We start from the raw sequence: 43,998 nt of genomic DNA, 5'->3' as shown, positions 1-43,998 counted from the left end.
GCTCAAGAACTTGAGCTGTTAGATAGCACTAATATCGTGTTTGCTTAACCAGATCTGAGGTTAATTAACAAAAAATAACTAAGGGGATATTTTTATCACACAAGCACCATCAAAGCCCACTATTACGGGGTTTAACCCTGGTAGGTGAGTCATTCAATCGGCTGATAAAGGCCAAATAACGACAATATTGACATCACTTAGTGGTTTATTCGTGACAATATCAAACAGGTTTCTTATTATTAAGTATATTCTCGTTTCACAAGGCTGATGTAACGCTCGTGATCACTTACAAAAATATGTTTAAACTTGCGTTAGTTGTCGCCGTGATTGTGACAAGCTATTTAGTTTTTTCTAAACCGAATTACCCACAAACCTTTTCTCATATGGATAAAGTTGGCCATTTAGGCAGCTTTTTTGCGTTATCTTATCTTGCTCATTATGCCTTTAAGCCTAAATGGTTTTATTTATGTGCGGCATTAGGCAGTTATGCCATTTTGATAGAGCTCGTTCAGTCGCGTCTACCATATCGAAGCGCTTCAACTGCCGATGTTGCCGCTGATTTTGCCGGTATTGGCCTATTTTACTTAATGAATTTCTCTATTTTGCAGTACCGTAAAATAACCGCAAAACGCCCTTAACCGCGACATTAACAACAAAGGCCTGTCCGATGGTAGTTACAGCAAAGCCACTTACTGCTCATGCTAACATCGCCATTTTAGGCGCAGGTGCTATTGGGCAATTGATGTATCATAAGCTTTGTTTAACCGGGCAAACAGTTCAGGCTGAACAGTATAATGATGTGGTATTGATTGGCCGCCAGCCACACACTCAACAACACACATTACAATTTACAGATCATAGCGGCCAAACACATCATGCTATGGCAACCATCCTTAGCAGCGACGATACACACCTCGTAAATATCAATTTATTGATAGTGTGCGTTAAAGCTTATCAAGTTGAAAACGCCCTACTGCCATTACTGAGTAAGTTGGCGCCCAATTGTCATATCGTGTTGTTGCATAATGGATTAGGCCCGCATTTAGCGGTATCTGAAATCCTAAAACATTACCCTAGCCTAGGTTTATCACTAGGCACAACTTCACAGGCAGCATTAAAAATAAGCCAGTGGCACATTAAACACACAGGTTTTGGCGTTACCCAGTTGGGGCATTATTGTGGCAGGCCATTATCTGCGCAGTTAAAACACAGGCTCCAGGTATTACACCGCGACAACCAACCGCTTGAATGGTATCAGCCAGTTTTGCCTATCTTGTGGCAAAAATTGGCGATAAACGCAGTAATTAATCCATTAACTGCATTGAATAAATGTGCTAACGGCCAGTTAGCGGCTGAAGAATATCAACCACAGATTAACGCAATTATTGATGAGTTAGTCGATGTGGCGAAATGTGATGGCATTGATCTGGACCCTGCGCAGTTATCATACCGGGTGAAGCAAGTAATCAGGCTCACCTCTGCTAACTTTTCATCCATGTATCAGGACGTGACTCATCATCGCGCCACAGAAATCGATTACATTAATGGTTATATTTGCCAGCAAGCTCAGCGTTACCACCTTGCTGTGCCTACTAATCAATCGCTAGTGGCTAAGATTGATGCGCTGAGTCAGCATTAGCAAAAGTTCAATAACTCCTGGTTAACTCCACATCACCAAAATGGCAGCAATAGCAATGAGCACTAAGCCAGCAACGTCATTGATTTTGACTTTATCTTTAAGCCACAGAGCGGCAATCATTAACGTAAAAAACACTTCGATTTGACCAAGGGTTTTGACATACGGCACGGCCTGCAATGACATTGCACTAAACCACCCAATTGAACCAATACAACTGGCGACACTGATTGCGCCGGTGAGCTTTGGACGCTGCCATAATGCGCTTAAGGTGGATTTGTCTTTTGCGATTAAATAAGCAATTAGCACGATGGTTTGAATACTAATAACCCACAGCAAAACCCAGGCTGCACGATGAGTAAACGGTCCTTGCAAGGTTAAGCTGGCTTCTCGCACCCACAGAGATGTTAACGCGAACGCGCTGCCGCAGGCTAAACCTAACATGACGGTTTTAACGGAAAGCTGCTTAAATCCTTGTTTACTGCTAAGCAGCATGACAGCTAAGCCGCCGACAACAACACCTAACCAGCCAAGTAATGATAATTGAGTCCCAAAGAAAAACACTCCAAGGATTGCAGCGACTAGGGCTTCACTTTTTGCCAACCCGGCACCAATGGCAAAGTTTTGCATTTTAAACAGCTTTACCATTAAGCCCGTTGCCAATATCTGCATTGAAGAAGCGCCAATAACAAAAAACCAAAAGTCAGCGCTAAATTGTGGTAATGCGGTGGGTTGATATTGATGAAGACTAAACAAATACACAGCGGCAATTGGTCCCGCCCAAATAAATCGCGCTAAGGTGACACCTGCAACATTGACATCTTTACTGAGTTTACTTTGAAAGGCGTTCCGCCATGCCTGCATAAATGCTGCAAGAAAGGTAAATAAGATCCACATCGTTACATCCAGAAAGACAAAAGCCCTGACTTTATATAAAGTCAGGGCTTATACAAGGGTAACTAGATTACTGTTTACGATGAGTAAAAGACACTCAAAGTGTGCCAAATTGATTAAAAATCAACTTACCAGCCGTTCGGCATCTAACCGAGCCATGTTTACTTACTGGTATCAATAAATTCAAATGATTTAACCAAGTCATCGACAGCTTTCATCTGCGTTAAGTATTGCTCTAACAAATGCAGTGGCAGCGCACATGGGCCGTCACATTTGGCGTTATCAGGATCGGGATGCGCTTCAATAAATAAACCTGCTAAACCTAATGCCATACCGCTGCGAGCAAGCTCGGTCGCTTGTGCACGGCGACCACCAGCTGAATCAGCACGACCACCAGGACGCTGTAGTGCGTGAGTGGCATCAAAGATTACCGGATAACCGGTTTGCTTCATTTCGTCCATACCCAACATGTCTACCACGAGGTTGTTATACCCAAAGCTGCTGCCACGCTCACATAAAATAATGTTGTCGTTACCGGCTTCATTAAATTTAGTGATGATATGACGCATTTCATGTGGCGCTAAAAACTGTGGTTTTTTCACGTTGATCACCGCGCCGGTTTTAGCCATTGCCACCACTAAATCGGTTTGGCGGGCTAAAAATGCAGGTAACTGAATAACATCAACCACTTCAGCCACTGGTGCACATTGATGCACTTCGTGCACGTCGGTGATTAATGGCACATTAAAGGTTGATTTAATCTCTTCAAAAATGCGCAAGCCTTCTTCCATACCTGGCCCACGGTAAGAATTAACTGACGAGCGATTCGCTTTGTCAAATGATGCTTTAAACACATATGGAATGCCCAGTTTTTGGGTCACTTCAACATAGTGCTCAGCAATTGACATGGCTAAGTCGCGAGACTCAAGTACGTTCATGCCACCAAATAGTACAAACGGCTTGTCATTGGCCACTTGAATGTCATTAGCTAACTGAATAATTTTTTGATCCATTTGATCCTCTTTGCGCATTAACCTGCGACAACTTGTAAAAACTGACCACATAGCCATGCCATGTAGGTACCTAATGCATAACCAAATACGGCTAAAAGCACGCCAACTGGCGCTAATGCTGGATGGAATGCTGCGGCCACAACGGGCGCAGAAGCCGCACCACCAACGTTAGCCTGGCTGCCCACTGCCATATAAAATAATGGCGCCTTAATGAGTTTAGCCACTAATAGCATTAAACTCGCGTGCACTAACATCCACACAATACCGACTAAAAAGTAAATTGGCGTATCCATGATTTTGGACACGTCCATATGCAAGCCAATCGTGGCGACTAAAATGTATAAAAATGCAGAGGCAATTTTAGACGCGCCGGCAGCCTCTAAGTGGCGAACAGGACTAAACGAAAGACCTAAACCAACGGTCGTAACAATGACGACTAACCAGAAGAACTTAGAGGTTAAGCTGTAATCTTCTGTCCACGGGTAGTTGGCTTCAAAAAACGGACCTAAGAAATCGGCAGCAAAATGGGCAAAACCGGTTACACCAAAACCGATTGCGACAATCATCATAATGTCGCGTAGCGATGGAATACGTGAGTTTTCAGCGTGGTATTTTTCTACTTTTTGTTTTAACGCTTCAATTGCTGAGGTGTCGGCACCGGTTTTGGCATCAATCTCTTTTGCTTTTGAAGCCATAAACAGCAATACCGCCATCCAAATATTAGCCACAATCACATCAACGGTCACCATTACTGAGAAAATCTCACCGCCTACTTCGTAAATCTCTTTCATGGCAGCCTGGTTTGCACCGCCGCCAATCCAGCTACCCGCCAGCGTTGTCATACCACGCCAAACAGCATCTGGACCGTTGTTACCGATTAAACTTGGGTCAATCATCGACACTAGCAGTAAGGCAATCGGGCCGCCGATAACAATACCCAGCGTACCGGTTAAAAACATGATCACCGCTTTAGGCCCGAGCCCTAAAATAGCTTTTAAATCAACACTTAAAATCAGTAATACCAAACACGCGGGGAGTAAATAACGTGAGGCAACAAAATATAATTGTGATGTGTGGCCGTCGACCACACCAAAGGTATTAAGCAAGGAAGGTAAGAAATAGCACAATAATAACGCAGGGATATATTTGTAAAACTTTTGCCAAAATGGATGTGGCGATGAACTGGTATAAAACACAAAACCTAAAATAACGGCGAGTAAACCCAGTGCGGTGGCATCATTGCTCACCATAGCTGACGTGGTCATGCTGTATTCTCCCTTGCAAATGCAATATTTATAATAGTTATAGTGGTGCTTATTTTAACTGGCTTTTACAGCCTATTATTGTTTTACGCTGCATTAACTCGTAAAGCAGCGTGCATAAAATTTAGTGATAAACCTCTGTATGTTGGCTCAGTTCCTTTAATTGAATCTTAACCAGTTCAATCACAGGATCATGCGGGCTTAAATCAATAAAGTGTTGTAAATCAGACATGGCTACTTTAATACAACCGAGTTGTTGAGCGATAAATGCCCGCTCACGATTGAGGTGTACATCATCTGGGTGCCATTGCAGTAATAAATTACAACACTCCATTGCCGACTCAAATTTTTGGTTAACAATGCAGCCTGCTTTAAGTTCATGCAGCATACGGCTGATCAGGCGCTTCAAGGTGGCAGGTTTTAAGTGGCTTGGCTTTAACTTTGCCGCATTGCCCATTTCACCCCGAACCAAAGCATGCAACTGATGACGGTTAAGTTCTTTGCCTGTTAACGGGTCGTAGTATTTAACCACATCGTTTAGTTGGCTTCTTAACACCGTATTGCCAGGAAGCAAGATTGCCTCCAGAGTTATATCGAGTTGTTTTGCTAATAAAATGAGCAAAATTGACAGTGTGGTGCTATTACCCTGACGCTTCAATACGCAGTAACTTAAATCGGCGGCTTCAACACTAAAATAGTTGTCGCGCACACAAAAACCCAGGTCATTGTAAAACCAGTTAAACAGGCCTGTTAAGCGTGCTTGCTGATCGACAACATAGTGACTCAGTACCGACCCAGCCATTTCATACCAAGCCCACATCGCAGGTTTAGTTAATGAAAAACCAAGGTGCTCAGAAAGTTCAAATGCAGTTTCAGGGAGTGAAACTGCATCATTAAGAAGATATTTTGCCATTAATCCCAATTAACCCATTAATACGACTTGTTTAAAATGAGCCAGCTTGGCCGCGAGCACTACCCATCCGATTGCGCCAATAAAGGCAAAAAACTTAAACAGTTTATTTCGGTTAGATTTAAGCGCCATAATCCCTAATGCAATGTAAGCCACCACACAGATGATTTTCTCTGTCATCCACGGGTCGACAAACGGATATTGCTTGATCATAAAGCAAAGCGTGAAGCCTGACAGTAGTAAAAAAGTATCAATAACATGAGGCGCCACTTTAACAAACTTTTTCTCCATAATCGGAGACTGACGTAAATGCAGCACAAAACGCACAACAAAAAATGTCACACTTAACGCGACGAACAACATGTGAGTGTGTTTTAACGCTGGATATAAACTGTAAAAGGTTTCCATTACTAAGTCTCGTAAAATAAAAAGTGTTAGTTTACTCGAACAGCGCAACACATACCAATATTGTGGTCTGTGTTATTGTTCGGCAGATTTAGGGATTAACTTGTTGAATTTTCAACCAACCCATTGACCCAAGGTGCAGCGATCATTGCTGCCAAAATCGCGGACTGTCGCTACGTTTTGAAAACCGAGTTCAATGAGTTTTTCACGTACTTTAATAGCTTGTTCATAACCATGTTCAAGCAACAAGTACCCTCCGGTTAATAAATGTTTACATGCTTGATCTGCTATATGAAACAAATCAGCATAACCTTCATCGGCCGCAGTCAACGCGCTTTGCGGCTCAAAACGAACGTCACCCATGCTCAAGTGCTCATCGGTTTCGTCTATGTAAGGCGGATTTGACACAATTAAATCAAAGTCACGATGTTCAACAGCAGAAAACCAATCTGATTGGATGATCTCAACATCGGGTAGATTTAAATTATTGCGATTTGCTTTAGCCAGTTCGACAGCGCCAGGCACATTGTCGATGGCGGTAATACGCCATTTGGGTCGCTCTGAAGCTAATGACAAGGCAATAGCGCCAGTACCAGTCCCTAAATCTAATACCTTAGCATTGTGACGCACGGTTAGATTGAGTGCGGTTTCAACTAAAATTTCAGTATCAGGTCTTGGGATCAAGGTTGAGTCATTAACGATAAAAGGTAATGACCAAAACTCTCGCTCACCAATAATATGTGCAACAGGTGATCCCGCCTGACGTTTAGTCACCATTTGGCTAAACGCCTTAAACTGCTCACTAGTGAGCAGTCTTTCTGGCCAAGTATATAAAAAGCTACGGTTTTTATTCAAACAATGCAATAACAACGCCTCTGCATCGACATGTGCAGATTCGGAAGTGGCTGCAAGCTGTGAATAAGCCCATTGCAGGGCTTCAGCAATAGTTGAATACGAAGACTGAGGCAAGGTTATTCCTTATTCGTCAGCTAATGCAGCAAGCATATCGGCTTGATGTTCTTGCATGATAGGGTCAAGCAAGGCATCTAAGTCCCCTTCCATCACTTCGTTTAAGCGATATAAGGTTAAGTTGATACGGTGATCGCTCACGCGTCCTTGTGGGTAGTTGTAAGTTCTGATGCGCTCAGAACGATCGCCACTGGCAACCAAGCTACGACGAGTCGTTTCTTCAGCACTACGACGCTTTTCATCTTCAACTGCTTGAATACGCGCAGCTAAAACGCTCATCGCTTGGGCACGGTTTTTATGTTGTGAACGCTGATCCTGACACTCAACAATAATCCCTGATGGGATATGAGTAATACGGATTGCTGAGTCGGTTTTGTTAACGTGCTGACCACCCGCGCCTGATGCACGGAACGTATCAACTTTTAAATCGGCAGGATTAATTGAAATTGCTTCAGCTTCAGGCACTTCGTGTAATACAACCACAGTGCATGCAGAAGTATGCACACGACCTTGGGATTCGGTTTCTGGTACACGCTGTACGCGGTGTCCGCCAGACTCGTACTTTAATTTACCATAAGCACCGTCGCCGCTCACTTTAACAATAATCTCTTTAAAGCCGCCATGTTCACCTTCGTTTAGGTTCATGACTTCCATTTGCCAGCGGTTAGCTTCACAGTAACGTGAGTACATGCGGTATAAGTCACCAGCAAAAATTGCGGCTTCGTCACCACCGGCACCGGCACGAATTTCCATAAACGCGTTAGTGTCGTCGTTAGGATCTGTGGGTAATAATAAAATTTGTAGCTCGTCTTCGAGCGTTTCTAACGCTTGCTTTGATTGCTTATACTCATCTTGCGCCATTTCGCGCATATCAGCATCATCTTCTTCAAGCATTTCTTTTGCGTAATCAAAGTCTTTTTGCGCTTGTTGGTAAGCAGTAAAGCTTTTTACTACATCTTCAAGTTGTGAGTATTCTTTTGATAACGAACGGAAGCGGTCTTGATCCGCAATCACGCTTGCATCACTTAGTAATGCCAATACTTCTTCATTACGCTCAAGCAAGCCTTCTAGCTTGCGGATAACGGATTCTTTCATTTAGCTCGCTAACCTTAGTTTTTATCTAAACCAAGCACAGTTCTTAATAGGCCGACTGTATTCAAATCACCTTGACGACTGGCAGAGGTAAGCGATTGCGTTGGGGAATGAATTAAGCGATTGGTTAGCCTATTGGCTAACTCGATTATCACTTGCTCACTGTCACCGCCCTGAGACAATTTGTTCAAGGCACGCTCAACTAACTCATCTTTAATCGCCAAGCTCTGGCTGCGATATTCACGAATACTGTCAACGGACTCTAAAGATCGGATCCACTCCATAAACAAGTGCGATTGATCTTCAGTAATTAATTCTGCTTGCTCGGCGGCTTCCTTACGTGAAGCCATGTTCTGTTCAATAATGCTATGCAGATCGTCGACAGTATAAAGGAATGCATCGTCTAACTCACCGACTTCTGCTTCAATATCTCTCGGAACTGCAATATCAACTAACAACATCGGTTGATGACGACGCTGTTTTAATGCTTTTTCGACCATACCTTTGCCTAAAATAGGTAAAGGGCTTGCCGTAGAGGATATCACGATATCGGCTTTAGCGAGAAAGTCTGGTATTTGTTGTAAGGTAATGGCAGTGGCATTGAACTCTTCGCACATGGCTTGAGCACGCTCAATGGTACGGTTTGCCACCACTATACTTGCTACACCATTATCTTTTAAGTGCTTTGCAACTAACTCAATGGTTTCACCTGCGCCAATTAACAACACTTTAGTGGTGCTGAGCGTGGAGAAAATATGTTTAGCCATGCTCACTGCGGCAAAAGCAACTGACACTGCAGCCGCACCAATCTCGGTGTCGGTGCGCACTTTTTTGGCAACAGAGAAGGTGTTTTGAAATAAACGGTCAATAGTTGCAGCGGTGGTACCCGCCTCTTTTGCTTTAACAAAAGCTTGTTTTACTTGACCTAAAATTTGCGGTTCACCCAAGACTAACGAATCTAATCCCGATGCCACACGCATTAAATGCTTAACGGCAACTTGCTCTTCGTAGGCGTATATGCAGGGCATTAAATCATCATGATTTAATTGGTGATACTCCTCTAGCCATTCAATAATGTCGTGTTTCTCAGCATTATTACAATAAAGTTCAGTACGATTGCAGGTAGACACAATCACAGCCTCACCCGTACGGGTGCGACTGGCCAAGCTTTTCATGGCGTCATGAATGCGGTCTGGAGAGAAAGCGACTTTTTCACGCAAATCTACCGTGGCGGTTTTATGGTTTATCCCGATTGCTACTAGGCTCATGTGACTGTATCAAGTTCTTTTCGGTGACGTTAATTAGGCTATTCTACTGAATTGAACCAACTAAAAACACAATTGGCTTAACAAAACCGAATAAATGTCTAATTTTTTATTTCTTAGATATAAAGGCATTGCATAATTCGTTAGATTAAAATCACATTAATTTTAAAAAAGCATTTTTACATCATACCTTAAGCCCAGTATCATAAAGCCATCTTCAGCAACTGTTAGGCAAGCCATTGCGTTTATCAGTATCAGCGTTCACATTAATCATCGTCGCCACAGTGCTATTACTCACAGGCTGTAGCATTACCCCGTCTGAGCCATTGACCCCAATAGAAGTCACCGAGGCCTCACAAGCAAAGTCGTGGGAGTTACAAGGCAAAATTGCAGTCAAAACGGCTGAGGACAAATTTAGTACTAACCTTTATTGGTTTCATCAACCCTTAGCTAACGATTTACGCCTCACCACAGTATTAGGCACAACAGTATTAACGTTAACCACTAATGAAGGTATGGCAACCTTAGAGGTAGACGGTAAAACCTACCATGACAGAAGCGCTCAAGATTTATTAACCGGGATTAGTGGTTGGTCAATTCCGTTAGACAGCTTACCGCTGTGGATGACTGGCCAGATTGGCGAAAATGACACCATTGTCAGCTATAATTCGGATGGTACGATTAAACAATTAATTAGCTATGATCCACAAGCCGACTGGCATGTGAGCTTTAACAGTTGGCAGCTGCAAAGTGGTGCATTAGTACCAAAACTATTGACGATAAAGCGCGATGATGTACAAATTAAAATTCAAAGTAACCAATGGACTGCTGTACAGGTCAAAGGTAAATAGTCCTGCCCGGCTTGTGACGTTATAACAAGGTAGTTATATAAAATGAATTCACCTTATCCACACAAATCTATCGCCTCTAAAAGTTGGCCTGCGCCAGCGAAACTTAATTTGTTTTTGCATGTAACAGGGCAGCGAGCCGATGGTTATCATGAATTACAAACACTATTTCAGTTTGTTGATCATTGTGACTACCTTGATTTTCATGTTACTGAGTCTGCTGAATTGGTATTGCACTCCAATTTGGGTGATGCTGTTGCAGACAGCGATAACTTAATTCTAAAAGCCGCAAAATCTTTAAAGCGTTACACCCAATATAAAGGTGGCGCGCATATTTGGTTAAATAAATTGCTGCCCATGGGCGGTGGTTTAGGCGGAGGTTCGTCAGATGCTGCCACCACATTAGTTGCGCTTAATGCGCTGTGGAAAACCAATGTTTCTCCATCTAAATTGGCCGAAATAGGCCTCGCGTTAGGTGCGGATGTGCCTGTTTTTATTAATGGTTTAGCGGCTTTTGCAGAAGGCGTTGGTGAGCAACTGATTAACGTACAACCCGACGAGCCATGGTACCTTGTTATCGTGCCAGATGCTCATGTCTCCACCAAAGACATATTCCAAGATCCAGACTTACCTCGTAACACCCCTAAATTAGATATGAAGAGTTTACTGACTCAGCAATGGACAAATGATTGTCAGAAACTCGTCACAACTAAGTACCCTCAAGTTGCCAATGCCTTAAGCTGGCTGGTAGAATATGCGCCGTCGAGAATGACCGGAACAGGTGCATGCGTGTTCGGGGAATTTACACATTCGCAGCAAGCTTTAGATGCTTTAGCCGAATTGCCGGCCGATATGCATGGCTTTGTCGCAAAAGGGATGAATAAGTCACCGTTACTAACGCGGCTTGAACAACTCTAAACAACATATTTTTCTTCTGGGTCAGTTTTGAGTGACAACACGTAAAATTGATCTAGCCTTTAATAGTAAAGCAAACACCTGAGGTTCATAAAGTGCCCGACATCAAGCTCTTTGCTGGTAACGCTACCCCAAATCTAGCCAATAAAATTGCCGAACGTTTATTTTGCAAACTTGGCGACGCAGTTGTAGGCCGTTTCAGCGACGGTGAAATCAGTGTTCAAATAAACGAAAATGTACGTGGTGCGGATGTGTTTATCATTCAATCTACTTGCGCACCAACTAACGATAACCTTATGGAACTTATCGTGATGGTTGATGCTCTTCGTCGTGCGTCTGCTGGTCGTATTACTGCCGTTATCCCGTATTTTGGTTATGCTCGTCAAGACCGTCGCGTTCGTAGTGCCCGTGTACCTATCACCGCTAAAGTGGTTGCTGACTTCTTGTCTAGCGTTGGCGTTGACCGCGTATTAACGTGCGACTTACACGCAGAGCAAATCCAAGGTTTCTTTGACGTGCCGGTAGATAACGTGTTCGGTAGCCCTGTGCTACTTGAAGACATGCTAGCGAAAAAACTTGAAAACCCAGTTGTGGTTTCGCCAGACATTGGTGGCGTTGTTCGTGCGCGGGCGGTGGCTAAGCTATTAGATGATTCGGATCTTGCGATTATCGATAAGCGTCGTCCACAAGCTAACGTTGCCCAAGTAATGCATATCATTGGCGATGTTCAAGGCCGAGATTGCATCATCGTTGATGACATGATCGACACGGGTGGCACTTTATGCAAAGCCGCTGAAGCGTTAAAAGAACATGGCGCTAACCGCGTGTTTGCCTATGCGACTCACCCAGTATTTTCGGGTAATGCAGCACAAAACATTGCAGACTCAGTTATTGATGAAGTTATCGTCACTGACACTGTACCGTTAAGCCCTGAAATGCTTAAAGTGGATAAAGTAACACAATTGACTATGTCTGCTGTACTTGCTGAAGCAATCCGCCGTGTAAGCAACGAAGAGTCTATCTCTGCGATGTTCCGCCACTAATATTTACTTTAATTTAGTCGCATACTAAAACGCACTCATTGAGTGCGTTTTTTGTTGTCTATATTATGCTATTTCTATTACGCCGACAGCGCCTGCGGGGGCATGATATTGCCATGCTGAAGATTAAAAGCGACTGGCATCACCTTCTCTTCATTACCTCGTTGCAAAAACGCATTTCCAGCTGCAATGCCTGTACGATAGTCTTGGCGCAAGCCTGCATCAGTACTGCCAAGCAATTTACTTTGCAAAGTATCATCAGCAAAAATTTGCACAATTTCGACATCGGCTGGCGGATTAGCCATAAACGCAAGCTCCTCTTGGTAAGCTTGTTCATGCTGAACTAAGTAATCAATGGTTTTGGGGCAATAACCTGAGACACAAATCCACGATTTAAGCTTATGTACCCACGCTGATTGTGCTTGAAAGTCAGCATTTACCGTGCGGATCACCACAATTTTGCGCGCGCCACGTTGATAAGCCTCTCGCACCGGTAATGGCGCGGCTAAGCCACCATCTAAAAAGAAGTCTTCTTGTATTGGTTGTGTCAGCTCCGCAGATTGATTCGCCGCCTCTGAGGCCAACCAGGGCGTTAGCTTAACACCTTGCTTATAAAGAAACGGTAATGCACTTGATGCCTTTAACAGGTCGCGCCAATGGTTATTATCATCACTAGGACTTAAAAAGTATCCCTGGCGATCTCTTGCGTTGGTTGCGGTAATTAATAATTGGCGCTGCCCTAGAGTTTTACTGGCGGTATCAAAATCTAACGCAAAACTGCCACGAGTGGTTTTTTCAAAGTACCAATCTAAATCAACCACATGACCGCCGACTAAACCTCGGCCTAGTTGATAAAAACGTTTATGTCTCGACAAGCCGCGGATTAAGCGTTTTGCATAACCTTTTTGTCTAGATAAAAAACTGGTGAGATTTTGCGACCCAGCAGAGGTGCCTATGAATAAATCAAATGGGTCAAACTGTGCATCTAGCCACGCATCAAGTACCCCGGCAGTAAAAATACCGCGCTGGCCGCCACCCTCAGCAATTAATGCCGTCATGGGCTCTGATGATTGCTTTGAAGAAGTGAATGGCGAGTTAACTTGGTTGTTCATCGTTGACCTGATACTGAGAATTAATTGCATAAGGTAATTCTAAACAACTGTGTTGATAATGGATAACAGATAGAATCAATTGTGTTAATAGGAAAAGGCTATCAATATACCAAGGGATGTAATGGTGCGAAAAAATATCAAAAAATAAAAAGCAAAAAGCCCGTCATTAAGACGGGCTTTTCACAATATGGCTGGGGTACCAGGATTCGAACCTGGGAATGCTGAGATCAAAACCCAGTGCCTTACCGCTTGGCGATACCCCAATTGAAATCTTTTATTGTAAAACAGAAGATAAATCTATTTGACTAAATTTGATGGTACGGGAAGAGAGACTTGAACTCTCACACCTTGCGGCACCAGAACCTAAATCTGGCGTGTCTACCAATTTCACCATTCCCGCATCAAATTTTAACTCTGAGTATACCTTAATTTTTTTAAGTGTACACTTTGACTTTTACTATCGGCAAAAAAGTACTTGGTTAAGCCCTCATTCTACCGAGTAAAAATGGTAGCAATAGCGGGATTTGAACCTGCGACCCCAGCATTATGAGTGCTGTGCTCTAACCAACTGAGCTATATTGCCAAAGATGGCTGGGATACCAGGATTCGAACCTGGGAATGCCGAGATCAAAACCCGGTGCCTTACCGCTTGGCGATATCCCAATAATCTTTTTCTAACTAACAAGTGGCTGGGATACCAGGATTCGAACCTGGGGATGCCGAGATCAAAACCCGGTGCCTTACCGCTTGGCGATATCCCAATCAAACTTTTTTGAAATGCCCGCCTAAGCCAGCCTTTCTAATAAATGGTACGGGAAGAGAGACTTGAACTCTCACACCTTGCGGCACCAGAACCTAAATCTGGCGTGTCTACCAATTTCACCATTCCCGCACTACGCTCATGTTTTACATCTTGAGTAAGATGTGCAAAGTAATGGTAGCAATAGCGGGATTTGAACCTGCGACCCCAGCATTATGAGTGCTGTGCTCTAACCAACTGAGCTATATTGCCACTACTTTTTGCAATCCCTCTTGGTGAGGAACGGGGCGTATTATGCTTATTCAGGTTATCGAGGTCAACTGGTTTTTTTCGCTATTTTCATCAATTCGTCTTGTTCGGCTATATCTTCACCAAACTGGATGCCGAATCGACAAAATAACCCCACTTAACTTACCTTTTGTCGCCTTACGCCCCTTTTATTCTCAATAACGCTTAAACGTTAAATAAGAAATGCATTACATCGCCATCTTTAACGATATAAGTTTTACCTTCAACACGCAATTTACCCGCTTCTTTTGCGCCAGCTTCGCCTTTGTAAGTAATAAAGTCAGCATAAGCCATCACTTGAGCACGAATAAAGCCACGTTCAAAGTCAGTGTGGATAACACCAGCCGCTTGTGGAGCCGATGCGCCAACAGGCACAGTCCATGCGCGAACTTCTTTAACACCCGCTGTAAAATACGTTTGTAAGTTTAATAATTCGTAACCTGCACGAATAACACGGTCTAAGCCTGACTCTTCTATACCTAGATCAGCCATAAATTCGGCACGATCGTCTGCTTCCATTTCAGCAAGCTCAGATTCAATCGCGGCACATACTGGTACTACAACTGCATTTTCACCCGCGGCAATCTCGCGCACCACGTCTAAATGAGGATTATTTTCAAATCCGTCTTCAGACACGTTCGCAATATACATTGTTGGTTTAATGGTTAAGAAGTTAAGATAAGCAACAGCGGCTAACTCTTCTTTAGTTAATTCCAATGAACGCAACATTTTGCCTTCATCTAACACAGGGCGCATTTTTTCAAGTACGCTCACTTCAAATTTAGCATCTCCGTCGCCACCTTTGGCACGCTTGGCTTGACGAAAAATAGCTCGCTCGCATGAGTCTAAGTCAGCTAAAGCAAGTTCTGTGTTAATCACTTCGATATCACCTGCTGGGTCAATCTTGTTGGCAACGTGAACAATATTTGGGTCTTCAAAACAACGTACCACGTGACCAATTGCATCCGTTTCGCGAATGTTAGCTAAAAACTTGTTACCTAACCCTTCACCTTTAGAGGCACCAGCCACTAGACCCGCAATGTCAACAAACTCCATTGTGGTAGGTAGTATACGTTGTGGTTTTACAATTTCAGCTAATGCGTCAAGACGTGAGTCTGGTACTGGTACCACACCGGTGTTTGGCTCAATAGTACAAAACGGAAAGTTTGCCGCTTCAATACCTGCTTGTGTTAACGCATTAAACAGCGTTGATTTACCCACGTTTGGCAAACCAACAATGCCGCATTTAAAACCCATATGCTTACCTTTATATATGTAGAATTATCCCACAGGATAATGATGTCGAATGAGGTGTTAAAACAAAACTCGCCGAGCTTATTCTGCTTTAAACGAATGTAATCTGTGCATGGCTTTCACCATGTCTTGTTTAAATAAAATCTCGGTAGAGCGAACTGCTTCATCAATCGCTGCATTAATTCGCTCTTGGTCTACCGTTGGCGCTCTGCCTAATACGTAACCACTGACTTTGTTTTTATCGCCTGGATGGCCAATGCCAATACGCAAGCGGTGGAAATTTTTGTCGTTACCTAAACTGGCTATAATATCTTTTAAACCATTATGTCCGCCATGCCCGCCGCCTAATTTGAATTTAGCCACACCGGGGTCCATGTCTAACTCATCATGGGCCACTAATATTTCTTCAGGCAAAATACGAAAAAAGTTGGCTAATGCGGCAACAGACTTGCCGCTTAAATTCATAAATGTTGTCGGGATCAACAAGCGCACATCTTTGCCGTGCAAAATGGTTCGTGCTGTGACACCAAAATATTTACTGTCGGCCACTAAAGGCACATTGCAAATACGGGCTAATTCTTGCAGGTACCATGCGCCTGCATTATGGCGAGTTTGTGCGTATTCAGCACCGGGGTTTGCTAACCCAACAATTAGTTTAATGTTACTCATCACAACCTAGTCAGTTTATTTGTAAGTGACTCTCGCGTGTGCCGTAAATCCCTTTTTAAAGGGCCAATGGTATACACATCATGCAAAACGCGGCATTTTAGCACTCAAATGGCTTGTCAACAAACCACAAGTTTCGCTTACGACTTGGGCTAATTTAACCCTAGCGCATACTTTAAGACTTTGCGCTTTATCGGTGAGTCAATATTAGCCAGTTTTAATGCGCCATTACGCAATAATTTAAGCGGCAATAAGTCATTGCTAAAGCTTGCATAAAAAGCGTCCATGGCGGTCATCATTAATTGGTTGTCATAATATCGAGCTTGCTGGTAGCGCTTTAATACCGATACTTGCCACCATGTTTCACCACTGCCAATGGCATTAGCGACTTGAGCAACCAGCACATCAACATCTTTAAAGCCGATATTAACTCCCTGACCTGCCAGTGGATTAATAGTGTGAGCTGCATCGCCAAGAATCACTAAGTTATCTTGATAATACTGCTGTGCATGACGGCGAGTTAAGCTAAAGCTGCCACTCGACTCAACACTAAAGTTAGCATCTAATCGGTCTGGAAAATGTTGTTTTATTTGTTCAGCAAGTTGCAGTTTGTTTAATTGCGATAATTGCTTAATGCGATTTGCATCGTCGTACCACACTAATGATGCGTGATGACCTGGTAACGGCAATAAACTTCTTGGGCCAGCTGGAGTAAATTGCTGCCAAGTGACAGATTGCTGCTCGGTTTGAGTGTGGATATTAATTAGCATTGCTGATTGGGCATAATCCCAACCGGTTACGCCAATCCCCGACCACTGACGCACTTGCGAGTTAGCGCCGTCAGCGCCAACAAGGAGCCGTGTAGACAGTTGGCTGCCATCGTTTAAGGTGACCTCAATACGCTGCTGTGCAGATTGGCGCTTAAATTGGCTTACCTTATGAGGGCATAATAAGTCTACATTATCCATTAGGCGGATTTGTTGCCACAAACACAGCTGTATTAGACGGTTTTCAAAAAAGTAGCCTAAATGTGTTTGCCCCACTTGCTCAGCAGTAAAAGAAGTTAAGCAGCCGTCCATTTCCCAGGTTTCTAAACCGTCGTAAGGTGCATGGCGCATTGTTAGTAGCGTTTCCATTGCGCCTAGGCGAGATAACAACTGCTCTGATGCCACGCTTATCGCCGACACACGTACATCTAATGGTTGTTCGGGGTCATAAGCTTGTGGCTCACGCGCTTCAATGACCGCCACGTTTAAGCCAAGCTGGCCCAGCCCGATAGCTGCGGCTGCGCCCACCATTCCGCCGCCCACAATCACGGCATCGTATTCAGTTACGTGTTGGACATCTTGAGTGTCAGGCGTTTGTTGCATGGTGTTTATATCCATAAAAAGTGATGTGGCGGGTATGGCCGCCAATTTAAAAATAAACCAGTAAACCCAATTTTATACTGGAAGAGGGTTATCAATGGACCACTAAAACGAGTCATTAGCGGACACCATCAAGATCACCGACTTAAAATGCGTTCGATTATGCCCTATATCAACAAACCACGGAAATACTGCTGCTGTTTAATCGTGATTTAGCCCAAAGTAACTTACTTGCGGTGCGACCACAAAGCCACAAAATGGCAGTTAAATTTACGATTTTTGTAGCACAATCAAGTCGTTTTAATGAAAATCATAAAACATTACTATTTTCAGGGTTATCAACAAGCTTATCGCTAAACGAGTGAAACTTGCACTAGTGCTAGCCATACGGCCAGACAACAGGTAAAATATCGCGCTATTTTTACTATGGTTTACCGGCGAGCACTGATGAGTAAAAAACTTCATATTAAAACCTGGGGCTGTCAGATGAATGAGTACGACTCATCAAAGATGGCTGATTTGTTAGACGACTATCAAGGTTATACCTTGACCGAAGATGCGAGCGAAGCAGACGTACTGCTGCTTAATACTTGCTCTATTCGTGAAAAAGCACAGGAGAAGGTTTTCCATCAGCTAGGGCGTTGGAAATCTTTAAAAGACAAAAATCCTAATTTGATTATTGGGGTGGGTGGCTGTGTTGCTTCACAAGAAGGTAAAGCCATTAAAGATCGCGCCCAATGCGTCGACATTATTTTTGGCCCACAAACTTTACACCGCCTACCCGATATGATCGATCAGATCCAACGCGGCGAAAAAGCGGTTATCGATATTAGCTTTCCTGAAATCGAAAAATTTGACCGTTTACCAGAGCCTCGTGCTGATGGTCCAACGGCGTTTGTATCGATTATGGAAGGTTGTAGCAAATACTGTTCTTTCTGCGTAGTGCCATACACTCGCGGCGAAGAAGTGAGCCGTCCATTAGACGACATCATTCTTGAAGTAGCACAATTAGCGGCGCAAGGCGTACGCGAAGTGAATTTACTTGGCCAAAACGTCAATGCCTATCGCGGTGCGACTCACGATGATGAGATCTGTACCTTTGCAGAATTGTTGCGTTTAATCGCCACGATTGATGGTATCGATCGTTTACGCTTTACCACCAGCCACCCGATTGAGTTTACTCAAGACATTATTGATGTGTATGAAGACACCCCAGAATTGGTCAGCTTCTTACATTTACCAGTACAGTCGGGTTCTGACCGTATTTTAACCCAAATGAAGCGCGGACATATGGCGATTGAATACAAATCAATCATTCGTCGTTTGCGTAAAGCCCGTCCTGATATTCAAATCAGTTCTGACTTTATTATTGGCTTCCCGGGTGAAACGGCTGAAGATTTTGCTGACACCATGAAACTGATTGAAGATGTGGCATTTGATCACAGCTTTAGCTTTATCTATAGCGCTCGTCCAGGTACGCCTGCGGCTGATTTGCCAGATGATGTCAGCGATGATGAAAAGAAGCAACGTTTAGCCATTTTACAAGACCGTATAACTCAACAAGCCATGCGTTACAGCCGCCAAATGTTAGGCACTGTACAGCGTATTTTGGTTGAAGGCCCATCGGTTAAGAATCCAATGGAGCTTCGTGGTCGTACTGAAAACAGCCGCGTGGTTAACTTTGAAGCGCCACACACTCACATTGGCAGTTTTGTTGATGTGAAAATTGTAGATGTGTACACCAACTCATTACGTGGCGAATTTATTCGTGGCGAAAATGAAATGGATTTACGCCGTAGTTTGCGTCCGTCTGATATTTTAGCTAAACACAAGCAAGATGATATTTTGGGTGTAACCCAATATAAGCCATAAGCCTGCTTGATTGTGGATGCAGTAATAAAGGCGGCTAGTCCGCCTTTATTTTTGCCAAAAAATCGGCATATTATGGTAATTCAATAAAGACACTCGTAAACTGTCTATATTGCGAGTCATATTCATTTTATGTCGTTTTCGACTAAGCACTGGAGCCTTATTTGACCACTAAAGTCACTACCATGAACTTGTATCTAGAACCTTCAGATACGCGCCGTTTAGCCTCATTATGTGGCCCATTTGATGACAATATTAAACAGCTCGAACGTCGTTTAGGTGTAGAGATTATTCACAAAAATAATCACTTCACTATTGTTGGCCTACCGCGTAATGCCTTAAATGCTAATAATTTATTGCGCCAACTGTATATCGAAACCCAAACAGTCAAAGGCAGCACCCCAGATTTAGAACCCGAAGTCGTCCACTTAGCCATTCAAGAAGCGATCAATCTTGAAGCAGAACAAGAGAACGATGACAGCGGTGTACACATTAAAACCAAACGTGGCGTGATTAAGCCGCGCACGCCAAATCAAAGCGTGTACATGCACAATATTACCCGCCACGACATCAGCTTTGGTATTGGCCCAGCCGGTACAGGCAAAACCTATTTAGCCGTTGCCGCCGCAGTAGATGCCTACGAACGCCAAGAAGTGCGCCGTATTTTACTGACTCGCCCAGCGGTAGAAGCCGGTGAAAAACTGGGATTTTTACCCGGTGATTTAAGCCAAAAAGTCGACCCTTATTTACGTCCGCTTTACGATGCACTGTTTGAAATGATGGGCTTTGAGAAAGTAGAAAAACTGATTGAACGCAGCGTAATTGAAGTCGCCCCACTGGCTTACATGCGCGGTCGTACACTCAACGATGCATTTATTATTTTAGATGAAAGCCAAAACACCACGGTTGAACAAATGAAAATGTTCTTAACCCGTATTGGTTTTAATTCACGCGCGGTGATCACCGGCGACATTACTCAAATCGATTTACCTCGCAGCCAAAAATCAGGACTTCGCCACGCAATTGAAGTATTAAGTGAAGTACCAGAAATCAGCTTTAACTTCTTTATTGCCCAAGATGTGGTGCGTCACCCTGTAGTAGCACGAATTGTTGAAGCCTACGAGGCGTTTGAGCAGCAAGAGCAAATCGAAAAAGCGGCAAAAGAGCAAGCTTACCGCGAGCGCGAGCAAAAACGCCAACAACAAGATAAGCAGGACCCGGCCCAATGAGCCAAGTAATCAAATTAGATCTCGATCTGCAAATTGCAATCGAAGCCTCAAATCTGCCAACACAAGCAGAGTTTGAAACCTGGGTGCGCACCGCTATTGGTCAAACCATGCCAGAGGTTGAGTTGACGATTAGAGTCGTCGAAATAGCCGAAAGCCAACAACTAAATAGTACTTATCGCGGCAAAGACAAACCCACTAATGTATTGTCTTTTCCCTTTGAGGCTCCGCCAGAAGTAGAACTACCACTTTTAGGTGATTTAGTGATTTGCGCAAAGGTTGTTGAACAAGAGGCTACCGAGCAAAATAAACCCTTAAATGCCCATTGGGCACACATGGTCATACACGGCTGCTTGCATTTGCTAGGTTATGACCATATTATCGACGAGGAAGCCGATGAGATGGAGTCATTAGAGACCCAACTTGTTGAAGGCTTAGGTTTTACAGACCCCTATAAGGAAGCATAAATAAACGATATTTATCTGGTAGATAGACAAGTTTATAAAAATATTATGAGTGACGATATCCCCCCGAGTACAAGCGCCCACAAGAGAAGCTGGTTCGATAAAATCAACCAATTATTTCAGGGCGAACCTCAAAATCGCGAAGACTTAGTCGAGGTCATAGCAGGCGCTGAAATGCGCGACCTGATAACCGAAGACACTCGCGAAATGATTAAAGGTGTATTAGAGGTTTCCGACCTTCGTGTGCGTGACATTATGATCCCACGTGCACAGATAGTGACCATTCAAATAGACTGTAGCGTCGAACAATTGTTAGAAACGGTTATCGACTCAGGCCACTCGCGCTTCCCCGTCGTCAATGAAGATAAAGATCATATCGAGGGTATTTTACTCGCTAAAGATTTGATCAAATTCGGTTTTAAACAGTCTGATGATCCTTTTACTCTTGCACAAGTGATCCGCCCAGCAGTAGTGGTGCCTGAAAGCAAACGTGTCGACGTACTCCTTAAAGAATTCCGCTCGCAACGTTATCATATGGCAATTGTGGTAGATGAATACGGCGGCGTATCAGGTCTTGTGACTATTGAAGATATTTTGGAAGAAATCGTTGGTGAAATTGAAGACGAATTTGACCATAACTCAGTAGAAGACACCGAAATTAAAAAGCTCAGCAATACGGTATTCATGGTTAAAGCCTTAACTGAAATTGACGACTTTAATGAAGCGTGCGGTACTCAGTTTAGCGATGAAGAGTTCGATACCGTTGGTGGTTTAGTCTCACATGCCTTTGGTCATTTGCCTGAGCGTAACGAAAGTATTGTTATTGACAATATTGAGTTCAAAGTCATCAACGCAGATAACCGCCGCTTAGTGCAACTTCGTGTTAAGCTACCCGACCCTAATCTTAGCGAAGAACTCGACGACTAAATCGTGTTAAACAATCAATCTGTATACTCTAACTTGAGTATTGCCAGTCTGGTGACAGCATTTATTGCTGGCGCCAGCACTGCATTATCTTTTGCGCCTTATGAAATTTGGGCCGCTTTCCCGCTCGCACTGACTTTTGCGCTATGGCAAAGCCAATCATTAACGGCTAAACACAGCTTATATTACTGGCTAATTTTTGGTTTTGGTTGCTTTGTTGTGGGTATCAGCTGGGTGCATGTCAGTATTGATACCTTTGGCGGCATGCCCATTGTAGTGTCGATGGCATTAATGGCTATTTTGGCGCTGTATTTAGCCATTTACCCTGCTCTGTGTGGCTATTTACTCAGTAAACTATCTAAAACACGTAAACACACCTTATCCCCATATTTAACCTATTTAGGCTTATTTCCAGCATTATGGGTATTAACTGAATGGTTAAGAGGTTGGGTTTTAACCGGATTCCCGTGGATATGGGCAGGTTACAGCCAAACACTTGGGCCATTAAGTGAGCTAGCCAGTTTTATTGGCGCGCTTGGGCTGAGTTTTATTATTGCCCTCGTCGCTGGTGCATTAATGTTACTCACACAAAAACGCCTATTACCTGTGTTAATTATTATCCCAATTGTAGCGTTAAGTGCATGGGCTGCACCGCAGCTAAATCCCATCGCGCCAAGCGGAAAGTCTGTCAAAGTTGCCTTAGTGCAAGGTAACATTTCCCAAAGCATGAAGTGGGAGCCCGACGCATTGTGGCCAACCATGCTGAAATACATGGATCTCACTCGCGCTCAGTTTGATGAAACATCAAGTGTAGATATTGTCATTTGGCCAGAAGCTGCAATACCGGCGCCTGAAGTTATGGTCGAAGACTTTTTACTCAACGCCAACCAAGTGGCCAACATCAATAATACTGCCATCATCACCGGCATTATTAGCCACCAGCAAGATGACTATTTTAACTCACTGATTGTATTGGGTAACCATAATCAAAAGCAGCAACAGAGCCCAGACTACCTCGTCAATGGCACTAATGAGTTTAAAAAGCACCATTTGCTGCCTATAGGCGAGTTTGTGCCTTTTGGTGACTTACTGCGTCCCATCGCCCCGCTTTTTAATTTACCCATGTCATCGTTTCAACGGGGTGAATATACCCAAAAAAACCTTACCGCAGTGGGTTACCATATTGCTCCAGCCATTTGTTATGAAATAGTGTTTCCAGAGCAGGTTAGAGCGAGTGTAACCAATCAAACAGACATGCTATTGACGGTTTCAAACGATGCTTGGTTTGGCGCATCTAACGGGCCATTACAGCACATGGAAATAGCCCAGATGCGCGCAATTGAAATGGGTAAACCCCTGCTACGTGGTACCAATAATGGTGTCACCGCTGTCGTTGACCCCCACGGCCGTATTACCGATGCGATTCCGCAATTTGAAACTGGCGTACTGGTGGCAAATGTGGCGCTATACACAGGCGAAACCTGGTTTAAAAAAATAGGTCAATTGCCTCTGCTAATATTATGCGGCTTTTTGATATTACTTGGCGTTGCAAATTATCTGCGTAAAAACCGTTAACGTTAATCATAACCTAAATAGGTTATCTCGTTGAGGTAACCTATTTTTTTATCTCGTGCTTACTCCTATTCCCGTTTAAACAGCTGGCATGGTTAAATATTGAACTATATTAACTTAAGAAACGTAATAGCTAATACACAGCCATTGGAGGTGATTATGCAACTATCAGAGATAAAGTCAGCCATTAGCCAGCAAGCGCAACATCCAACCATTATCAGTTATGCTGATTCAAACCATTACTTACTTGGGATAGAAGATGAGCAAGGGAACTTTAAAAGTGCTCGTGATAAAACAGGTAAGCTAATGAGCCTTAATTCCATTACACAAGCGGAGGAATTACTTAAACAGCAAGGGATCCATTACGCCATGATAGAAATTCAAACGGCATACGATGAAATGATCGGTAACAGCAGCAGTCATCATTGCCGTTACCGAGTCGAGTTTTAACCTCGCTAACCATAGCTTTTATGGTGTGAGCGGCTCGCGTGAAAACTCATTATTGTCACACTTAGGACATTCGGGGATTACCCCAGGAAAATCGATTTGCATTTCGTGACCGCACTTATTGCACGTCAATTTACCTTGGTTAATGATTTCCCCAGATTTATAAACCCCATGATGCTTAAAATCTTGTAATAGTTCATGCCATTCAACCTGGCTTCTGTCGGTAATTTCACTGAGCCATTGCCATAATGTGTTCTCAATACCAATGACTGTCGGGCTGAGACTCAAATTGTCTTCATTTTTCTCATTTAAAAAGTTGGCAATGTCTCGCTTTAAAAATTCTTCTACTAAAGCTAACTCTTCTTCATCGGCATTTGATTTTAGTTGTAGATAGGCTTTTCCTTTGGTGACATACTCAAACAAACTTTTAGCTGTCAATGAGTTATCTTGATCGAACGTGGTTTTCACCTGTTCAAATAGTGATTGATATAAGGCTAATAGTGCTGAACTTTTTCCACTCATAGGTAATACTCCTTAATACGCACCTTTTTAATAGATCACTTCTGGTTTATTCTATGCAGTTATAAATCGCGCTGTTGAGCGTTAGATCAAACAATAGGCGGCATGGCCGGAAATAGATTGATGCAAGAGCAATATAATCCCTCAGAAATTGAAGCCTTAGTGCAAACGCACTGGCAAGAACATAAAACCTTTGAAGTCACTGAAGATGAAAGCAAAGAGAAATTCTATTGTCTTTCTATGTTCCCGTATCCTTCAGGTCGTCTTCACATGGGCCACGTCCGTAACTACACCATAGGTGATGTTGTGGCACGATATCAACGTTTGCAAGGTAAAAATGTTTTGCAACCGATCGGTTGGGACTCATTTGGTCTACCTGCAGAAAATGCCGCGATCAATAACAAGACGTCTCCTGCGCCATGGACATACGAAAACATCGACTACATGAAAAACCAGCTTAAATTATTAGGCTTTGGTTATGACTGGAGCCGTGAAATTGCCACTTGTACTCCTGAGTATTATCGTTGGGAACAGTGGTTTTTCACTAAGTTGTATGAAAAAGGCCTAGTGTACAAAAAAACCTCATCAGTAAACTGGTGTCCAAATGACGAAACTGTACTGGCTAACGAGCAAGTACAAGACGGTTGTTGCTGGCGCTGTGACACTCCCGTGGTGCAAAAAGAGATCCCACAGTGGTTTATTAAAATCACAGATTATGCAGAAGAGCTGCTTAACGACATCGATACATTAGATGGCTGGCCTGAACAGGTTAAAGCCATGCAACGTAACTGGATTGGCCGTAGTGAAGGTATCGAAATGACCTTTGCAGTCGCTGACAGTGACGACAGCTTTGATATCTATACCACTCGTCCTGATACATTAATGGGCGTGACCTATGTTGCCATTGCAGCCGGTCACCCACTTGCAATACAAGCCGCTGAAAACAACCCGCAATTAGCTGAGTTTTTAGAAGAATGTAAAAACGCTGACACTACCGAAGCCGCCATGGCCTCTATGGAGAAAAAAGGCGTTGCAACCGGTTTCAACGCAGTTCACCCAATTTCAGGCAAACTTGTGCCAATTTGGGTCGCTAACTTTGTATTGATGAATTACGGCACGGGTGCGGTAATGTCTGTGCCTGCACATGATCAACGCGATTATGAGTTTGCCACTAAGTACAATTTAGCCATTGAAGCGGTCATTAAACCTCTTGAAGGCGAGTTAGACGTAAGCAAAGAAGCCTTCACTGACAAAGGCGTGGTGTTTAATTCTGGTGACGCTTTCCCTGAATTAGACGGCCTAGCGTTTCAAGCAGCATTTGATGCCATCGACGCGCGCTTAACCGCTGAAGGTAAAGGTAAGCGTCAGGTTAATTACCGTCTACGTGATTGGGGCGTTTCTCGCCAGCGTTACTGGGGTGCACCTATCCCTATGGTCACTTTAGCTGACGGCAGCGTTATCCCTACACCTGAAGATCAACTGCCAGTGATTTTGCCAGAAGATGTGATCATGGACGGGATTCAAAGCCCAATTAAAGCTGATAAAGCATGGGCAGAAACCACTGTCGACGGCCAACCAGCACTGCGTGAAACCGATACCTTTGACACCTTTATGGAGTCATCTTGGTACTACGCACGTTACTGTAGTCCACATGCAGATGAGATGTTAGACCCTGCTAAAGCCAACTACTGGTTACCTGTCGATCAATACATTGGTGGTATTGAACACGCTTGTATGCACTTGCTTTACTTCCGTTTTTTCCACAAGTTATTACGTGATGCCGGTTTAGTTAACAGTAATGAGCCAGCTAAACAGCTATTAACTCAAGGCATGGTATTGGCTGACGCTTACTACTACACCAATGAAAAAGGTGCCCGAGTATGGGTGTCACCTTTAGAAGTGACCGTAGAAGAAAAAGACGATAAAGGCCGTATTCTTAAAGCCGTAGACAGCAAAGGCAATGAACTGGTTTACACCGGTATGAGCAAGATGTCTAAGTCAAAAAATAACGGTATCGACCCACAAGTAATGGTCGAAAAATACGGTGCTGACACCGTCCGTTTATTTATGATGTTCGCATCACCTCCAGAGCTGACACTTGAGTGGCAAGAGTCTGGCGTTGAAGGAGCGCACCGCTTTATTAAGCGTTTCTGGAAACTGGCCAGCGATCATGTAGCAGCAGGCCCAACAGAAGCACTTGATGCCAGCAAATTAAACGCGAACCAAAAAGCGTTGCGCCGTGAACTACATAAAACGATTGCAAAAGTCAGTGATGACATCGCGCGTCGTCAAATGTTTAACACTGCTGTTGCGTCAGTAATGGAATTGATGAATCACTTATTAAAAGCACCACAAGAAAGCGTACAAGACCGTGCCTTACTTGCTGAGGCGCTTTCTGCAGTGACACGTCTTCTTTACCCAATCGTGCCGCACATTGCCTTTACCGTGTGGAAAGAACTGGGTAACCAAAACAACATCGAAGACAGCCGCTGGCCAGAAGTTGATGAATCAGCATTAGTTGAAGACAGTAAACTGATTGTGGTTCAAGTGAACGGTAAAGTGCGTGCAAAAATCACCGTAGCAGCAGATGCATCTAAAGAAGATGTTGAAGCACTTGGCATGAGTGACGAGCATGTACAGAAGCACACAGAAGGCTTAAGCATACGTAAAGTGATTTACGTGCCTGGCAAACTGTTAAGCATTGTGGCTAATTAATCGTTAACCACAACGGCAACAACCTGTGGGAGTGAGCAACTCTCACAGGTTGTAATATTATTTGGGTCTGTTGATCTTTCAATGTTGTTTTTGCAGCGAATTGTTGGCCATTACTCACATTTACAACTGCGCAGCAGAGACTTAGAGGTGTAGTTATTCTACATAAAAAGTCGATAACGCGGTAAAAATGGCCAACAAACGCTGCCCGAAGGGTTCGGCTAAAAACGTTTTACTCTTTGTTGAATGGATTTTGCTTAGATGACTAGGCATCAATCCATTCGCCTCGATTATAACGTTTTTAACTCGAACAAAATTCAACCAACAAAGATCAACAGGCCCTAGCAGTAAAATAACTTATCCTAGTAAAATAGCGGTAAGTTATTTATGTTAACCATGCAATATACAAGGATGCCTCCCCTCACTATGCTAGCCAAAAAAATCTGTTTAGCCATAATGACCCTGGTACTACTGACCACTGCCGGTTGCGGTTTTAAACTGCAGCGCAGTTACTCAATTCCTGCTGAGTTAGCCGAACTGCACTTAAGCAGTAGCGACGAATACAGCGAATTAACCCGCCTTGTACGTGACCGCTTACGCATTAACAGAATTACCCTTGTTAATGCCGCTGATAAAACACCGACATTGCGCTTAATTAACGACACATTAGAACGTGCCACCTTGTCGCTATACCCAACCGGTAACGTTGCAGAATACGAACTCATTTATGTTGTCCATTACTCGGTCACACTACCGGGAGAAGAGCCGCAAGAGTTTGACACCGAAATTCGTCGTGACTACCAAGACGATCCACGGACCGCATTAGCAAAAAGTCGTGAAATGGAATTGTTGCTAAAAGAAATGCGAGTACAAGCAGCCGACTACATTATTCAAACCTTGGCATCAATTGGAGCAGAATAATGCGGGTCTACCCCGATCAGCTAAAACAACATCTTAAAAACTTACCTGATTGTTTTTTATTATTTGGTGACGATCCCTGGCTGATCGAAAACAGCAAACAACACATTCTTGCTGCCGCTAAAAAGCAGGGGTTTGAGGAGCGGGTGCAACTCAGTCAAGAAACTGGCTTCAACTGGAACGAGTTAATTCAAGAATGGCAAGCCATGAGCTTATTTGCCAGTCGACGGATTGTGGAGTTAATCTTACCCCAAGGTAAGCCCGGCACAGAGGGCGCAGCTGCATTTCAGACCTTGCTACAACACCCAAATCCCGACATGCTGTTAATTGTTCAAGGCCCTAAAGTAGGTGCAGAGCAAACTAATAGCAAATGGTTTAAGTCGCTCGACGCCAAAGGCATCTACTTGCCTTGCACTACCCCCGAAGGCAAACAATTTGAACGCTGGCTCGACAGCCGCATCGCTCATTACAACCTCACGGTACATCACGATGCTAAAGCCATGTTATTTACTTTGTTTGAAGGCAACTTATTAGCGGCTGAACAAGCAATGCAAATGCTGCAACTGCTCAGCCCTAAGCAAAATATTACCCCAGAGCAACTTAACCAATACTTTGAAGATCAATCGCGTTTTAGTGTATTTCAGCTGTGTGATGCCATATTGGGCAATCACCAAAAGCAGGCACAACACATGTTGGCTCAGTTACAAGCTGAAGGCACTGCGATGCCCATTTTAATGTGGGCATTGTTTAAAGAAATCAACTTGCTGCTTACGTTAAAGCTTGCCCAACACAATGGTGAACAACTCAATCAGTTATGGGGAAAACACCGGATTTGGGACAAACGTAAACCGTTATTTCAAGCGGCACTGACACGTTTAGATCTCGAGCACATCGAACACATGCTCGCTTTTGCCTCCAAGCTTGAATTAAACCTTAAGCAAAAAGGCATTGAAGACTGGGTCGGCATTAGCCATCTTTGCATTTTATTCGACCCGCGAGCACACAACCGTCTGGCGCATATCGAGCTCACGGATTAACAATAAAGGACAACACATGCGAATTGGTATATTGGGCGGTACATTTGACCCCATTCACCTTGGCCATATCAATCCAGCATTAGACGTCAAACAGCAGCTTAATTTAGACCAGGTATGGTTAATGCCAAACCACATTCCACCACATAAAAATAGCACCATGGTCAGCAGCTATCATCGTTTAGAAATGGTTAAATTAGTCTGTCAGCAATACCCTCAGTTTGAATTGTGCGACATCGAAATCGACCGTGACACCCCCTCCTACAGTGTCACCACCCTGACGTTACTCACACAGCAATACCCTGAACATGAGTTCTTTTTTATCATGGGCATGGACTCATTTATCCAATTACCATTGTGGCATCGATGGCAATCATTGTTTTCTCTGTGTCATATCGCCCTATGTCAACGCCCAGGATGGACAATGGATGCCCAAAGTGAAATGGCCAAACAATTGCTATTTCGCCATGCACAAGCCAGCGAGTTGACGTTAAAAAATCACGCTACTCATGGAAAGATATTCAGCGTTAACAGTCAGCTCGTAAATATCTCATCAACCGAAATACGTCAACAATTGGCGCAAAATACTGATACCAGTAAAGTATTACTGCCCTCAACACGTCAATACATCGACCAACATCAGCTGTATCAATAACGGCAACCTGATTAAATAAGCTTAATTGCGCATTCACAACGAATTTGAGTATAATACTCCGTTAATTTTTACTAATGAGGTACTTCGAGTGCAAGGCACCGAACTAAAAGATTTCGTTATCGATAAAATCGATGATTTAAAAGCTAAAAACATTACTGTTTTAGACGTGTCTAAACAGTCAACCATCACAGACACTATGATCATCTGTACTGGTACATCAAAAACTCACGTTCGTTCCATCGCAGAGCATGTTATCGTTTCAGCTAAAGATGCTGGTGAGCAGCCTCTTGGTGTTGAAGGTCGTGACAGCAGTGAATGGGTATTGGTAGATTTAGGCCCCGTTATTTTGCATGTTATGCAAGAACAAACTCGTGATTACTACGAGCTTGAAAAATTATGGTCTGAACACAGCGCATAATGAAGTTACAGCTTATTGCCGTTGGCACAAAAATGCCTGACTGGGTTACCCGAGGTTTCGAAGAGTATCAACGCCGTTTCCCAAGAGATATGGCATTGGAACTCATTGAAATTCCTGCAGGGAAACGCGGAAAAAATGCAGATATCGCCCGAATTCTTCACAAGGAAGGCGAGCTCATGTTAGCGGCGGTAGCCAAAGGTAACCATATTGTCAGCTTAGATTTACCCGGCAAAAACTGGACTACACCAGACCTTGCCGAGCAAATGACAAAATGGCAACTCGACGGCAGAGATGTCAGCTTACTCATTGGTGGCCCAGAAGGACTCTCACCTGCTTGTAAAGAGGCGGCCAACCAAAGCTGGTGCTTATCTGCATTAACTCTACCCCATCCTTTGGTGCGAGTTATAGTGGCAGAAAGTCTCTACCGTGCATGGAGCATTAACAACAACCATCCTTATCACCGAGAATAAACTTTGAGCATAGATAATTAGGCTAATCGATAATGATTATCATGCATCTCTTTTTTTCATATTCATCAGCTGATACAGTGATCTTTTTCAGTCAACCTTCCACTTGATAACACGGGGATAGCATAAGTGCCGCCAAAAAAGCGCATTACCATGCATGATCACGCCGCAGAAGCAGCGTTATTTAAACGTCGTGCTCTATTTACCTTTTTCTGCGTTTTTGCCTTACTTTGCGTATTATTTTATAACCTCTACAATTTACAAGTCGTGTTATATAAAGACTACGAAACACGCTCTAACGACAACCGTATTCGTGTGGTACCAACAGCCCCAAGCAGAGGACTTATATACGACCGTCACGGCGTATTATTGGCCGAAAACCAACCCTATTATTCGCTTGAACTCATCCCTGAGAAAGTATCAGACGTTAACGCCACATTAGATGAACTCAATAAACTCATTGAATTAACTCCCGATGAGCGCGAAAACATCACCGAAACCCTTAAGTATCATCGCCGCTTTAAGCCACTTACCATTAAAAACAAGCTAACCGAAAACCAAGTGGCCACATTCAGTGTTAACCAATATAAGTTCCCAGGACTCTATGTTGAAGCCGGTTTGAAACGTCATTACCCCTTCAATGGACTGATGACACATGTTCTGGGGTATGTGGGTAAAATTAACACCCGCGACAAAGCACAACTTGAAAAAAGCCAGCAATGGAAAAACTACGCGGCCACTAAAGATATTGGCAAACAAGGCATCGAAAAATACTACGAAGGCTTACTGCACGGCATTCCTGGCCACCTTGAAGAAGAGGTCAATAACCGCGGCCGAGTCATTCGTACCCTCAAAGTTACACCACCGTTACCAGGACAAGATATATACCTCACCCTGGATTTAAACCTACAACAAAAAGCCATGGAATTATTAGCCGGACGCCGTGGTTCTGTTGTTGCACTTGACCCAAGAGACGGCGGTGTACTGGCAATGGTATCTAGCCCAACATACGACCCAAATCCGTTTGTGCATGGTATTAGTGGTAAAGCCTATGCTGACTTATTAAATGACAAGTCTCGCCCATTGATAAACCGCTCTACCCAAGGCCAGTATTCACCCGCATCAACCATTAAACCGCACGTTGCCTTGCTAGGGTTGGAAGAAAAAATTATTAATGAACATACACGAGTATGGGATCCAGGATACTGGCAAATGCCTGGCGTTGAGCGTAAATGGCGCGACTGGAAAAAGTGGGGGCATGGTTGGGTCGATGTTTATCACGCCATTGTCGACTCATGCGACATCTACTTTTACGATTTAGTCTATAAAGTTGGCATCGATAAAATGGCTACGTTTATGGAACCGTTTGGTTTTGGTAAAAGCACAGGCATCGATATTTTTGAAGAGTCAGATGGCGTGATGCCATCACGAGACTGGAAACGCATGCGTTATAACCAGCCTTGGTACAATGGTGACACCATTTCAGTTGGGATCGGCCAAGGTTACTGGACCACAACACCGTTGCAACTTGCTAATGCTGCAGCCATTATGGCCAACAAAGGCAAGCGCTTTACCCCGCACTTATTAAAATCGTTTAAAAATAATACGGTAAAAATCGACACGCCAATTGATGAACAGCCACCAATAGAGCTTAAAAACTCACGTAACTGGGACATTATCAATGAAGCGATGCGTCAAACCGCAGACAAATCACGCTTTACCGATGCAACCTACACCGCAGCCATGAAAACCGGTACCGCCCAGGTATTTAGTGTTGCCAAAGACCAAAAGTACAATGCCGATACTATCGCTGAGCATTTACGCGATAACGCATTAATTATTGCTTATGCTCCATATGAAAACCCACGCATTGTATTAGCCGTGGTATTAGAAAATGCCGGTTGGGGTGGTGCAAACGCAGGGCCATTGGCAAGAGCATTACTCGACGAGTATATTTTACGTGACGAATGGGCGGTAAAACCGTGAATAATCATCCACACCAACAGTCATTTTGGCAAAAGATACATATAGATGTACCACTGCTCAGTGGTATTTTAGTGCTCATGCTATTCGGTTTATTTGTAATTTACTCAGCCAGTGGTGAAGACCCAGCCATGATGGAGCGCCAATTAGTGCGCATGTCATTATCGCTTGGGGTCATGTTTTGTTTTGCACAAATTAACCCTGAAATACTCCGCCGTTGGGCGTTACCTATTTATTTAGCCGGTGTGGCATTACTCATTGGTGTTGAATTATTTGGCACCATTAATAAAGGTGCACAGCGTTGGTTAAATCTAGGTTTTATGGAGTTTCAACCGTCGGAACTTATCAAACTTGCCTTCCCTATTACGATGGCCTGGTATATCAGTAAGTTTCCGTTACCCCCTAAAAAACGCCACCTTGCAGGTGGGGTGGTGATTCTATTAATCCCAACGTTACTGATTGCTAAACAACCTGACTTAGGTACCTCTATCCTAGTAGCTGCCTCAGGGGTATTTGTGTTGTTTCTATCGGGAATGAGCTGGCTGATTGTCGGCGGCGCCGTTGCCGCTGTGCTGATGTTTTTACCGGTTTTATGGTTTTTCTTAATGCACGACTACCAACGTACTAGGGTATTAACTTTGTTTAATCCTGAGCAGGACCCGCTTGGCGCAGGTTATCATATCATTCAATCTAAAATCGGTATTGGTTCTGGCGGTATTTGGGGTAAGGGTTGGCTCAATGGCACTCAATCACAATTAGAGTTCTTGCCAGAACGTCACACCGACTTTATTTTTGCGGTAATTGGTGAAGAGTTTGGCTTGATTGGGAGTTTATTACTGCTGGCGATGTATTTATTTGTCATCGGCCGAGGCCTAATTATTGCTTCACAAGCGCAAACCAGCTTTGCACGATTATTAGCAGGCAGTATCACTCTGACATTCTTTGTATACGTTTTCGTTAATATTGGTATGGTATCAGGGATATTACCAGTTGTAGGCGTACCACTTCCGCTGATTAGTTATGGAGGAACATCCATGCTGACCCTAATGACAGGATTTGGTATTTTAATGAGCATTCAAACACATAGACGATTTGTCGATAGATAGGGATACGGTTAATTATGGCTAGAACAACATTACAAATCGCCAGCCTAACACTGCTTTGCAGCCTCTTTACTAATGCACAAGCTGCTGACAATGATCCAAAAGCGTTACAAAGTGCCTTTATAACAGAGCAAGTGAGCAAAGGGGCAAACCAAGCAGAAGTTGAAGCCTTTTTAGCGGGTTCGACCTTTGATCAAAGCATTATCGACGCCATCACTAAACCTTGGGAAGCCAAGCCTTGGCACCAGTATTACCCCATTTTTCTAACCGACAAACGTTTAGAAAAAGGCTTAGCCTTCTGGAAAGATAACCAGGCGGTTATCAGCAAAGCCGCCGAGAAATTTAACGTAGACCCACAAATTATTGTGGCCATTATTGGAATTGAAACCTTTTATGGCGGCTACATGGGCAACCACCGTGTACAAGATGCGCTATACACCTTAGGCTTTTATTATCCGCCACGCGCGACCTTCTTTCGTAGCGAGTACGCCAACCTAATGGCGCTGATAAAAGAAGAAAAGCTCGATAACAGCACCTTAAAAGGTTCATATGCTGGTGCGATGGGATATGGCCAATTTATTCCGTCAAGCTACCGTCACTATGCTGTTGACTTTGATGGCGACGACAGAAGAGACTTGTTAACCAGTAAAGCAGATGCCATTGGCAGTGTTGCCAATTACTTTCATCAACATGGCTGGCAAAAAGGTCAACCGGTGGCGTTATTACTTAACCACACCTCAAACCAAGCCCCTAAAGCAAAAGTCTGGACCAAAGAAAAGCTTCACTACAAAGTGTCTGACATTCTTAGCCCAAGCCTTAGCTTAGCCAAAAACCAAGACATCGACGCGTCGCAAAAAGCGCTGTTAGTCAAATTAGACCAACCAGACACTACTGAATATTGGTTAGGCTTGAAAAACTTTTATGTCATTACCCGATATAACAGAAGTCCACTTTACGCCATGGCCGTTTACCAATTTAGTGAGCAACTTAATGCTCACTATCAACGTTAGGTAATCCAGTATGCCAATGTCTATTCGCGCCCTTCTGCTCACCCTGCTATGTAGCATGTTGGTGATTAGCTGCTCATCCAATGAAGGTAGTAAAGCAGGTCAAAACTCTACAAGCAAAAGCCGTTATCAAATGGACAATGATCGTTATCCAGATGATGCACCTGATGTGAGTTTAGTTAAAAGTGCTCAGCCCAAATACGAACCCTACAGTCGCCAAGGTAATCGCGACTACACGGTTTTAGGCAAAAACTATAAAGTACTCGACACAGGTAAAGGCTTTAAAGAACAAGGTAACGCCTCTTGGTATGGCTCAAAGTTTCATGGCCATTTAACCTCAAATGGTGAAACCTATGACATGTATGCTATGTCAGCAGCGCATAAAAACTTACCCTTACCGAGTTATGTAAAAGTCACTAACCTGGACAATAATAAACAAATTATTGTTCGCGTTAACGACAGAGGACCGTTTCATCATGGTCGCGTTATCGACTTGTCTTATGCAGGCGCTTACCACCTTGGCATGCTAACAAAAGGCACAGCAAGAGTTCAGCTTGAAACCATTTATGTGCCATCAGCAGAGCAAAGAGTCATTAGCGACTTAAAAGACAACGACAATCATTATATTCAGGTTGTCGCATCAAAAGATAAATTGCGGGTCAACATGCTGGCAAGACAGCTTGAAAATAAATATTCAGTATCTTCAAGGGTGAGTTCCTCTAATGGGATCCACAGGTTACAACTTGGTCCGATTAAGCAAATACACTTAACCAATAAACTCTTAGATAGATTACAAGCTAAAGGCTACCCACAAAGCTTTATCGTGCCTTAAGCAAAGTACATTTACGCTCAATGAAAGAACCTTAATGCGAAATGATTGTCTACTCATGTATAATCATTAACAATTATTAAAATTCAATTTTTTGTCTTTTCTTCGACTAACTAGAGACGTGCCTAATTCATGATGACTTCTAAGACCGCTCAACTCACTTCAATGCTATTTGCATCGGTAGTGTCATTCTCTTCACTTGCCGCCACACCGCAGCCCGATCGTCCAACACCTAGCCGTGCCCCTATGGTTACCCCTGATGCCCCCAGTGTTGCCGCCAAAGCTTATGTGCTAATGGACTACAACTCAGGTCGAGTTATCGCAGAAGAAAACGCTTACGAAAGCTTAAACCCTGCCAGTTTAACCAAAATGATGACCAGCTATGTGATTGGTTATGAAGTACGCGAGGGTAATATTTCTCTAGATGATGACGTTACCATCACTAAAAATGCCTGGTCAAAAAACTTCCCAGACTCATCTAAAATGTTTATTGAAGTTGGTAAAACGGTCAAGGTACATGAATTAAACCGCGGAATTATTATTCAATCAGGTAACGATGCTTGTGTTGCTATGGCTGAGCACATTGCCGGTACTGAAGGCGCCTTTGTTGACCTAATGAACTCGTGGGCCAAACAATTGGGCATGCAAGACAGTTACTTTGAAAACTCGCATGGTCTAGATTCAGACAATCATAAAACCACCGCTTATGACATGGCAATATTAGGTGCCGCGTTAATCCGAGACGTGCCAGAAGAATACCGAGTATATTCAGAGAAGTCGTTCACATACAACGGCATCAAGCAATACAACCGTAATGGTCTGTTATGGGACAAAAGCTTAAACGTTGACGGCATTAAAACCGGTCATACTTCAGGTGCAGGTTATAACCTCGTGTCATCAGCCACCAGTGAAGGTATGCGCTTAATCACTGTAGTAATGGGCACCAACAGCGAATCTGCCCGTAAAGCAGAAAGTAAAAAACTGCTTAACTACGGTTTCCGCTTTTTTGAAACCATTACCCCTTACAAAGCAGGTGATACTTTTGTCACGCAAAACATTTGGTATGGCGACAGAGCAACCGTTGATTTAGGCGTAATGACAGACACTCCTATTACTATCAACCGTGGTAAAGCAAAAGATTTACAAGCTAACTTCGAATTAACCAAAGAGCTGACCGCACCACTGGCTAAAGGCGAAGTGGTTGGCCGTGTATATTTTCAACTTGATGGTAAAGACATTGCCCAATTCCCACTTGTCACCTTGAACGAGGTCGAAGAAGGCAGTTGGTTTAGCAAGTTAATGGATTACTTTAAGCAAATGTTTGCCAGCTGGTTCGAATAAACTGATTTGTAAATTACCCTTGAATCAATCAATTAAAGCCGCATTTGTGCGGCTTTAATTTTTTCAGCCCTATGAGGCTTGAATCGGGTATAATCGCCACCATATTTAAGTCATAGCCAACCCAATTGAGTAGCCAATGTTAGATACAACTTTTGACCAAGTAATGGAATTTCCAAATTCATGCCCATTCAAAGTGATTGGTGATGCCGATGACACACTTGCTGATCGCGTTGTAGCTGTAGCACAACAACTTGCCCCTGGCGATTATGTACCAACGGTAAAAGCATCAAGCAAAGGCAGTTACTATTCGGTGACCATTCGTATTACGGTGACCAGTAAAGAGCACATCGAAAAAGCGTATACCGATCTTGCCGCCATTGACGGTGTTAAACGCGTTCTGTAACTCAAAAGAGTCAGCATTCGCGTAAAACTTGAGTATAATACTCAAGAATAAATCACACCATTTACCTAGGGGAGACGTTGCCCTTGCAAGCAAATACACTGCACATTCGCCATCTCGGCCTGCAAGACTACGAGTCTATTTGGCATGCCATGCAAGAATATACTGACACCCGTGACAGCAACAGCCAAGATGAGCTGTGGATCGTTGAGCACTCACCAGTATTTACCCAAGGCCAAGCAGGTAAAAGTGAGCATGTGTTAAACCCTGGCGACATCCCCGTTATTCAGGTAGATCGTGGCGGTCAAGTTACCTATCATGGCCCTGGCCAGTTAGTGGTATATCCACTTATCGATATCAAACGTAATAAAATAGGCGTACGCCAATTGGTTAACCATATTGAACAATGTATTGTCGATATGCTGGGCCAATATGATATTGAAGCTTATGCTAAAGCTGACGCTCCAGGCGTGTATGTAAACGAAAGAAAAGTCGCTTCTTTAGGACTGCGTATTCGTAAAGGTTGTTCATTCCATGGCTTAGCACTGAATGTCGACATGGATTTAGCCCCATTTAAACGCATTAACCCATGTGGTTATGCTGGTTTAGAAATGGTGCAATGTAAAGCCTTAGGTGGACCGCAAACCGTGCTAGAAGCCGGTGATAAATTAATCCAAACCTTTAGCCAAATTATGGGCTATCAACAACTTGTACATCATCAAGGATTAGCAGAATAATGAATAGGCCTGAAAGATTACAACCAGGTGTTAAATTGCGTGATGCAGAAAAAGTCGCGCGAATTCCTGTCAAAGTGGTGCCATCTGAGCGCGAAACCATGTTACGTAAACCAGATTGGCTACGCGTAAAATTACCGGCATCAAATCAGCGTATTCTGGATATTAAATCAGCCTTGCGCAAAAACGGCTTACACTCTGTATGTGAAGAAGCATCATGCCCTAACCTTGCTGAGTGTTTTAACCACGGCACGGCAACCTTTATGATTTTAGGTGCAATTTGTACTCGTCGTTGCCCGTTTTGCGACGTAGCCCATGGCCGCCCATTAAAGCCTGATGCACAAGAGCCAGTAAAATTAGCTGAAACCATTAGAGATATGAAGCTTAAATACGTGGTTATCACCTCGGTAGATCGTGATGATTTGCGGGATGGTGGTGCACAACATTTTGCTGATTGTATTCGCGAAATCCGCTTACTAAACCCAGAAATCAAAATCGAAATTCTGGTTCCTGATTTCCGTGGCCGTATTGATGCCGCACTCGATATTTTAGCCACTGAGCCACCAGATGTATTTAACCACAACCTAGAGACAGCGCCTGCGCATTACCGCAAAGCCCGTCCAGGAGCTAACTATCAGTGGTCGTTAGACTTACTTAAACGCTTTAAAGAGCGTCATCCAAATGTACCGACTAAGTCGGGCTTAATGATGGGTCTAGGCGAAACCAACGAAGAGATTGCTCAAGTATTACGTGACTTACGTGCTCATAACGTAGAAATGCTCACGCTAGGCCAATACTTACAGCCTTCTAAATTCCACTTGCCAGTTGAACGCTACGTGCCACCAGCTGAGTTTGATGAATTAAAAGCCCTAGCGGATGACATTGGCTTTACTCATGCGGCCTGTGGACCTTTGGTTCGTTCTAGCTACCATGCAGACTTGCAAGCTCAAGGCAAAGAAGTTAAATAACCTGAGCTCTGGTCAAATAACCTTTTCCGTAATTGACCAATAAAAAACAGCGCTCAAGCGCTGTTTTTTTATGTCTGCAATATCGAAGTAAGGGGCCTATAAAGTTTATAAGGGTTTATCCATCAAAATAGCATCTTCATTGCCATTGCTAGTTTGATAATAATTTTTGCGTCTACCTGACTCACTAAAACCCACTTTCTCGTACAACCCTTTGGCAGAGGTATTTGACTCACGCACCTCTAGCATCATCACAACGGCCTGGGCTTGTTTTGCTTCGCTCAATAGGTGTCGTATAAGTAATAACCCTAAACCTTGGCCTTGATAGGCTGGCGCCACACAAATATCAAGCAAAGTCGCTTCATCAATAATTTGCTGCACAATCGCAAAGCCTAATAACTGGCCCTGCTGCTTAATGCCGATAGTACGATATAAAGGCCCAAAACAATCTGCGATAACGGCTTCGGTCCAGGGATGGGTGTGTGCTTGGTTTTCAATAGTGGTCATCGCAGCCACATCATCAATACTCAGATGAATCACACCATAGGCTTCAGTGTTGTGCATTATAACCACCATCTGTAGTGTATTGTTTATCAAGATGCAGGCTAATTTGTTGCCAAAGTTGACGTTTCTCTTGCGGGTTGACAGGTAAGTCGCTTAACGGCGCACTGACTATCCAGGCCACTCGCGGCCTAACTTTAACTTTACGCATATCCCAAACAACTTGAGGGCCTTTCACCATTTCGCAATCAAATTCACAATCTTCTATTTTCACTCTTAATAACCGCAACACATCTGCAATTAATGTCTCATCAGAGAGATCGGCGTCAAGATCATGCAACACAAGGTAGGGTTTTATCGGCTTATCAGCACTGCGCCAACGAGTAATATTCATTGCATCTAAAAAAGCAGATTGGTCCATTAGGCTCTCATTGCTAACAATTAATTCACTCCTAAGCATAACAGCTAAGCGCTAAGGTAAAAAGAGAGCTATCACACGCTATTACCCTGCGCTACATTATTAGCCGTTATAACATTGGGCTAATGATATTAAATATCCACCCAATAAAGGTAAATGAAATCAGCAAAATACTAAATACAATCATCAGCAAGCGCCATTGCATTACTTGTTTCAGTAAAATGAATTCAGGGAAGCTTGCTGCAACCGTGGCCATACAAAATGCCAATGTGGTACCAATTGGCAAGCCATTGATGATAAGGCTTTCCATGATAGGGATAACCCCCGTTGCATTTGAATACAACGGAATACCGACCAAAACAGCAACGGGCACAGACCACCATTGGCCATTGCCTAAGTGAGCTTCAATCCAGCCGTCGGGAACAAAACCATGTAATGCCGCGCCTAACCCAACCCCAATAATGACCCACTTCCATACTCTACCGAATATTTCTAGCATCTCATCTTTAGCAAATTGATGTCGCTCAGCTAATGTCAGCGAGGTAGATGGGGCTTCATTAGGCTGATTATCATTCGTTTTTGCTTGGCCCTTCTCTAACGCTTTAGCCGCGAAAGATTGCAGCCAACGTTCAGCGTGAATGGCATCTAAAAATGCCCCAGCCAATATGCCAACCGACATACCAACAGCGACATAAATAACAGTAAACTTCCATCCCAATAGGCTAATTAGCAGCAAAATAGCCACTTCGTTGATCAGCGGTGAGGTAATCAAAAAAGCCATGGTGATGCCAACGGGGATCCCGGCGGAGGTAAAGCCTAAAAAGACAGGGATACTCGAACAAGAACAGAAAGGAGTGACAGAACCAAAAACCGATCCCATAAAATAACCGACAAAGCGATTTTTACCGGCTAAATAATCTCTCACTCTTTCAACATTCAGTGAGGCTCTAATCAGTGCGATGACGTAAATCATCAATATCAATAACGCAAAAATCTTAGTGGTATCTTCAATAAAGAAATGCACCGCATCTGCAAGTTTGGTACTTGGGTCTAAATTAAAGACTGTAAAAGTTAACCACGTTGCCAAATCAGAAAAAATTTGCAACATAATGAAACCGCCTTAAAGTGTTCTGGTCTAATTCCATCGGACACTTAATTTTGAGACAGTATGGTCAATAAATTAAGAGGTCGATATGAGTTTAAAAAAATCACATAAAAGTTATCCGCAAGCATTTAAAGATGAAACCGTCTTGATGGTGCTAGAACAAGGTTATAGCGTTGCTGATGCAGTAAATTGCTGGTAGCCAACTAAAGCAACACCGAGACAAACAACGCTCAATAACAAAACCTAACGATGGTTTTAACATTCATAGAGCCTCCGCCTAATTAGAATTTTGCATAGGGTTTGAGCAATGCAACAATCTCTTCAACACTAGCTAAACGGCCACTCATCACAACCTGCTCATCAACCACTAAAGCCGGCGTCGACATCACGCCATAATCCATAATTTGGGCAATATCTGTCACTTTTGAGATCTGAAAATCAAGGTTATGCACTTTTGCCGCTTCGGCAGCTGCTTCTGCAAGTTTTTGACACTTAGTACACCCTGTGCCGAGTATTTTAATTTCCATAATAGTTCTCCGATTAATGATGCTACATTCAATTGGTCATTTTACCTTTTGACCAAATGTAAGGTAAAAATTAATCCATTAATGTGATCTGTTGCTGAATTTGGTTATTCAACACAACATCAATGCAATCTAACGAACTCAGCAAGCATGGCATTTTTAATGAGTAAAAAATTTGTTTGCCACGCTTGTCCATATTCACCACACCTGCATGACGTAATACCGCCAAATGCTTAGAGATTGTTGAGAAATCAACGTTAACCTCTTCAACAAATTCACAGACACATTTTTCCCCATCGGCCAGTTGTTCAACTATCCATAAGCGAGTTGGATGGCCAAGCGCCTTAAAAATGTTTGCTTTTACTTTTGTTCTTTCTTTCATAGACCCAACTTTCAATAAAAACACACGTCGAAATATTCCATAAACAACAGCCTCATCAAAGCACAGTACCATGATAATTTTTTCGACAGTTACCTCACTATAATGATTACAGCCCTGTGTTAATAGACAATTTGACTTAATCGATGCGGCAAGCATGACTTCATCAATATGGTACAGCATATACTGACTATATATCATAAGTAAGTCGTACCTACTTGCCATGTTAAATGACTAATGAATCTGACTAAGAGAAATCAATCACAACATAGAAAATTAATACTTACTAGAAGCAGCTGTAAGCTGGTTTGAAAGCAAACCATTGCCAGCTTATGGCAATTTAACACCCCAACAATTATGTTAATCAGGTAAAGCTGAAAGCTTCGTTGAGTATGTAAAAGCATTAGAGTTGGGTGGTTGCGCATGAGCCATGCCTTAAAACTGATGTGGTCAAGTAAATCTGTACACAAACAAGAGTTGCAATTTAAGCAGCACTTTCAGCTGCTGTTTAGGTCACCCTAATATTATTTGATGCCATTGATTGATATAACAACAGGGGGTTGTTTATAGCCGTTATGAGTGGATTGGGAGTACCTTAACCATTTTTAGGGGAGACTGTAACTAATTTTGTGTAACTGGCGATAAGCGACCAATTATCGGTAGGCTCATGTTGATGTTTAACGTGTTACCCGTGCGTTGATACCGACTACTCTCGCAGCTTGGCTATCGACAATTAACAGAGCGCTCATATCATCAGTAACAATATTTTGCAGGCGAGAAAGTCCCATACATGGACAAGATAAAAGCGTCATGGTCACGGTTTGGTCACCATTTGGTCACCAATGGCAAAATTGAAATTTTCTGGGGTAAGGAATTGGTGCTATAGAGGAGACTAAAAAATGATAAAATCCAGAAAAGACAAAGGCCTAGCATTTCTGCTAGGCCTTCTAAATTTGGCAGGGGTGGCAGGACTCGAACCCGCAACCATCGGTTTTGGAGACCGCTGTTCTACCAATTGGAACTACACCCCTGTTGACGAGGGGCATTATGCTAAAACCCCTTCCAAAGGTAAAGTACTTTTTTAAAATATCAGTTCAATTGCAGTTTTTTCAGGCAAACTAGCGCCTTTATTGAAGCAGAAAAAGTAATATTGAAATATAACTAGCAATATTGTCAAAACTTTGAGTAATCATACCATTCCACGTTAATAAGTTTTGACTCAGCGAGAGTTTAAAGAGCTTAAGCAAGGCCATGACTGAATGAATAGTTGTTCCCTTTTGAAGTCAAGCCACGCAATTTAAGTCCTTTTAAAATTCGCCTGAATGGAATACCCCTGCAGCTTTTGTTCTGCGTTATCGCTATTTGAAAGGGAAAACCATGACTACTGTAATCAAAAGCCGCTATAAGCATTATGAGAGATCACTTATTAATGCGGATTGGTATTATTCTTCAGAACTAAACCCAATAGAGCAGGTATGGCAATGGTTAAGACAGCACTGTTTGGTAAATAGGTTTTAAGGTTATATACGATATCGTTGAACAATTTGCAGTGCTTGGAATACGTTTAGTCAGTGCAATGACAGGGTAAAAAGTTTGTGCACACAAGACTGGGCTAATATGGGCAAAGTCTAATGCGGATTGGTATGATGCAAAAATCTCAAATTCCAGACGTAAAAAAGCCCGTTACTTTAGCAACGGGCTTATCACTTTCTTTTCAGAGAAATTATACCATTTACATTAATTAATTGGTCAGTTTTGTCCACCGTCTAGAACATAGTTGAGTCACCC

General features: G+C 43.2%; 43 protein-coding genes, 8 tRNA genes and 1 pseudogene. 26 read left to right on the top strand and 26 right to left on the bottom strand.

Annotated elements, in window-relative coordinates:
* Positions 1-278: 278 nt before the first annotated feature.
* Both IEY42_RS17075 and IEY42_RS17070 read left to right on the top strand, forming a co-directional pair.
* Positions 279-638, top strand: coding sequence for a VanZ family protein (locus IEY42_RS17075; RefSeq protein WP_188926493.1), 360 nt, complete (start codon positions 279-281; stop codon positions 636-638).
* A 29-nt stretch (positions 639-667) separates the two neighbouring features.
* Positions 668-1,639: a ketopantoate reductase family protein gene (locus IEY42_RS17070; RefSeq protein WP_188926491.1), complete on the top strand. Its 972-nt coding sequence runs from the start codon at positions 668-670 to the stop codon at positions 1,637-1,639.
* Positions 1,640-1,660: 21 nt separating this feature from the next.
* Here IEY42_RS17070 and IEY42_RS17065 read toward each other — a convergent pair whose 3' ends face one another.
* The 8 genes from IEY42_RS17065 to hemA form a co-directional block, all read right to left on the bottom strand.
* Positions 1,661-2,533, bottom strand: coding sequence for an EamA family transporter (locus IEY42_RS17065; RefSeq protein WP_188926489.1), 873 nt, complete (start codon positions 2,531-2,533; stop codon positions 1,661-1,663).
* Between the two features lie 158 nt (positions 2,534-2,691).
* Positions 2,692-3,543 carry a 3-deoxy-8-phosphooctulonate synthase gene (gene kdsA, locus IEY42_RS17060; protein ID WP_188919632.1) on the bottom strand — a complete coding sequence of 284 codons (852 nt, stop codon included), beginning with the start codon at positions 3,541-3,543 and terminating at the stop codon, positions 2,692-2,694.
* 17 nt (positions 3,544-3,560) lie between these two features.
* The gene (locus IEY42_RS17055) at positions 3,561-4,808 is read right to left on the bottom strand and encodes a DUF819 family protein (RefSeq protein ID WP_188926487.1); all 1,248 of its coding nucleotides are present in this window, start codon (positions 4,806-4,808) and stop codon (positions 3,561-3,563) included.
* Between the two features lie 121 nt (positions 4,809-4,929).
* Positions 4,930-5,718, bottom strand: coding sequence for a transglutaminase family protein (locus IEY42_RS17050; RefSeq protein WP_188926485.1), 789 nt, complete (start codon positions 5,716-5,718; stop codon positions 4,930-4,932).
* 9 nt (positions 5,719-5,727) lie between these two features.
* Positions 5,728-6,123: a SirB2 family protein gene (locus tag IEY42_RS17045; protein ID WP_188926483.1), complete on the bottom strand. Its 396-nt coding sequence runs from the start codon at positions 6,121-6,123 to the stop codon at positions 5,728-5,730.
* Positions 6,124-6,234: 111 nt separating this feature from the next.
* On the bottom strand, positions 6,235-7,089 hold the full coding sequence (prmC, locus tag IEY42_RS17040) for a peptide chain release factor N(5)-glutamine methyltransferase (protein WP_188926481.1): 855 nt from the start codon (positions 7,087-7,089) through the stop codon (positions 6,235-6,237).
* A 9-nt stretch (positions 7,090-7,098) separates the two neighbouring features.
* Positions 7,099-8,184 (bottom strand): peptide chain release factor 1, encoded by a 1,086-nt coding sequence (gene prfA / locus IEY42_RS17035; RefSeq protein ID WP_188926479.1) that lies wholly within the window; start codon positions 8,182-8,184, stop codon positions 7,099-7,101.
* Between the two features lie 14 nt (positions 8,185-8,198).
* Positions 8,199-9,449, bottom strand: a complete 1,251-nt coding sequence (hemA, locus tag IEY42_RS17030; protein WP_188926477.1) for a glutamyl-tRNA reductase — start codon at positions 9,447-9,449, stop codon at positions 8,199-8,201.
* A 236-nt stretch (positions 9,450-9,685) separates the two neighbouring features.
* Between hemA and lolB the strand changes: the two genes are divergently transcribed.
* From lolB to IEY42_RS17015, 3 genes are all read left to right on the top strand, one after another.
* On the top strand, positions 9,686-10,297 hold the full coding sequence (gene lolB / locus IEY42_RS17025; protein ID WP_188926475.1) for a lipoprotein insertase outer membrane protein LolB: 612 nt from the start codon (positions 9,686-9,688) through the stop codon (positions 10,295-10,297).
* 42 nt (positions 10,298-10,339) lie between these two features.
* Complete coding sequence (gene ispE, locus IEY42_RS17020) at positions 10,340-11,212, top strand: 4-(cytidine 5'-diphospho)-2-C-methyl-D-erythritol kinase (protein ID WP_188919652.1); 873 nt, start codon at positions 10,340-10,342, stop codon at positions 11,210-11,212.
* A 92-nt stretch (positions 11,213-11,304) separates the two neighbouring features.
* A complete protein-coding gene (locus tag IEY42_RS17015) occupies positions 11,305-12,252 on the top strand; it encodes a ribose-phosphate pyrophosphokinase (protein ID WP_188926474.1) in 948 nt (315 codons plus the stop codon).
* Between the two features lie 77 nt (positions 12,253-12,329).
* Here the strand turns inward: IEY42_RS17015 and IEY42_RS17010 are convergent, their stop codons facing one another.
* From IEY42_RS17010 to IEY42_RS16960, 11 genes are all read right to left on the bottom strand, one after another.
* The gene (locus IEY42_RS17010; protein WP_188926473.1) at positions 12,330-13,361 is read right to left on the bottom strand and encodes a patatin-like phospholipase family protein; all 1,032 of its coding nucleotides are present in this window, start codon (positions 13,359-13,361) and stop codon (positions 12,330-12,332) included.
* 188 nt (positions 13,362-13,549) lie between these two features.
* Positions 13,550-13,624: transfer RNA gene (locus IEY42_RS17005), tRNA-Gln, on the bottom strand.
* Positions 13,625-13,676: 52 nt separating this feature from the next.
* A tRNA-Leu gene (locus IEY42_RS17000) sits at positions 13,677-13,761 on the bottom strand.
* A gap of 106 nt (positions 13,762-13,867) precedes the next feature.
* A tRNA-Met gene (locus tag IEY42_RS16995) sits at positions 13,868-13,944 on the bottom strand.
* A gap of 5 nt (positions 13,945-13,949) precedes the next feature.
* Positions 13,950-14,024: transfer RNA gene (locus tag IEY42_RS16990), tRNA-Gln, on the bottom strand.
* A gap of 23 nt (positions 14,025-14,047) precedes the next feature.
* Positions 14,048-14,122 (bottom strand) — tRNA-Gln (locus IEY42_RS16985).
* Between the two features lie 46 nt (positions 14,123-14,168).
* A tRNA-Leu gene (locus IEY42_RS16980) sits at positions 14,169-14,253 on the bottom strand.
* A 43-nt stretch (positions 14,254-14,296) separates the two neighbouring features.
* Positions 14,297-14,373, bottom strand: a tRNA-Met gene (locus tag IEY42_RS16975).
* Positions 14,374-14,574: 201 nt separating this feature from the next.
* Positions 14,575-15,666: a redox-regulated ATPase YchF gene (gene ychF / locus IEY42_RS16970; protein WP_188919660.1), complete on the bottom strand. Its 1,092-nt coding sequence runs from the start codon at positions 15,664-15,666 to the stop codon at positions 14,575-14,577.
* 78 nt (positions 15,667-15,744) lie between these two features.
* Positions 15,745-16,332: an aminoacyl-tRNA hydrolase gene (gene pth / locus IEY42_RS16965; RefSeq protein ID WP_188926472.1), complete on the bottom strand. Its 588-nt coding sequence runs from the start codon at positions 16,330-16,332 to the stop codon at positions 15,745-15,747.
* A gap of 149 nt (positions 16,333-16,481) precedes the next feature.
* Complete coding sequence (locus IEY42_RS16960) at positions 16,482-17,699, bottom strand: FAD-dependent monooxygenase (RefSeq protein WP_229780134.1); 1,218 nt, start codon at positions 17,697-17,699, stop codon at positions 16,482-16,484.
* Positions 17,700-18,143: 444 nt separating this feature from the next.
* On the opposite strand from IEY42_RS16960, the gene miaB reads away from it, so the two are divergent.
* The 6 genes from miaB to IEY42_RS16930 all read left to right on the top strand — a co-directional run bounded on the left by miaB (position 18,144) and on the right by IEY42_RS16930 (position 24,201).
* The gene (gene miaB, locus IEY42_RS16955; RefSeq protein WP_188926470.1) at positions 18,144-19,568 is read left to right on the top strand and encodes a tRNA (N6-isopentenyl adenosine(37)-C2)-methylthiotransferase MiaB; all 1,425 of its coding nucleotides are present in this window, start codon (positions 18,144-18,146) and stop codon (positions 19,566-19,568) included.
* A gap of 161 nt (positions 19,569-19,729) precedes the next feature.
* On the top strand, positions 19,730-20,794 hold the full coding sequence (locus IEY42_RS16950; protein ID WP_188926469.1) for a PhoH family protein: 1,065 nt from the start codon (positions 19,730-19,732) through the stop codon (positions 20,792-20,794).
* Positions 20,791-21,258, top strand: a complete 468-nt coding sequence (ybeY, locus tag IEY42_RS16945; protein ID WP_188926467.1) for an rRNA maturation RNase YbeY — start codon at positions 20,791-20,793, stop codon at positions 21,256-21,258. The genes IEY42_RS16950 and ybeY overlap by 4 nt, the downstream gene beginning before the upstream one ends.
* 45 nt (positions 21,259-21,303) lie before the next feature.
* Complete coding sequence (corC, locus tag IEY42_RS16940) at positions 21,304-22,182, top strand: CNNM family magnesium/cobalt transport protein CorC (RefSeq protein ID WP_188926464.1); 879 nt, start codon at positions 21,304-21,306, stop codon at positions 22,180-22,182.
* 3 nt (positions 22,183-22,185) lie between these two features.
* On the top strand, positions 22,186-23,754 hold the full coding sequence (gene lnt / locus IEY42_RS16935) for an apolipoprotein N-acyltransferase (protein WP_188926462.1): 1,569 nt from the start codon (positions 22,186-22,188) through the stop codon (positions 23,752-23,754).
* A gap of 156 nt (positions 23,755-23,910) precedes the next feature.
* The gene (locus IEY42_RS16930) at positions 23,911-24,201 is read left to right on the top strand and encodes a DUF6482 family protein (RefSeq protein ID WP_188919681.1); all 291 of its coding nucleotides are present in this window, start codon (positions 23,911-23,913) and stop codon (positions 24,199-24,201) included.
* 18 nt (positions 24,202-24,219) lie between these two features.
* Here IEY42_RS16930 and IEY42_RS16925 read toward each other — a convergent pair whose 3' ends face one another.
* Entirely contained in the window at positions 24,220-24,720 is a 501-nt protein-coding gene (locus IEY42_RS16925; RefSeq protein ID WP_188926460.1) for a zinc ribbon-containing protein, read from the bottom strand.
* A 120-nt stretch (positions 24,721-24,840) separates the two neighbouring features.
* On the opposite strand from IEY42_RS16925, the gene leuS reads away from it, so the two are divergent.
* The 14 genes from leuS (at position 24,841) to lipA (ending at position 39,286) form a co-directional block, all read left to right on the top strand.
* On the top strand, positions 24,841-27,432 hold the full coding sequence (gene leuS, locus IEY42_RS16920; protein WP_188926497.1) for a leucine--tRNA ligase: 2,592 nt from the start codon (positions 24,841-24,843) through the stop codon (positions 27,430-27,432).
* Positions 27,433-27,855: 423 nt separating this feature from the next.
* Positions 27,856-28,350 carry an LPS-assembly lipoprotein LptE gene (locus tag IEY42_RS16915; RefSeq protein ID WP_188919685.1) on the top strand — a complete coding sequence of 165 codons (495 nt, stop codon included), beginning with the start codon at positions 27,856-27,858 and terminating at the stop codon, positions 28,348-28,350.
* Complete coding sequence (gene holA / locus IEY42_RS16910) at positions 28,350-29,384, top strand: DNA polymerase III subunit delta (protein WP_188926458.1); 1,035 nt, start codon at positions 28,350-28,352, stop codon at positions 29,382-29,384. Before IEY42_RS16915 ends, holA begins: the two co-directional genes overlap by 1 nt.
* Positions 29,385-29,400: 16 nt before the next feature.
* A complete protein-coding gene (gene nadD / locus IEY42_RS16905) occupies positions 29,401-30,036 on the top strand; it encodes a nicotinate-nucleotide adenylyltransferase (protein WP_188926457.1) in 636 nt (211 codons plus the stop codon).
* Positions 30,037-30,124: 88 nt separating this feature from the next.
* Complete coding sequence (gene rsfS, locus IEY42_RS16900) at positions 30,125-30,454, top strand: ribosome silencing factor (protein ID WP_160054047.1); 330 nt, start codon at positions 30,125-30,127, stop codon at positions 30,452-30,454.
* Positions 30,454-30,924: a 23S rRNA (pseudouridine(1915)-N(3))-methyltransferase RlmH gene (gene rlmH / locus IEY42_RS16895; protein WP_160054046.1), complete on the top strand. Its 471-nt coding sequence runs from the start codon at positions 30,454-30,456 to the stop codon at positions 30,922-30,924. The genes rsfS and rlmH overlap by 1 nt, the downstream gene beginning before the upstream one ends.
* Before the next feature lie 126 nt (positions 30,925-31,050).
* A complete protein-coding gene (gene mrdA / locus IEY42_RS16890) occupies positions 31,051-32,907 on the top strand; it encodes a penicillin-binding protein 2 (protein ID WP_188926456.1) in 1,857 nt (618 codons plus the stop codon).
* Entirely contained in the window at positions 32,889-34,010 is a 1,122-nt protein-coding gene (gene rodA, locus IEY42_RS16885; protein WP_188926455.1) for a rod shape-determining protein RodA, read from the top strand. Before mrdA ends, rodA begins: the two co-directional genes overlap by 19 nt.
* A gap of 14 nt (positions 34,011-34,024) precedes the next feature.
* On the top strand, positions 34,025-35,017 hold the full coding sequence (gene mltB, locus IEY42_RS16880; protein WP_188926454.1) for a lytic murein transglycosylase B: 993 nt from the start codon (positions 34,025-34,027) through the stop codon (positions 35,015-35,017).
* Between the two features lie 10 nt (positions 35,018-35,027).
* On the top strand, positions 35,028-35,846 hold the full coding sequence (locus IEY42_RS16875; RefSeq protein WP_275974643.1) for a septal ring lytic transglycosylase RlpA family protein: 819 nt from the start codon (positions 35,028-35,030) through the stop codon (positions 35,844-35,846).
* A 132-nt stretch (positions 35,847-35,978) separates the two neighbouring features.
* The gene (locus tag IEY42_RS16870; RefSeq protein WP_373292877.1) at positions 35,979-37,184 is read left to right on the top strand and encodes a serine hydrolase; all 1,206 of its coding nucleotides are present in this window, start codon (positions 35,979-35,981) and stop codon (positions 37,182-37,184) included.
* Positions 37,185-37,320: 136 nt separating this feature from the next.
* On the top strand, positions 37,321-37,587 hold the full coding sequence (ybeD, locus tag IEY42_RS16865) for a DUF493 family protein YbeD (RefSeq protein WP_188919703.1): 267 nt from the start codon (positions 37,321-37,323) through the stop codon (positions 37,585-37,587).
* A gap of 83 nt (positions 37,588-37,670) precedes the next feature.
* The gene (gene lipB, locus IEY42_RS16860) at positions 37,671-38,321 is read left to right on the top strand and encodes a lipoyl(octanoyl) transferase LipB (RefSeq protein WP_188926452.1); all 651 of its coding nucleotides are present in this window, start codon (positions 37,671-37,673) and stop codon (positions 38,319-38,321) included.
* Complete coding sequence (gene lipA / locus IEY42_RS16855) at positions 38,321-39,286, top strand: lipoyl synthase (protein WP_188926451.1); 966 nt, start codon at positions 38,321-38,323, stop codon at positions 39,284-39,286. The genes lipB and lipA overlap by 1 nt, the downstream gene beginning before the upstream one ends.
* 105 nt (positions 39,287-39,391) lie before the next feature.
* Here lipA and rimI read toward each other — a convergent pair whose 3' ends face one another.
* The 6 genes from rimI to IEY42_RS16825 all read right to left on the bottom strand — a co-directional run bounded on the left by rimI (position 39,392) and on the right by IEY42_RS16825 (position 43,241).
* Entirely contained in the window at positions 39,392-39,847 is a 456-nt protein-coding gene (gene rimI / locus IEY42_RS16850; protein ID WP_188926450.1) for a ribosomal protein S18-alanine N-acetyltransferase, read from the bottom strand.
* On the bottom strand, positions 39,834-40,205 hold the full coding sequence (locus IEY42_RS16845) for a DNA polymerase III subunit psi (protein ID WP_188926449.1): 372 nt from the start codon (positions 40,203-40,205) through the stop codon (positions 39,834-39,836). Before IEY42_RS16845 ends, rimI begins: the two co-directional genes overlap by 14 nt.
* Before the next feature lie 106 nt (positions 40,206-40,311).
* Positions 40,312-41,310, bottom strand: coding sequence for a permease (locus IEY42_RS16840; RefSeq protein ID WP_188926448.1), 999 nt, complete (start codon positions 41,308-41,310; stop codon positions 40,312-40,314).
* Positions 41,311-41,588: 278 nt separating this feature from the next.
* Positions 41,589-41,834, bottom strand: coding sequence for a thioredoxin family protein (locus IEY42_RS16835; RefSeq protein WP_160054029.1), 246 nt, complete (start codon positions 41,832-41,834; stop codon positions 41,589-41,591).
* Between the two features lie 70 nt (positions 41,835-41,904).
* Positions 41,905-42,369 carry an ArsR/SmtB family transcription factor gene (locus IEY42_RS16830; protein ID WP_229780130.1) on the bottom strand — a complete coding sequence of 155 codons (465 nt, stop codon included), beginning with the start codon at positions 42,367-42,369 and terminating at the stop codon, positions 41,905-41,907.
* Between the two features lie 795 nt (positions 42,370-43,164).
* Positions 43,165-43,241: transfer RNA gene (locus IEY42_RS16825), tRNA-Trp, on the bottom strand.
* Between the two features lie 412 nt (positions 43,242-43,653).
* Here IEY42_RS16825 and IEY42_RS22725 point away from each other — a divergent pair.
* Positions 43,654-43,842: pseudogene (locus tag IEY42_RS22725) on the top strand (IS630 family transposase); the annotation flags it as partial.
* Between the last annotated feature and the right edge of the window lie 156 nt (positions 43,843-43,998).

Source organism: Shewanella algicola (assembly GCF_014648035.1).
GTDB lineage: Bacteria > Pseudomonadota > Gammaproteobacteria > Enterobacterales > Shewanellaceae > Shewanella > Shewanella algicola.
Note: the sequence above shows the minus strand (reverse complement) of the source record. Positions and strands in the feature narration are given on the sequence as shown.

Excerpts from the sequence above, each read along its gene's own strand:
- IEY42_RS17070 (WP_188926491.1), top strand. The coding sequence starts at position 668 with ATGGTAGTTACAGCAAAGCCACTTACTGCTCATGCTAACATCGCCATT.
- IEY42_RS17065 (WP_188926489.1), bottom strand. The coding sequence starts at position 2,533 with ATGTGGATCTTATTTACCTTTCTTGCAGCATTTATGCAGGCATGGCGG.
- kdsA (WP_188919632.1), bottom strand. The coding sequence starts at position 3,543 with ATGGATCAAAAAATTATTCAGTTAGCTAATGACATTCAAGTGGCCAAT.
- IEY42_RS17055 (WP_188926487.1), bottom strand. The coding sequence starts at position 4,808 with ATGACCACGTCAGCTATGGTGAGCAATGATGCCACCGCACTGGGTTTA.
- IEY42_RS17050 (WP_188926485.1), bottom strand. The coding sequence starts at position 5,718 with ATGGCAAAATATCTTCTTAATGATGCAGTTTCACTCCCTGAAACTGCA.
- IEY42_RS17045 (WP_188926483.1), bottom strand. The coding sequence starts at position 6,123 with ATGGAAACCTTTTACAGTTTATATCCAGCGTTAAAACACACTCACATG.
- prfA (WP_188926479.1), bottom strand. The coding sequence starts at position 8,184 with ATGAAAGAATCCGTTATCCGCAAGCTAGAAGGCTTGCTTGAGCGTAAT.
- hemA (WP_188926477.1), bottom strand. The coding sequence starts at position 9,449 with ATGAGCCTAGTAGCAATCGGGATAAACCATAAAACCGCCACGGTAGAT.
- ispE (WP_188919652.1), top strand. The coding sequence starts at position 10,340 with ATGAATTCACCTTATCCACACAAATCTATCGCCTCTAAAAGTTGGCCT.
- IEY42_RS17010 (WP_188926473.1), bottom strand. The coding sequence starts at position 13,361 with ATGAACAACCAAGTTAACTCGCCATTCACTTCTTCAAAGCAATCATCA.
- ychF (WP_188919660.1), bottom strand. The coding sequence starts at position 15,666 with ATGGGTTTTAAATGCGGCATTGTTGGTTTGCCAAACGTGGGTAAATCA.
- pth (WP_188926472.1), bottom strand. The coding sequence starts at position 16,332 with ATGAGTAACATTAAACTAATTGTTGGGTTAGCAAACCCCGGTGCTGAA.
- IEY42_RS16960 (WP_229780134.1), bottom strand. The coding sequence starts at position 17,699 with ATGCAACAAACGCCTGACACTCAAGATGTCCAACACGTAACTGAATAC.
- miaB (WP_188926470.1), top strand. The coding sequence starts at position 18,144 with ATGAGTAAAAAACTTCATATTAAAACCTGGGGCTGTCAGATGAATGAG.
- ybeY (WP_188926467.1), top strand. The coding sequence starts at position 20,791 with ATGAGCCAAGTAATCAAATTAGATCTCGATCTGCAAATTGCAATCGAA.
- corC (WP_188926464.1), top strand. The coding sequence starts at position 21,304 with ATGAGTGACGATATCCCCCCGAGTACAAGCGCCCACAAGAGAAGCTGG.
- IEY42_RS16930 (WP_188919681.1), top strand. The coding sequence starts at position 23,911 with ATGCAACTATCAGAGATAAAGTCAGCCATTAGCCAGCAAGCGCAACAT.
- IEY42_RS16925 (WP_188926460.1), bottom strand. The coding sequence starts at position 24,720 with ATGAGTGGAAAAAGTTCAGCACTATTAGCCTTATATCAATCACTATTT.
- leuS (WP_188926497.1), top strand. The coding sequence starts at position 24,841 with ATGCAAGAGCAATATAATCCCTCAGAAATTGAAGCCTTAGTGCAAACG.
- IEY42_RS16915 (WP_188919685.1), top strand. The coding sequence starts at position 27,856 with ATGCTAGCCAAAAAAATCTGTTTAGCCATAATGACCCTGGTACTACTG.
- holA (WP_188926458.1), top strand. The coding sequence starts at position 28,350 with ATGCGGGTCTACCCCGATCAGCTAAAACAACATCTTAAAAACTTACCT.
- nadD (WP_188926457.1), top strand. The coding sequence starts at position 29,401 with ATGCGAATTGGTATATTGGGCGGTACATTTGACCCCATTCACCTTGGC.
- rlmH (WP_160054046.1), top strand. The coding sequence starts at position 30,454 with ATGAAGTTACAGCTTATTGCCGTTGGCACAAAAATGCCTGACTGGGTT.
- rodA (WP_188926455.1), top strand. The coding sequence starts at position 32,889 with ATGGGCGGTAAAACCGTGAATAATCATCCACACCAACAGTCATTTTGG.
- mltB (WP_188926454.1), top strand. The coding sequence starts at position 34,025 with ATGGCTAGAACAACATTACAAATCGCCAGCCTAACACTGCTTTGCAGC.
- IEY42_RS16875 (WP_275974643.1), top strand. The coding sequence starts at position 35,028 with ATGCCAATGTCTATTCGCGCCCTTCTGCTCACCCTGCTATGTAGCATG.
- IEY42_RS16870 (WP_373292877.1), top strand. The coding sequence starts at position 35,979 with ATGACTTCTAAGACCGCTCAACTCACTTCAATGCTATTTGCATCGGTA.
- ybeD (WP_188919703.1), top strand. The coding sequence starts at position 37,321 with ATGTTAGATACAACTTTTGACCAAGTAATGGAATTTCCAAATTCATGC.
- lipA (WP_188926451.1), top strand. The coding sequence starts at position 38,321 with ATGAATAGGCCTGAAAGATTACAACCAGGTGTTAAATTGCGTGATGCA.
- rimI (WP_188926450.1), bottom strand. The coding sequence starts at position 39,847 with ATGCACAACACTGAAGCCTATGGTGTGATTCATCTGAGTATTGATGAT.
- IEY42_RS16845 (WP_188926449.1), bottom strand. The coding sequence starts at position 40,205 with ATGGACCAATCTGCTTTTTTAGATGCAATGAATATTACTCGTTGGCGC.
- IEY42_RS16840 (WP_188926448.1), bottom strand. The coding sequence starts at position 41,310 with ATGTTGCAAATTTTTTCTGATTTGGCAACGTGGTTAACTTTTACAGTC.
- IEY42_RS16835 (WP_160054029.1), bottom strand. The coding sequence starts at position 41,834 with ATGGAAATTAAAATACTCGGCACAGGGTGTACTAAGTGTCAAAAACTT.
- IEY42_RS16830 (WP_229780130.1), bottom strand. The coding sequence starts at position 42,369 with ATGCTTGCCGCATCGATTAAGTCAAATTGTCTATTAACACAGGGCTGT.